Origin of the sequence: Streptomyces sp. NPDC052042, assembly GCF_044548345.1 — a bacterium.
Lineage (GTDB): Bacteria > Actinomycetota > Actinomycetes > Streptomycetales > Streptomycetaceae > Streptomyces.
This window is the reverse complement of sequence record NZ_JBIUBU010000001.1, coordinates 368,068-425,738: the sequence shown is the minus strand read 5'-3', so window position 1 is coordinate 425,738 and position 57,671 is coordinate 368,068. Positions and strand designations below refer to the sequence as shown.

The window sequence follows — 57,671 nt, the reverse complement described above, 5'->3', positions numbered from 1 at the left end:
GCAGCTGGACGCGCGGCGCCTCCGGCTTCGCGGGCGTGCCCTCCTTGAAGCGGTAGAGGCCCTTGAGGATGCCGTCCTCGACGCCCTCCGGCATCGCGGGCTGCGGCCTCGGCTCGTTGTAGACCGTCAGGTAGTAGAAGACGTCCTCGGCGTCGGGGCCGTACATCCGGCGCAGACCGTCCTTGACGATCACCGCGATCTCGTACGCGAACGCCGGGTCGTAGTTGAGCGAGGCCGGGTTCGTGGCCGCGATCAGGTGCGAGTGGCCGTCGGCGTGCTGGAGGCCCTCGCCCGTCAGCGTCGTGCGGCCGGCCGTGGCTCCGATCACGAAGCCGCGGCCGAGCTGGTCGCCGAGCTGCCAGAACTGGTCGCCGGTGCGCTGCCAGCCGAACATCGAGTAGAAGATGTAGAAGGGGATCATCGGCTCGCCGTGTGTCGCGTACGACGTGGAGGCGGCGATGAAGTCGGCCATGGCGCCGGCCTCGGTGATCCCCTCGTTGAGGATCTGGCCGTTCTTGGCCTCCTTGTAGTACATCAGCTGGTCGCGGTCGACCGGCTCGTACGTCTGGCCCAGCGGCGAGTAGATGCCGGCCGACGGGAACAGCGACTCCATGCCGAAGGTACGGGCCTCGTCCGGGACGATCGGCACCCAGCGCCTGCCGGTGTGCTTGTCCCGCATCAGGTCCTTGACCAGGCGGACGAAGGCCATGGTGGTGGCCATCTCCTGCTTGCCGGACCCCTTCTTCAGCGCGGCGAACGCACGCTCCTCGGGCTCGGGCAGCGCCACGGCGTGCACCCGGCGGGCGGGGGCCGGACCGCCGAGGGCGGCGCGGCGCTCCTGGAGGTAGCGCACCTCGGCGGAGTCGGCGCCCGGGTGGCCGTAGGGCACCAGACCGTCCACGAAGGCGCTGTCCGGGATCGGCAGCCCCAGCAGGTCGCGCATGTCCTTGAACTCGTCGGCGGACAGCTTCTTCATCTGGTGGTTGGCGTTCTTGGACTCGAAGCCCTTGCCCAGCGTGAAGCCCTTCACCGTCTGGGCGAGGATCACGGTCGGGCCGCCCTTGTGCTCCAGGGCCGCCCTGTACGCCGCGTAGACCTTGTGGGGCTCGTGGCCGCCGCGTGAGGTGTAGAAGCACTCGGCGATCTTCGCGTCGGTGAGCAGCTTCGCCATCTCGACGAGCGCGGGGGAGGCGCCGAAGAAGTGCTCCCGGATGTACGCGACGTCGCGGGTGGCGTACGTCTGGAACTGCGCGTCCGGGACCTCCCGGAGCCGACGGACCAGCGCGCCGGTGGTGTCCAGCTGGAACAGCTCGTCCCAGGCGCTGCCCCAGAGCGTCTTGACGACGTTCCAGCCGGCCCCCCGGAACGCGCCCTCCAGCTCCTGGACCACGCGGAAGTTGGCGCGCACCGGGCCGTCGAGGCGCTGGAGGTTGCAGTTGATGACGAAGGTCAGGTTGTCGAGCTGCTCGCGGGCCGCGAGGGCGAGGGCGGCGGTCGACTCGGGCTCGTCCATCTCACCGTCGCCGAGGAAGGCCCAGACGTGCGAGTTGGAGGTGTCCTTGATGCCGCGGTTGGTCAGGTAGCGGTTGAAGCGCGCCTGGTAGATCGCGGAGAGCGGGCCCAGGCCCATCGACACGGTGGGGAACTCCCACAGCCAGGGCAGCCGCCGCGGGTGCGGGTAGGACGGCAGGCCGTCGCCGCCCGTCTCCTGGCGGAAGTTGTCGAGCTGCTGCTCACTCAGCCGGCCGTCGAGGAAGGCGCGGGCGTAGATGCCGGGGGAGGCGTGGCCCTGGACGTAGATCTGGTCGCCGGAGCCGTCGCCCTCCTTGCCGTGGAAGAAGTGGTTGAAGCCGGTCTCGTACAGCCAGGCCGCGGAGGCGAAGGTGGCGATGTGGCCGCCGACCCCGAACCGGGCGCCGCGGGTGACCATCGCGGCGGCGTTCCAGCGGTTCCAGGCGGTGATCCGGTTCTCCATCTCCAGGTCGCCGCCGAACGCGGGCTCGGCGTAGGTCGGGATGGAGTTGACGTAGTCCGTCTCCAACAGCTTGGGCAGCGCGAGACCGGCGCCCTCGGCGTGCTGGAGCGAGCGGCGCATCAGGTACGCGGCGCGGTGCGGGCCCGCGGCCCTGGTGACGGCGTCCAGGGAGGCCGCCCATTCGGCGGTCTCCTCGGGGTCGCGGTCCGGGAGCTGGTCGAGCTCGCTCGGAAGCTTTACGGGGTCGGTCATGATCGCCGCCTTCCGGAGTGGGAGGGGGTGGAGAAGTCCCTGACTGGCAGGACAGGGCGATGGGGCCGGTGAGCCCGCGACTGAACTGTAGGCCGCCGATCGATGATCGATCAAAGGGTGAAGGGAAAAACTTCTCGATATGAAGAAATTGGCATTCGGTGCCGCGAAGTGGGGCACGGAGTGACGGGATTTAGCACTCAAAAGGGGCGCCCCCTGTGCGCGGGTGAGCAGCCTCCGGATCAGATGATCCGCGTGTGCCGAGGCGGATTCCGCGTGGACCGCCCCTCGGGCCCCACGCATGGGACCGCGTCCGGCCCGATCCGGACGTCGCCGGTCGTCCCGAGCCGTCGGGTACGCCGCTCAGGCGCGCGGCGCGCAGCCCAGGACGTGCGCCTTGACCAGCGCGCCGATCTCCGGGTCCTTGCGCAGGAACGCCTCGATGAGCGCCTCGTGCTCCTCCGCGTACGACTTCTGCACCGTGCCCAGCCAACGGATCGACAGGGCGGTGAACACCTCGATGCCCAGCCCCTCCCAGGTGTGCAGCAGTACGGCGTTCCCGGCGGCCCGCACCATCTCGCGGTGGAACGCCACGGTGTGGCGCACCTGCGCCTCGCCGTCGGCCAGCCGGTCCGCCTCGTAGAGCGCCGCCACGTGCGGGGCGAGGCGCGAGCAGTCCTCGCCCAGGACCGGGGCCGCCAGCTCCGCGGCGATCTGCTCCAGACCGGCCCGCACGGGATAACTCTCCTCCAGGTCGGCCGCGGTGAGGTTGCGGACCCGCACGCCCTTGTTGGGGGCCGACTCGATCAGCCGGAGCGTCTCCAGCTCCCGCAGGGCCTCGCGCACCGGCGTCTGGCTGACCTCCAGCTCGGTGGCGATGCGGCGCTCCACGATCCTCTCGCCCGGCTTCCAGCGCCCGCTGACGATCCCGTCCACGATGTGCTCGCGGATCTGTTCGCGCAGCGAGTGGACGACGGGCGGGGTCATGTGGAGCTCCTTCGGGGCGGACCGGACCGGGCCGATGCTGTCTGCGCCATCACGGCTGCCGGGGCGACCGGTGGTGACTAGTGTCCTCCCGGCAACGTTCGCCCCGTCGCGACGCCCGGCACGCACGCTTGCGGCGTCGGCCAAAAGCCCACGCGGCCGTTCCCCGGGCTCTCGACTTCGTTCGAGCAGGGGAGGCCCCGTCCGTGGACTTCCGGCCGCCTTGCGGTCGCACGCACCGGACGACGCTCCTGCCGGGCGAACATTGCCGGTCACGGCACTAGACAATACGGCGGCGCCCCCGCCAGGAAGAGGTCCGGACGGGGGCGCCGCTCGTGAGGATGGTTACAGCCGCCTGCGCGAAGGCTCACGGCCGCCGCGTTCAGAGGCCGAGCTCGACCTCGAACTCACCGGCCTCCAGGATCGCCTTGACCGCGGTCAGGTAACGGGCGGCGTCCGCGCCGTCCACCAGACGGTGGTCGTAGGAGAGCGACAGGTACGTCATGTCGCGCACCGCGATCGTCTCGCCGAGGTCCGGGTGGTTGATGACCACCGGACGGCGGACCGTGGCACCGATGCCCAGGATGGCGGCCTGGTTCGGCGGCACGATGACGGTGTCGAACAGCGCACCGCGCGAGCCGGTGTTGCTGATGGTGAAGGTCGCCCCGGACATGTCGTCCGGCGTCAGGCCGCCACCGCGGGCCTTGCCCGCCAGCTCCGCGGTCTTCTTCGAGATGCCGGCGATGTTCAGGTCGCCCGCACCCTTGATGACCGGGGTCATCAGCCCCTTCTCGGCGTCCACGGCGATGCCGATGTTCTCCGAGTCGAAGTACGTGATGGTGCCTTCGCCCTCGTTGATCCGGGCGTTGATGACCGGGTGGGCCTTCAGCGCCTGGGCCGCCGCCTTGACGTAGAACGGCATCGGGGACAGCTTGACGCCCTCACGGGCCGCGAACGCGTCCTTGGCCAGGGCGCGCAGCTTCATCAGCTTCGTGACGTCGACCTCGACCACCGAGGTCAGCTGGGCCTGCGAGTGCAGCGCCTTCATCATGTTGTCGCCGATGACCTTGCGCATGCGGGTCATCTTGACCGTCTGGCCGCGCAGCGGGGACGCCTCCAGCTTCGGCGCCTTCGAGACGGCAGGGCCGGCAGCCGCGGCGACGGCGACCGGAGCCTGTGCGGCGGCTGCCTTGGCGGCCTCCGCGGCGGCGACGACGTCCTGCTTGCGGATGCGGCCACCGACGCCGGTGCCCTTGACCGCGCCCAGGTCGACACCGCTCTCGGCGGCGAGCTTGCGGACCAGCGGCGTGACGTACGCGCCGTCGTCACCGGAGGTCGCGGCCGGGGCGGCGACGGGAGCGGGTGCGGCGACCGGAGCCGGAGCCGGAGCGGCGGGAGCCACCGGGGCCGGTGCCGGAGCGGGGGCCGGCGGGGCGACCGGAGCCGGTGCCGGAGCGGCGGGCGCCACCGGAGCCGGAGCGGGCGCGGCCGGGGCCGCCGGAGCGGGAGCCGGAGCCGGTGCGGCGGGGGCCGGAGCCGCGGCCGGAGCGGCCGGGGCAGCCGCCGGAGCGGCACCCGGGGCGCCGATCACGGCGAGCTTGGCGCCGACCTCGGCGGTCTCGTCCTCGGCGACCACGATCTCCAGCAACACACCGGAGACCGGGGCCGGGATCTCGGTGTCGACCTTGTCCGTGGAGACCTCCAGAAGGGGCTCGTCCTCCGTGACCTCCTCGCCGACCTCCTTCAGCCAGCGGGTGACGGTGCCCTCGGTGACGCTCTCGCCGAGCGCCGGGAGGGTGACGTCGGTGCCGGTGGCGCCGCCGGCCGGAGCGGCGGCGGGGGCCTCGGCGACGGGGGCCGGGGCCGGTGCGGCGGGGGCCTCGGCGACCGGAGCCGGAGCGGCCTCGGGCTCGGCGGCGGCCGGCGCCGCCGCGGCGGGTGCGCCCGTGCCGTCGTCGATGACGGCCAGCTCGGCGCCGACCTCGACGGTCTCGTCCTCGGCGACCTTGATGGCGGTGAGGACGCCGGACGCCGGGGCCGGGATCTCGGTGTCGACCTTGTCGGTCGAGACCTCGAGCAAGGGCTCGTCGGCCTCGACGCGCTCGCCCTCGGCCTTCAGCCAGCGGGTGACAGTGCCCTCGGTGACGCTCTCACCGAGCGCCGGAAGGGTTACGGAAACCGACATGGTTTCGGTTGCTCCTTACGAAAGTGCGGAAGTGGTCGGTCGTCGCGCCCGGTCGACTGGGTCAGTCGTGGGAGTGGAGGGGCTTGCCGGCCAGCGCCAGGTGGGCCTCGCCGAGCGCCTCGTTCTGGGTCGGGTGGGCGTGGATGAGCTGCGCGACCTCGGCGGGCAGCGCCTCCCAGTTGTAGATCAGCTGGGCTTCACCGACCTGCTCGCCCATGCGGTCACCGACCATGTGGACGCCGACCACCGCACCGTCCTTGACCTGGACGAGCTTGATCTCGCCCGCGGTCTTGAGGATCTTGCTCTTGCCGTTGCCCGCGAGGTTGTACTTCAGGGCGACGACCTTGTCCGCACCGTAGAGCTCCTTGGCCTTGGCCTCGGTGATGCCCACGGAGGCGACCTCGGGGTGGCAGTACGTCACCCGCGGGACGCCGTCGTAGTCGATCGGGACGGCCTTCAGGCCGGCCAGGCGCTCCGCGACCAGGATGCCCTCGGCGAAACCGACGTGCGCGAGCTGGAGCGTCGGGACCAGGTCGCCCACGGCCGAGATGGTGGGCACGTTGGTCCGCATGTACTCGTCGACGACGACGTAGCCGCGGTCCATCGCGACCCCGGCCTCCTCGTAGCCCAGGCCCTGCGAGACCGGGCCGCGGCCGATGGCGACCAGCAGCACCTCGGCCTCGAAGGTCTTGCCGTCGGCCAGCGTGACCTTGACGCCGTCCTGGGTGTACTCGGCGGTCTGGAAGAACGTGCCGAGGTTGAACTTGATGCCGCGCTTGCGGAAGGCGCGCTCAAGGAGCTTCGAGCTGTTCTCGTCCTCGACCGGGACGAGGTGCTTCAGGCCCTCGATCACCGTGACGTCGGTGCCGAAGGACTTCCACGCCGAGGCGAACTCGACGCCGATGACGCCGCCGCCCAGGATGATCGCCGACTTCGGGACGCGGTCCAGCGTCAGCGCGTGGTCGGAGGAGATGATGCGGTTGCCGTCGATCTCCAGGCCCGGCAGCGACTTCGGCACGGAGCCGGTCGCCAGCAGCACGTGGCGGCCCTGGACGCGCTGGCCGTTCACATCGACGGAGGTGGGGGAGGAGAGGCGTCCCTCGCCCTCGATGTACGTCACCTTGCGCGAGGCGATGAGTCCCTGGAGGCCCTTGTACAGGCCCGAGACGACGTCGTCCTTGTACTTGTGGACGGCCTTGATGTCGATGCCCTCGAAGGTGGCCTTGACACCGAACTGGTCGGCCTCGCGCGCCTGGTCGGCGATCTCGCCGGCGTGCAGCAGGGCCTTCGTGGGGATGCAGCCGTTGTGCAGGCAGGTGCCGCCGACCTTGCCCTTCTCGATCAGGGCGACGTCCAGACCAAGCTGCGCTCCGCGCAGGGCCGCGGCGTAACCGCCGCTACCACCGCCGAGGATCACTAGGTCGAAAACGGTGCTGGCGTCGTTCGCCACGTCACGTCCTCCATGCATGTGCGCCGTACGCCGGGCCCCGTCGCTGGGGTATGACCGGCCGGTCGGCTGGTGTTCGGCCGCTTGTTGGTCGGCCCTGTGGTGGGGGCCCTGTCCTGCCGAGAACCCATCTTCGCACTTGTCGACGGGTAGTGGGACGCGGGGCCCGGGTCTGGGAAGGACGATCATCCGTCCCGGACGGTTACCGCTGCGTAGGGAGTGTGGATTTGGTCACGAGCGAAACCCTCGTTCTCCTGGGCGGGCGAGAGCCTTCGTCGTGGGTGTCCCCCCTCCTTCGCGCCGCGATGTCACCGGGGGCAATGCGAACGGCCCCGGGCGTATGCCCGGGGCCGCGGCCGACCGGTGGGGGACACGGCGGCGGAGGCGGCCGTGACCCTGTGGCGGACTCAGCCGAGGTCGCCGGCGGCGGTGCGCTCCGCCAGCCGCACCAGCGTGCGGACCGCGGAACCGGTGCCGCCCTTCGGCGTGTACCCGTACGGCGCGCCCTCGTGGAAGGCCGGGCCCGCGATGTCCAGGTGCGCCCAGGCGATGCCCTCGCCCACGAACTCCCGGAGGAACAGGCCGGCCACCAGGCCGCCGCCCATCCGCTCGCCCATGTTGGCGATGTCGGCGGTCGCGGACTCCATGCCCTTGCGCAGGTGGACGGGGAGCGGCATCTGCCAGGACTCCTCGCCGACCTCCTCGGCGATCTCGTGGACGGAGGTGCGGAAGGCGTCGTCGTTCGCCATGATGCCGAAGGTGCGGCTGCCCAGCGCCACCATCATCGCGCCGGTCAGCGTCGCCACGTCGACGATCGCGTCCGGCTTCTCCTCCGAGGCGCGGGTCAGCGCGTCGGCGAGGACCAGGCGGCCCTCGGCGTCCGTGTTGAGGACCTCGACGGTCTTGCCGCTGTACATGCGCAGCACGTCGCCGGGGCGGGTGGCGCTGCCCGACGGCATGTTCTCGGCGAGCGCCAGCCAGCCGGTGACGTTGACCTGGAGGCCCAGCCGCGCGGCGGCGACGACGGCCGCGAACACGGCGGCGGCGCCGCTCATGTCGCACTTCATCGTCTCGTTGTGACCGGCCGGCTTCAGCGAGATGCCGCCCGAGTCGTAGGTGATGCCCTTGCCGACCAGGGCCAGGGTCTTCTCCGCCTTCGGGTGCGTGTAGGCGAGCTTCACCAGGCGCGGGCCGTGGACCGAGCCGTTGCCCACACCGAGCAGGCCGCCGTAGCCGCCCTTGGCGAGCGCCTTCTCGTCGAGCACCTGCACCTTGATGCCGTGCTCCTTGCCCGTGGCGGTGGCCACGGCGGCGAAGGACTCGGGGTACAGGTCGTTGGGCGGGGTGTTGATCAGGTCGCGGGCGCGGTTGATCTCCTCGGTCAGCGCGACGGCGCGCTCGGCGACCGCCTTGAACGCCTTGTCGCGCGGCTTGGCACCGAGCAGGGCGACCTCGCCCAGCGGGGCCTTGGGACCGGTGTCGTTCTTCTTGCCCTTGGGCGCGAGCTTGTCCTCGCCGCCCTGGTACGCGGTGAACGCGTACGCGCCGAGCAGTGCGCCCTCGGCGATCGCCCCGGCGTCCTCGGCGGACTCCACGGGCAGCGCGAAACCGGCCTTCTTCGAACCGGCCAGCGCGCGGGAGGCCGAGCCCGCGGCCCGGCGCAGTGCCTCGGCCTCGTACGCCTCGCCCTTCTCCGGGGCGGAACCGAGTCCGACCGCGAGGACGACGGGGGCCTTCAGACCGTCGGACGCGGGGAGCTTGGTCACCTCGCCCTCGGCACCAGTGGCGCCCAGGGCCTCCAGGACGGTGGCGAGCTTCCCGCCGAACGCCTTGTCCACGGCCTCGGCGCCCGGTGCGAGGACCGGCCCCTTGGTGCCCTTGCCTACGCCGACGACGAGTGCGTCGGCGCGCAGCGTCGCCGCCCCGGCAGTGCTGAGAGTGAGAGCAGTCACGGTGGTGAAATCTCGCTTCCGTTGAGTTCGTTGTCGGTCGAGGGGTGGGCCGACCGTGCCCGGCGCATCGTAGACGCCGTCACGATGTGCCGGGAATGAGCCTACGCGCGTCATTGTCGCCGGATCACGGCGGCGGGCCGCCGGCGGCTGGTTCCGGGGAGCGGGGCCGTGGCCGCCGACGGGCCGGAGCGGGGGCGCCGCGGGGCGAACGCGCGCCGCGCGTAGGGTCGTTGTGATCCGTACCGGAGGGGGAGAAACCATGCGAGCCCGAGGAACCGTCCGCCGGACGCGCCCGGGACCGGTGCTGCCGGTCCTCGTCGTGGCCCTGTTGGTCCTGCTGGCCGGCTGCACCGCCGCGCCGGGGTCCGAGGGATCGTCCGCCGCGAAGTCCGGTGGGGGATCCGGAGGGAGCGAGCGCGGCGGGCTCTGGCGGCCGGCGCCCGGTACGGGCTGGCAGTGGCAGCTCTCCGGCAAGCTCGACCCCACCGTGGACGTTCCCGTGTACGACATCGACGGCTTCGACCACGACGCGTCGGCCGTCGCCGATCTGCACCGCCGGGGCCGCAAGGTGATCTGCTACCTGTCCACCGGGGCCTGGGAGGACTTCCGCCCCGACGCCGGGAAGTTCCCCGCGTCGGTCCGGGGCGAGGGCAACGGCTGGGAGGGGGAGCGGTGGCTCGACATCCGCCGCACCGACATCCTGGAGCCGTTGATGGAGAAGCGGATCGAAATGTGCGCGCGGAAGGGCTTCGACGCGGTGGAGCCCGACAACATGGACGGCTATCGCAACCGCACGGGTTTCCCGCTGACCGCCGCCGACCAGTTGCGCTACAACCGGCTCATCGCCCGGATCGCCCACCGCCACGGACTCGCCGTCGGCCTGAAGAACGACCTCGGCCAGATCCCCGAGCTGGAGCCGGACTTCGACTTCGCGGTCAACGAGCAGTGCGCGCAGTACGGCGAGTGCGAGACCCTCACCCCGTTCGTGAAGGCGGGCAAGGCCGTCTTCCACGTCGAGTACGAGTTGCCGCTCGCCCGCTTCTGCGCCGACTCGAAGCGACTGGGCCTCAGTTCGCTGCGGAAGCGGTACGAACTGGGCGTGTGGCGCCAGGAGTGCCCCAAGGGCCGCTCGTAGCCCCGCCGCTGCCGCCGGACAAGCGGACCCCGGTAGCGCCGGGCACGGGCTGCTGCCGCTCCGGGCAACGTTCGCCCCGGCAGGCACGGCCGGTCACGGCGCCGGGGGCTGTCCCGTCATCCGCGGTGGACCAGCGCACCCACCGGGGACTACGGGAGAGCCCTCAGCCGAGCGTCAGCACCACCAGCGCCGTCGTCGCCGCCGTCTCGGCCAGCGCGCCGAAGACGTCCCCGGTCACCCCGCCGAACCGCCGCACACAGCGCCGCAGCAGCAGGTGGGCGGCGGCCAGGGCGGCCGGCACGGCGAGGGCGTACCGGGCCGCCCCGTACCCGCCCAGCGCCGCACCCGCCCCCGCGCACGCCACGACCACCACGGCGCCCACCACCACCGCCCCCACCATCGGGACGGTTCCGGCCACCACCGCGCCCAGCCCCTCCGGACGCGCCGCGGGCACGCCCCGCCGGGAGGCCAGGGTGAGCGCCAGCCGGGCGGTGACCGCGGCGGCGACCGCCGCCACCGTTCCGTGCGCCCAGCCCCGTTCGTACAGGTGCTGGAGCGCCGCGACCTGGGCCAGCAGCACGAACAGCAGCGTGATCACGCCGAAGGGGCCGATGTCCGACCGCTTCATGATCCGCAGCGCCTCCTCGGCCGGCTTCCCGCTGCCCAGCCCGTCGGCGGTGTCCGCGAGACCGTCCAGGTGCAGCCCCCGGGTCAGCACCGCGGGCACGGCGGCGGACGCCACCGCGGCCAGCAGCGGCCCGGAACCCAGCGACAGCGACAGACCGCCGGCCGCCGCCGCGAGCAGCCCCACCACGAGACCGGCCAGTGGGGCGCACAGCATCCCGGCACGGGCGGTGTCCCGGTCCCACCGGGTGACGCGGACGGGGATCACGGTCAGGGTGCCGAAGGCGAAACGCGGGCCATGGCTGTTCAGGAAGGTCACGGCGCGCAGGTTAGTGCTGTGACCGGAAAAGTTCAGCGGCCCGTGGCGTCCGGCCCGGCGCTTCGCCGCGTTTCCGCCCCACCCGTATACCCCCGTACACGGGTGCCGCTCCGGCTACACGGGTGCCGCTCCGGCACGCGACGCACCGCACCGGATGCCGCGAGCTTCCCGGCACACCCCTCGGGGCACGGCGGCGACCACTGCGGTCGGCCGATGGATTGGCCGGAAGGCTGGCATAACGCGGCGAACCGCGGCGAAAGCCACTTTTCTGGAGTAGGCGGCATGGGGCACTGGTGCGACCGGAACATCATCGAGCCGGGAAAACTGCCCCTGCTCCTCGCGCTGGCCGCCTTCGTGCTCACCTTCGCCGTCACCCGGGGGCATCACCCGGATGATCAGGGCCGGAAAGGGCCCGTTCCACGACGTCACGACGTTTCAGGACCTCATCGGCGGCGCACCGGACCGGGTGCCGGCCCGCGGGCGGCGCGAGTCCTGACCCGGGCGCTCCGCGGCAGGGTGCCTGCGCCGGTGCCGGACGAGCGTGATGGCGCACGGCACGAGCACCGCGGCGATCGCCGCCAGGTGCTCCTTCCCGGCCAGGTTGTTCTTGAAGAAGACCTCGACCACCATCGCCGCGATCACCAGCCCGCCGGTGAACCACGCCCGGTAGACGCAGCACACGTACACGGCGAGACCGACCACCGCGGCCGACGGGCCGGAGTCGACGATCTGGGCGTCGGACGCGGGCAGCCCGAGCGGCCCGTCCGGGCCGAGGGCGACGCCGATCCGCGCGTACAACGTCCCGGCCAGGGTGGCGAGGTAGGCGATCACGAGCGTGCGCCAGCGGCCCAGACAGATCTCGGCGATCCCGAACACCACCAGGATCTGTGCCAGCGCCCCCCACACCGGCAGGTCGAGCGCCGGGACGAACAACGACAGCGGTGTGCGCAGCAGGGTCGTCCAGAGCGGGTCCTCGGCCCGCACCGCCCCCAGGGCCCGCACCGCCCCGACCCCCCAGGACCGGCTCTGCACCGCGTGCAGCAGTGCCGTCAGGCAGACCGCGGTGAGCGTCAGGGGGACCGCCCGCAGCCGCGCGGCGACGAGCCCCGCGCGCACGGTCCGCAGCAGTGGACGCCACTCGCGGCGGGCCGCCCCGCGCAGCGTGCGGCCGGGTCTCATCCGCCGGTCCCGAGCTGCGAGCGGTGCAGCCACTTGGGCAGCCCCGGCGCCTCCAGGAACCCTTCGGCGCGGCCCGCGGCCAGGCCGATGCGCGGCAGGTCGGCACTCTTCTCGAAGAGCATGAAGCGCGGCTCCCAGATCGGCCGGTACTTGGCGTTGGCGCGGTACAGCGACTCGATCTGCCACCAGCGCGAGAAGAAGCTGAGCATGGAGCGCCACAGCCGCAGCACCGGTCCGGCGCCGAGCCGTGAACCCCTTTCGAAGACGGACCGGAACATCGCGAAGTTCAGTGAGACCTGAGTGATCCCGATCTCTCCGGCACGTCGCAGGAGTTCGATGACCATGAACTCCACCAACCCGTTCTCGGACTCCCGGTCACGGCGCATCAGGTCCAGCGAGAGGCCCGTCGGCCCCCATGGGACGAAACTCAGCAGCGCGCGCAACTCGCCGGGGCCACCGTCCCGGGCGGGCGCGTCGCGGCATTCGAGCATCACGCACCGGCCGTCGGCCGGGTCGCCGAGCCGCCCCAGCGCCATGGAGAAGCCGCGCTCGGTCTCCCCGTCCCGCCAGTCGTCGGCGCACCGCACCAGTACGGCCATCTCCTCCGCCGGGATGTCCTCGTGCCGGCGCACGGTCACCGCGTACCCGGCCCGCCCGACCCGGTTGTACGCCTGGCGCACGGTCCGCATCGCCCGGCCCTCCAGGGTGAACTCGGCGGTCTCCACGATCGCTTCGTCGCCCAACTCCAGGGCGTCCAGGCCGTGGCGCGCGTAGATCGTGCCGCCCTCCTCGCTCGCCCCCATCACCGCCGGGATCCAGCCGTGCTCGCGGGCCTCGGCCAGCCACGGGGCGATCGCCCCGGGCCACGCCTCCGGGTCGCCGATGGGGTCCCCGGAGGCCAGCGACACCCCGCCGACCACCCGGTAGGCGACGGCCGCCTTGCCGGTGGGCGACCAGACGACGCTCTTGTCCCGGCGCAGCGCGAAGTAGCCCAGCGAGTCCCGCTCCCCGTGCCTGTCGAGCAGCGCCCGCAGCCGGGCCTCGTCCTCGGGGGTGATCGGGTCGACGGCCCGGCGGGACCGGAACGCCGCGTACACGACGGCGATCAGCAGCAGGGTGGAGAGGATGTTGATGGTGACACCGACCCAGCCGGGAGTGGCGATCCCCGGGTGGTGCATGTCGTTCTCGGCGACCGACACCAGGCGCAGCGTGCCGTAGCGCCAGCGGTCCAGGAACGTCGAACGGTACTCGTCGTGGGCGGTGTTGGTGAGGGTGACCAGCCCCGCGGCGATCAGCGAGGTGACCAGCAGCCCGCCGCCCGCGACGGCGGCGGCCAGCTTCGGGTTGGACCGGTCGCCCTTCGCGTAGAACTCGCGCCGCCCGAGGACCAGTGCCAGGACGAACACGGCGGTCAGCGCCAGCGAGATCCAGTTCTGCGGGTACCGCCGCACCTCCGGGAACGGGATCACCAGCGCGAAGAGCAGCAACAGCAGGCTGCTCACCGCTATGTTCACGATCCACGCCGCCCGCTTGCGGCGGCGCATGGTGATCGCCAGGAAGAGCGCGACCACCCCGGAGGAGAAGCCCGCGGTGAGCAGGTAGGGGGTGAAGTAGTTCTCGGTGTTGTGGCGGCGCAGATCGTTGCCGAGGGTGACCCAGACCGCGCTCAGGAAATTGATGAACGAGACGATCCGGAGATACCAGATCGTGTACGCGGCGCAGCGGCGCGAACGGACGGTGCTCGGTGCCCGGGTACCGTCCCGTCCGGATTCCACGGTAGACAATCGGACCTCTCCCATGAAAAGCGATCATATGGTGCATCGCGTCGGGTGAGAGGGCCGTGCGGCGGCCTCCGGCCCAGCGGCCCTCGGCCTTTGACCGGTCGTTCGCCGGGCCCCGCCGGCCGCTGCGCCGGGTCCCTCAGCCGACGGCCGTGCCGCCGCCCGCCCTCTCGCCGACGCCCGCTTGTCCGTCGGCACCTTCTTCCTCGACGTTCTCCTCGCCCTCACCGCCACCGCTCTCCTCGCCGGCGCCGTCGGCGGGCGCGCGCTCGGGCAGTTCCGCGGCCAGCGCGGCCGCGGCACGGACCAGCGGGAGTGCGAGCAGCGCTCCGCTTCCCTCTCCCACGATGACGCCGTGGTCCAGCAGAGGGTTGAGCGCCATCCGGTCCAGGGCCTTGGCCTGCGCCGGTTCACCGCTCGCCTGGCCCGCCAGCCACCAGTCCGGCGCCCGGAAGGCCGCCCGCTGACCCACCAGCGCACAGGCGGCGGAGACCACACCGTCCAGGATCACCGGCAGCCTGCGCACCGCGCACTGGAGCAGGAAGCCCGTCATCGCCGCCAGATCCGCACCGCCCACCGTGGCCAGCAGCTCCAACTGGTCGCCGAGCACCGGCCGGGCCCGTCGCAGCGCGTCCCGGATCGCCGCGCACTTGCGCATCCATGCCAGGTCGTCGATGCCCGCCCCGCCGCGCCCGGTGACCACCGAGGCGTCCGTGCCGCACAGCGCCGCGATCAGCGTGCCCGCCGCCGTCGTGCCGCCGACGCTCAGATCGCCCAGCACCACCAGGTCCGTGCCCGAGTCGGCCTCCTCGTCGGCGATCGCCATGCCGAGCCGTACCGCCCGTTCGGCCTCCTCGGCCGTCAGTGCGTCCTCGATGTCGATCCGGCCGCTGCCCCGCCGCACCCGGTGCCGCACCACGGACTCCGGCAGCAGCTCCGGATCGCAGTCCAGACCGGCGTCCACGATCCGTACCGGCACGGAGAACTGCCGGGCCAGCACGGCGAGCGGGGTCGCGCCCTCCAGCGTGGCCCGCACCAGTTCGTACGCGGTGCCGGCCGCGCGCCCCGAGACCCCCAGTTCGGCGACCCCGTGGTCACCGGCGAAGAGCACCACGCGCGGCTGTTCGATCGCCTTGACCGGGACGGACTGCTGGGCGGCCGAGAGCCACTCGCCCAGCTCGTCCAGGCGGCCGAGCGCGCCCGGCGGAACGACCAGGCGCTCCCGGCGTTCCTCGGCATCGCGCCGTACACCGCCGTCGGGGCGTTCGATCAGGTCGGAGAAGTCGTCCAGATTCACGGGGGTCTGCCTCGCGGGTCGATACGTCGATATGTCGGGCGGTACGTCTGGTGGGTCCGGCGAGCCCGGCGGCGGACCCACTGCGGAACAGTACCCGGCACGATTCCCGTGCCCGGCCGCCGCGCGGCCCCGTGTGCGGCACCGGGCCCGGAAGGTGTGCGGCGACCGCGTCACCACACGGCGCGGAACGCGTCCGCGAACCTCGTCCCCGCACCCCGGCCCGGTGTGTCACCGAGGGCAGCGGGGCGCGCCGCCGCGCCGTGGTCACCGACTGCCGTGGGGCGCGTCACCGAACCGCAGGCGTGTGATCGCGGGCGTGAGGCCCCGCAGCCCCGGAACCAGCGACTGGAGCCGGATCAGCTCGCCCATCGCCCCTCGTCCGCGCGGCAGGTGCAGGGCCCGCACCTCGGTGATCCCCGGATGCACGCCGCGCAGCTTGGGCCGCTCACCCGGGTCCATCGCCCAGCGCATCGGCGGAATGGTCATCCCGCCGACCTTCCACCGCCCGGACCGCGTGTACCCGGCCGCACGGCGCCCCATCGAGTCCAGGACGAGGACGCCCCCGGGCAGCCGTTCGGCGCAGGCCGCGAGGATCGCCCGCACCTCGGCCGGGCGCAGATACATCAGAAGGCCCTGGGCCGTGACGACGACGCCGCGTCCCGGCGGGTCCTCGATCGCGTCGAGCCAGGACGGATCGGTCGCCGAGCGGGCCAGGGTGCGCAGCCGGTCCGAAGCCGGGAGCAGCGTCCGCCGCAATTCGGCGACCTGCGGCAATTCCACGCTCAGCCAGTTCAGCAGGCCGTTGTCGACCCGCCAGAATCCGGTCTCCAGGCCGTCGCCGAGTGCGACCACGGTCGCCCGCGGCCGTTCGGCGAGGTAGTCCAGCACGGCCAGGTCGAAACAGCGCGATCGCAGTCCCTGGAGTTGCGAGTAGAACGCGTTGGGCCGGCCGAACCGCACCTCGAAGGGGTAGTCCAGGGCATCCATCAGCCGGAGCGCCATCGGATCGTCCAGCACCGGGTAGCGCTGCCCCGCCTCGTGTGCCCGGTTCTGGAGCGTCCACAGCAGGGTCTCGGGAACCCCGCTCAGCATCGGCCGCACGCGTGCCATGACCGTTCCTCCTTGTCGTTCCGTGCTCCCGCTCTCTTGCTCCGTCTCCCGTTTCCTCCCGCCCCCCGTGCGCGCCTGCCGCCGCCCTCCGTCCCGCCTCAGCCGCGCAGCTTCAGCACCTGCCCCGCCACCACCAGCAGCACCTGTTCGCACTCGTCGGCGAACGCGGCGTTCAGCCGGCCGAGTTCGTCCCGGTACCGCCGCCCGGAGGCCGTCGCGGGCACCACGCCCGAGCCGGTCTCGTTGGTCACGGCCACGACCGTACGGCGCGTCCTGCGCACCGCGGCGACCAGCTCGGCGGTCCGCGTCCGCAGCGCGTTTTGCCCGCCGCCCGCCCATGCCGTGTCGTCCCAGGCGTCCACCCGGTCCATCGCGTCCGCCAGCCACAGCGACAGGCAGTCGATCAGCAGCGGAGGCCCGTCCGACTCCAGCAGCTCCACGAGTTCGCAGGTCTCCTCGGTGCGCCAGGCGGCGGGCCTGCGTTCGCGGTGCAGCTCGATCCTGTCGGCCCAGTCCGCGTCCCCCTCACGGCTGCCCCCGGTCGCCACGTACACGACCTCGGGGAACGTCTCCAGACGCCGTTCGGCCTCCACCGACTTCCCGGACCTGGCGCCGCCCGTCACCAGCGTGCGCCGGGGCGCCTGGGGCAGCGCGCGGTACTCGCCCACCACCAGCGTCGTCCCGTCCGGCACGGTGCGCGCGCCGGCCGCCGCGAGCCGCCGGTCGAGTTCGGCGCCGGGCGGCGCGTCGTGGTCCAGGTGGACGGCGATGATCTCGGTGTGCGGGCCGATCGCCCCCACGGCCCGCAGCCGCGCCACCGCGTCCGGCCGCCCGACCACATCGCCCACCACGGCGTCGTACGGCTGATCCTCCCGGTCCGTGAGACCGGAGGGCGCGGCGCCCGGGGGCAGGTAGAGCAGCCGGGTGCCCTCCGGCGCGGTCACCTCGTAACCGGTGCCGGGGGCGTCCATCGCCACCGCCCGTACCCGGTGCCCGCTGATCAGCGTCAGTTCCCGCCCGTCCGGTACCCGGCCCGCGGACGGAAGCCCGGCGGGCAGCTCCACGGCGGGCCCGTCGTGCGGATGGGTGAGCAGCACCTGCCGCACACCGGAGAGCGAGTGTCCCGCGCGGGCGGCGGCGAACACCGCGCCGGGGGTGAGATCGAGCAGCAGCGCGTCGTCGACCAGCAGCGCGGTCGCCGCCCGAGAGAGCGTCCCCCGGGCGGTGGCGCAGACGGCGCAAGGGCATTCGGGCCTCGGCAGCCCGTCGGGGGCGCCGGTGCCGAGCAGAGTCAGTTCCACGTTCCGATCCTCCCGCGTTCGCGCGGCGGCTGCGCGGCCCGGTCAACGCCCGGACAGGCGCACGCACCGTTCCCGTACCGGCACGCCCTGTTTCCGTTCGGACGGGAGCGCCGGTCCCGGGAGGGGCACTAGGCTGCGGGCAGCAGACCGACCCAGGAGGCGGGCATGGCGTGGACATGGCGTTTCGAGAAGTCCGACGGTACGGAGACGGAACCGGCCCTTCGGCCGGAGGAATTCGCTACGCAGGGCGACGCGGAGTCCTGGATCGGTGAGTACTGGAAGGAACTCCTCGACGGCGGGGCGGAGCAGGTGACGCTCTTCGAGGACGGCGCCCAGGTCTACGGGCCCATGAGCCTCCAGGCCGACCAGGCGGCCCAGGGCTGAAGCCTCCGGGCGGACCGGGGCGGCTCGGGGCACGGAGCCTTCGGGGCGACCGGGCCGGCTCGGGGCTGACCGATCGGGGCCGGCCGCCTCGCGGACCCGGGGGCGCTCCGGCGACCTGCCGGGCGGCGGGCGCAACGCGTCGGCCGAGAGCCCGAGGAGCGCCTGCCCCGGGCCCTCGACTCCGTTCGACAGCGGAGGCCCTGTCCGAGGGCTTCCGCTGTCTCGACACCGTGACCGCAGGCGCCGGACGGCGGCCCTGCGCAGGGTCCAGCCGTCCTCGACCACGCAGCGGGCCAGACACAGACGGCCGGTCTCGGTCAGGGGTGCATTACGGTGGGGCACGAGGGCCTTTCGGTTGGTGTCGATGTCGCAATCCACACCGAACCGGAAGGCCCTCACCTGTTCAAGGTCCCTCAGCCGAGACCTGAATCACCCGTCCACAACCTCCCGAGACAGAACAACTAGATCTCGCCCAGCGTGACCCGGGCCGTCCGCTCCTGCCCATCGCGCAGGTACGTCACCGTGACGTTCTGGCCGGGCTTGTCCGAGGCCAGCGCCTCCGACAGGGAGGTGATCGTCGTGATCGACGTGTCGTCGATCTTGGTGATGATGTCGCCGGGCTGCAGCCCCGCCTTCTCCGCGGCCCCGCCGCTCGGCACCTTCACCAGTGCCACCCCGGCCGGCTGATAGTCCTGGTCGACGACCGTGCGCCCGGTGATGTTCAGGGCGGCGCGACCGGAGTCGACGACCCGGCCGAGCTTGACGATCTGGTCGGCGATCGTCTTCACCATCGACGCCGGGATCGCGAACCCGATCCCCGGTGCCGCGCCGCCCCCCAGATCGGGGTCCGTCGCCGCCAGCGTCGGGATGCCGATCACCTCGCTGTTCAGGTTGACCAGCGCGCCCCCGCTGTTCCCCGGGTTGATCGCGGCCGAGGTCTGCACCATGTTCGCGATCGTCGCGCCGGTGCCGCCGCCCGTGCTGCTCTCGCTGACGGTCCGGCCGACCGCGGAGACGATGCCCTGGGTGACGCTGGAGGACAGACCGAGCGGCGAGCCCATCGCCAGCACGATCTGCCCCACCTCGACCTTCTCCGAGTTGCCGAACGTGGCCGCCTTGAGCCCCTTCGGCACGGTGTCGAGCTTGATGACGGCCAGATCCTGTTCCGGGTAGGAGGCCACCAGAGAGGCGCCCTGGGTCTTCTCGCCGGTGGCGACGGTGACCCGGAACCGCCTCTCCGTGCCGACCACATGGGCGTTGGTGACGATATGCCCCCTGGAGTCGTAGACGACGCCGGAGCCCAGGCTGTTGGATGCCTGGATCTGCACGACCGACGGCAGCACGTTCTTGATCACGGCCTCGTACTGGGCCTGGAGATCGCCGACGGCATCGCCGGTGGGCTGGGATACGGGACCCTGCCGCGAGGAGGCCGTGGTGGTGACGCCGGGCTCCGGTGAACCGGAAACCTCGCCCGAACAGCCGCTCACCAGGGCGATCGCGCAGACACCCGTGGTCATGGGGAGCAGCAGCCGACGCGAGCGGTGACGGAAGTGGAATGCGTCCATGTCCGGATCATTGCCTCGCCGCCTGCCGACGGCCCGCTGGGTTCGGCCGACCGGGTGCTTCACACGTACCCGGCACAGCGGTCTATCCGGCCGTTGACCAGGGACGATGTAGGCGGCAACGCTCTCGGCCGGGTACGGCGCGGGCGCACCGGCCAGGCGCGGCGCACCGACGCCTTGCCGCGCACCGCGCGGACGCGCTCAGTCCCGTACTCGGCGCGGCCTCGGCGTACAGCACCTCAGCCGCGTACTCCGCACAGATGCAGCAGCGCGGCCACCCGGCGGTAGGGATCGGTCCGCCCGGCCCGGTCCTCCACGGCCAGCAACCGCTCCAGTTCGGCGGCGGCCGGCAGCTCCGCGTCGTTGCTCATGTTGTCCGTGAAGACGCGCACCCCGTACCAGGCGTGCAGCGGCGCCGCGATTCCGGCCAGGGTGGCCGTCAGGGCCTCCAGCCGGTCGGCCCGGACCGCGAGGCCGAGCCGGTTGGTGTAGGCGTCGGTGTCGAAGGCGGCCAGCGCCGCACCCCAGTCCCCGGCGTTTCCGGGCCGCATCGCCAGCGCGTCGGCGTTCCGTACGAGCAGCGAGAGCAGGCCGCCGGGGGCCAGCATCCGGGCCAGACCGGCCAGCATCGCGTCCGGGTCCTGGACGTACATCAGCACGCCGTGGCAGAGCACCACGTCGAAACTGCCCGGCGTGAAGTGGACCCCGGTGTCCAGACCGTCGCCCTCGATCAGCCGCACCCGCTCGCGGATGCCCGCGGGCTCGCCGCCGAGTGCCTCACGCGCCACCCGCAGCATCTCGGCGTCGGACTCCAGCCCCGTCACGGTGTGGCCGGCCCTGGCCAGGCGCAGCGCCTGGGTGCCCTGCCCCATGCCGACGTCCAGGACGCGCAGCCGCTGCCCCACCGGGAAGCGTGCCGCGATCTGTTCGTCGATCTGCCGGGCGACGAGCTCCTGGCGGACCGTGTTGCGCAGCCCCCCGAGCCCTTTGAGCCATGCCGAGGTCACCCCCGAGAAACCGCTGATGGGGGTGATGTCGCCCGGCGAGGCGGCGGACGGGCCGCCGACCGGTCCGGCGGAATCTGCGCTCAGGGCCGTTCTCCGCGCTTGACCTGCGGCTTCGGCAGTCGGAGCCGACGCATCTGGAGGGTGCGCATCAACCCGTAGGCGACCGCTCCGCGCTTGGGGGCGTTGGGGAATCGGGCATTCAACTGCTTCCGCAGACGGAACACCAGGCCGATCGAGTCGATGACGATCAGCACGATCACGAAGAGCCAGAGCAGCAGCGAGATGGTCTGGATGTTCTGCACCTGGATCACGCTGAGGATCAGGATGATCACGGCCATCGGCAGGAAGTACTCCGCGACGTGGAAACGCGAGTCCACGAAGTCGCGCACGAAGCGCCGCACCGGACCCTTGTCGCGCACCGGCAAGTAGCGCTCGTCGCCATTGGCGAGCGCCTCGCGCTGCCGCGCCAGGTCCGCACGGCGCGCTTCGCGCTGCCGGCGCATGGCCTCCTTGCGGTCCAGTGGCGCGCCACCGACGGCGCGACGGCGCTGCGACTGGGCGTCGCTGCGCTTGGGGGTGGGGCGGCCCTTGGGGGCCTGCGGGTCGCGGGGCTTCTTGGAGAGGTCCGCCGTCACCTTGTCGGTGGGCGCCTTCTCTTCCTTCGAACGGCTACGGAACACAAGACCCAAGGGTACGGGGTCGTTCGCCGCGACCCCAGACCGGTCGGGAACGATCCGGCAACGGACCGTGTCCCGGAAGTCATCACCGAGGGGGTTTGCCCCGGATGCCGGGGTGGTCTCCCGGCGCCGCGGCGGCCTTCCCGGGGCCTGATCTACTCCCCTGGCCGGACCGGTGGACGGGTGCAGTCGTCCTTGGGGAGGAGCACATCGGTGCTCGAACAGTGCGGTAATAGAGGTAGGGCCCGTACTGTGGGTTCTGTATGGAGTGCTGGAGCTCAGTCCGTCAGAAGGGGGCGCGCGAAGCCCATGAGCGGTGTCATGAAGCGTATGGGGATGATCTTCCGCGCGAAGGCGAACAAGGCCCTTGACCGGGCCGAGGATCCGCGCGAGACCCTTGATTACTCGTATCAGAAGCAGTTGGAGCTGCTGCAGAAGGTACGCCGAGGGGTCGCCGACGTGGCCACCTCGCGCAAGCGGCTGGAGCTGCAGCTGAACCAGCTGCAGGGGCAGTCCGCCAAGCTGGAGGACCAGGGCCGCAAGGCGCTCGCGCTCGGCCGGGAGGACCTGGCCCGCGAGGCGCTGTCCCGGCGCGCCGCGCTCCAGCAGCAGGTCACCGACCTGGAGACGCAGCACGCCACGCTGCAGGGCGAGGAGGAGAAGCTGACCCTCGCGGCCCAGCGACTCCAGGCCAAGGTCGACGCCTTCCGCACGAAGAAGGAGACCATCAAGGCCACCTACACCGCCGCCCAGGCGCAGACCCGGATCGGTGAGGCGTTCTCCGGGATCTCGGAGGAGATGGGCGACGTCGGCCTGGCGATCCAGCGGGCGGAGGACAAGACCCAGCAGCTCCAGGCCCGGGCAGGCGCGATCGACGAGCTGCTCGCGTCCGGCGCGCTGGACGACCCGACCGGCACGGCCAAGGACGACATCGCCGCCGAGCTGGACCGGATCTCCGGTGGTACGGACGTGGAGCTGGAACTCCAGCGCATGAAGGCCGAGCTGGCCGGCGGCTCCACCGCGCCGCAGGCGATCGAGGGCGGCCAGCAGGACGCGGCGCAGCAGCAGGCGTCCCAGGCCCCGCACCGGTTCGACAAGAGCTGAGGCAGTGTCATGATCGTACGGATCATGGGGGAGGGCCAGGTCGCCCTGGCCGACAGCCATCTCGCCGAGCTCAACGAGCTCGACGACGAACTGCTGACCGAGATGGAGAGTGGCGACGGCCCAGCCTTCCGCGCCACCCTCCACGCGCTCCTGGGCAAGGTGCGCGAACTCGGTACGCCGCTGCCGGACGATTCTCTGGAACCGTCCGAGCTGATCCTGCCGTCGCCCGACGCGACCCTGGAAGAGGTGCGTGCGATGCTCCGTGACGAAGGTCTGATCCCCGGCTGACGCGCCCCTCGCCCTCTGGCACGCCGTGCGGATGAGCGCGCGCTCCGCGTGACCGCGGCGTACGGATCCGCGTCCGCGCGCCGCGTGCGTGCCGTGCGCGTTCCGCGCACAGGCCCGTGCCCCGCTTCCCCGGTCCGCCGGAGAACCGGGGCACGGCCGTGTCCGGAACCTTTCGAGGACCCGCCGGAGCACAGGCGCGACACGCCGTAACGTAGCTTGACGTGACCACCCTCGGAACCGGCGTTCTGCGTGCCCGGAGCTGGCTGCGCGACCATCCTCTGGCCATGGACGCCGCGCTCGCGCTGGCCGCGCTCCTGGCCATGCTCGCCGTGTCGTTCACGCACCCCGGCGTGCCGGACAGCCCCGGCGTCGGCTCCCGCAGCCCGGACGCGAGCGGGGTACTGCTGATGGCGGCCGGTGCCGCGGCGCTCGTCTGGCGGCGGCGCAATCCCATGGCGGTGCTGGCCGTCACCGCCGTTCCGACCGTCGTCGGGCTGGTGCTCTCCGATCCGCCCTCGCCCGTGGTGATGACCAACGCCGTCGCGCTGTACACCGTCGCGTCGCGCACCGACCGGCCCACCACCTGGCGGGTCGGCCTGCTCACGGCGGTCGCGCTGACCGGCGTGGTCATGTGCTTCGGCACCGGCCCCTGGTACAGCCAGGAGAACTTCGGCGTCTTCGCCTGGACCGGCATGGCCTGCACGGCGGGGGACGCCGTCCGCTCCAGGCGCGCCTTCATCGACGCGATCAGGGAACGAGCCGAACGCGCCGAGCGGACCCGGGACGAGGAGGCCCGGCGCCGGGTCGCGGAGGAGCGGCTGCGGATCGCCCGGGATCTGCACGACGTCGTCGCCCACCACATCGCGCTCGTCAACGTGCAGGCGGGGGTGGCCGCCCATGTCATGGACCGGCGCCCCGACCAGGCGAAGGAGGCGCTGGCCCACGTCCGGGAGGCGAGCCGGTCCGCGCTCGACGAACTGCGGGCCACCGTCGGGCTGCTGCGGCAGTCCGGTGACCCGGCCGCGCCGACCGAACCGGCCCCCGGGCTCGCGGTCCTCGACGAACTGGTGGACACCGTGCGGCGGGCCGGTCTCCCGGTGGAGGTGGCCTGTGTGGACAGGCGGCCCCCACTGCCCGCGGCCGTCGACCTGGCCGCGTACCGGGTGATCCAGGAAGCCCTGACCAATGTCCGCAAGCACGCGGGGCCGGACGCGAAGGCCGAGATCAGCGTCGTACGGGTCGGGGCCGTCGTGGAGATCACCGTGATCGACAACGGTTCGGGCGGCGCCGGTCGTACCGGGGACGGCGCTCCGGGCACGGGTGCGGGCGGGTACGAAGCGGACCAGGGCCACCGCTCGGGCGGCGGACACGGCCTGCTCGGCATGCGGGAACGCGTCACCGCGCTCGGCGGCACCCTCACCGCGCGGCCCCGCTACGGCGGCGGATTCCGCGTCCATGCGATCCTGCCCGTCGAGGGCCGTACGGCGGAGCCGGAGGATCCCGGCACGACGGGCACGACGGGCACGACGGGCCGTGCGGTCCGCGTGGGGGAGGACGGGAACGCATGACACTGCCCATCAGGGTGCTGCTCGTGGACGACCAGGCGCTGCTGCGCAGCGCGTTCCGGGTGCTGGTCGACTCGGAGGCCGACATGGAGGTGGTCGGGGAGGCCGCGGACGGAGCCCAGGCCGTGGAACTCGCCCGCTCGACCCGCGCCGACGTGGTGCTGATGGACATCCGGATGCCCGGCATGGACGGGCTCGCCGCGACCCGCGTGATCAGCGCCGACCCGGAGCTGGCGGGCGTACGGGTCGTCATGCTCACCACCTTCGAGGTGGACGAGTACGTGGTGCAGTCGCTGCGGGCCGGGGCGTCGGGCTTTCTCGGAAAGGGCGCGGAGCCGGACGAACTCCTCGCCGCCATCCGGATCGCCGCTGCCGGCGAGGCGCTTCTCTCACCGACCGCGACCAAGGGCCTGATCGCCACCTTCCTGGCCCAGGGCGGTGGTTCGGGCGACGGCGAGGGGCCGGGCTCCGGCGAGTACATCGAGCGGCTGGCCGCCCTCACCGGCCGGGAGCGCGAGGTGCTCGTCCTCGTCGCGGGCGGGCATTCCAACGACGGGATCGCCGACCGGCTCGCCGTCAGCCCGCTCACCGTCAAGACCCATGTGAACCGGGCGATGGCGAAACTCGGCGCACGGGACCGGGCGCAGCTCGTGGTCATCGCGTACGAATCGGGTCTGGTGCGCCCCCGGGCGGAGTGAGGACGCCGCCCGGGTGGAACGGAGCGGTCCCGGAGAGGGAGCACCGCTCCACCCCGGGGGCGGGACGCGGGGTGGAGGAAAGGCGTACTCCAGCTGCGGTATGCGCGGGATGAGAAAGCGACCCTGGGGCCGAGGCTTCCGGGTTCGGCGATAAGGGATCGTGTACGTGGGCCGGGTCTGTCCCCCAGCCGCCCGCCCCATCGCCGCGCAAGCCACAGAAGAGAGACCACCACTCATGTCCTGGCTGTCCAGATTCAGCCTCGCCCAACGAGCCCTGATCGGACTGATCTCGATCGTCGCCCTCGTCTTCGGCGTGATCGCGATCCCACAGCTCAAGCAGCAGCTGCTGCCCACCATCGACCTTCCCATGGTCTCGGTGCTCGCTCCCTACCAGGGCGCGTCGCCCGATGTGGTCGAGAAGCGGGTCGTCGAACCGCTGGAGAATTCCATCAAGGCGGTCGACGGTGTCACCGGCGTCACCTCGACCGCGAGTGAGGGCAACGCCATCATCATGGCGTCCTTCGATTTCGACAGCGCGGGCACCAAGCAGCTCGTCGCCGACATCCAGCAGGCGGTGAACCGCGCCCGGGCCCTGCTGCCCGACACCGTGGACCCGCAGGTGGTGGCCGGCTCGACGGACGACATGCCGACCGTCGTCCTCGCCGTCAGCTCCGACAAGGACCAGCAGGCCCTCGCCGACCAGCTGGACCGCACCGTCGTCCCCGCGCTGGAGAACGTCGAGGGCGTGGGCCAGGTCTCCGTGAGCGGTGTGCGGGACCTCCAGGTGTCCGTCACACCCGACGACCAGAAGCTCGCGGCGGCCGGTCTGAACGCCATGACGCTCTCCCAGGCGCTCAAGGCGGGCGGGGCGACCGTCCCGGCCGGTTCCTTCTCCGAGTCGGGCAAGAGCCGCACCGTCCAGGTGGGCGGGCCGTTCACCTCGCTGAAGCAGATCGAGGACCTGCGGGTCACCGCGACGGACCCGGCCACGGGCAAGTCCGGCAAGCCGGTCCGGGTCGGTGACGTCGCCACCGTGAAGCAGGAGCCGGCCACCGCGGTCTCCCTCACCCGCACCAACGGCCGGCCGAGCCTCGCCGTGATGGCCACGATGGACAAGGACGGCAGTGCCGTCGCCATCTCGGACGCGGTCAAGGACCAGCTCCCCGACCTGCGCAAGGACCTCGGCTCCGGTGCCGAGCTGACCATCGTCTTCGACCAGGGCCCCGCCGTCTCCAAGGCCATCTCCGGCCTGACCACCGAGGGCGCGCTCGGCCTGGTCTTCGCGGTCGTGGTGATTCTGGTCTTCCTCGCCTCGCTGCGCTCCACCCTGGTCACGGCGGTCTCCATCCCGCTGTCCGTGGTCCTCGCGCTGCTCGTGCTCTGGACCCGCGACCTGTCGCTCAACATGCTCACCCTCGGCGCGCTGACCATCGCGATCGGCCGCGTCGTCGACGACTCGATCGTGGTCCTGGAGAACATCAAGCGCCACCTCGGCTACGGCGAGGAACGCCAGACGGCGATCATCACCGCCGTGAAGGAAGTGGCCGGCGCGGTCACCTCCTCGACCCTCACCACGGTCGCGGTGTTCCTGCCGATCGGTCTCGTCGGCGGCATGGTCGGCGAGCTGTTCGGCTCGTTCTCGCTGACCGTCTCCGCGGCCCTGCTGGCGTCCCTGCTGGTGTCGCTGACCATCGTGCCCGTCCTGTCGTTCTGGTTCCTGCGCGCCCCCAGGGGCACCTCCGAGAACCCGGACGAAGCACGCCGCCAGGCCGAGGAGAAGGAGGCCCGCAACCGGCTCCAGCGGCTGTACATCCCGGTCCTGCGGTTCGCGACCCGGCGCCGGATCACCAGCATCGTCATCGCGTTCGTGGTGCTGCTGGGCACCTTCGGCATGGCCCCGCTGCTCAAGACCAACTTCTTCGACCCGGGCGAGCAGGACACCCTTTCCGTCAAGCAGAAGCTGGCCCCCGGCACCAGCCTGGCGGCCACCGACGCGGCGGCCAGGAAGGTCGAGAAGGTCCTCAAGGACGAGAAGGGGGTCAAGGACTACCAGGTCACCGTCGGCTCCTCCGGCTTCATGGCGGGCTTCGGCGGCGGTACGGGCTCCAACCAGGCCTCCTACCAGATCACCCTGAAGGACGCGGGTGACGCCGCGGACGTGCGGAAGCGTCTGGAGACGGGGTTCGGCAAGCTCGACGGCATCGGCGACATCACCACCACCTCGGGGGGCGGCGGCTTCGGCGGCCAGGACCTCGCCGTCGTGGTCAAGGCCGCCGACGCGGACGTCCTGAAGAAGGCGTCCGAGCAGGTGCGGGCCGAGGTCGCCAAGCTGAAGGACGTCACCGACGTCCAGAGCGACCTGGCACAGAGCGTCCCCAGGATCTCCGTCAAGGCCAACGCCCGTGCGGCGGACGCCGGCTTCGACCAGACCACGCTGGGCGCGGTCGTCGCCGGAGCGGTGAGCGGCACCCCGGCCGGCACGGCGGTCATGGGCGACACCGAGCGCAAGGTCGTCATCACCTCCGCCCACCCCGCCACCACGATGGCCGAGCTGGAGAAGCTTCCCCTCGGCCCGGTCCGGCTCGGCCAGATAGCGGACGTCGAACTGGTCCCCGGACCGGTCTCGAAGACCCGCATCGACGGCCAGCGCGCCGCGACCGTCACGGCCCGCCCGGTCGGTGACAACATCGGCGCGATCAGCACCGCACTCCAGAGCAAGATCAACACCCTGGAGCTCCCGGACGGCGCCACGGCCACCATCGGCGGTCTCTCCGAGGACCAGGACGACGCGTTCCTGAAGCTCGGCCTCGCCATGCTGGCCGCGGTCGCGATCGTGTTCATGCTGCTCGTGGCGACCTTCCGGTCCCTCGTCCAGCCGCTGATCCTCCTGGTCTCCATCCCGTTCGCGGCCACCGGCGCGATCGGCCTGCTCCTCCTCACCGGCACCCCGATGGGTGTTCCGGCGATGATCGGCATGCTGATGCTGATCGGCATCGTGGTCACCAACGCGATCGTGCTGATCGACCTGATCAACCAGTACCGCGCACAGGGCCTCAGCATCGTCGAAGCGATCATCGAAGGTGGACGCCACCGCCTCCGCCCGATCCTGATGACGGCACTCGCGACGATCTTCGCCCTGGTCCCGATGGCGCTCGGCGTCACCGGGGAGGGCGGCTTCATCTCGCAGCCGCTCGCGGTGGTGGTGATCGGCGGTCTGGTCACCTCGACGCTGCTGACGCTGCTCCTGGTGCCGACGCTCTACGCGATGGTCGAACTCCGCAAGGAGCGCCGCGCGAAGAAGAAGGCGGCCAAGCGCGCCAAGAAGGCGGGCCTTCCGGTTCCGCCCGAGGAGACGCGCGAGCCGGAGCCGTCGGGCGTGTGACCGACGGAGCGACCGGCCGGGCAGCCGGTCCGCCGACGACAGGAACGGCCCGTCCCACGTTCACCCGTGGGACGGGCCGTTCCCGTTCTGCCCGCCGCCTTCCCGCCGTTGATCGAGGAAGGTGGCGAAGTCGTTCCGGGCGGGGGCGGAGTTGGCGGGGGGCGGAGTCGAGGAGTGCGGGGCCGGTCGGCTGTCCGCCGTCGCTCGGCTGCCCACAGGGAAACGAGAGGCGGGGGCATGGCGGGCGCGCCGGCCGGCGTCGCCATGGCCGCCGGGCGGGGCTCGCCCTTCTGCCCGGTTCGGGCCGGAGCGAGGGCACCGGTGGAACGCTTCGCGACTGCCGGTGGGACGCACCGCGGCCGCCGCCCGGCAGGGTCGTGCCCGGGGCGGCGGCCGCGGAGGGGGATGACGTCGGCTACGGCAGTGCCAGCATCCGCTCCAGGGCCAGCTTCGCGTACTTCTCGGTCTCCGGGTCGACCTGGATCCGGTTGACCAGCTTGCCCTCGGCCAGCGACTCCAGGGCCCACACCAGGTGCGGCAGGTCGATGCGGTTCATCGTCGAGCAGAAGCAGACCGTCTTGTCGAGGAAGACGATCTCCTTGCCCTCGGGAGCGAAACGGTTCGCCAGGCGGCGCACCAGGTTCAGTTCCGTGCCGATCGCCCACTTCGAGCCGGCCGGAGCCGCCTCCAGGGCCTTGATGATGTACTCGGTGGAGCCGACGTAGTCCGCCGCCGCCACGACCTCGTGCCTGCACTCCGGGTGCACCAGCACATTGACGCCCGGTATGCGCTCGCGCACGTCGTTGACGGAGTCCAGCGAGAAGCGGCCGTGCACCGAGCAGTGCCCGCGCCACAGGATCATCTTCGCGTTCCGCAGCTCCTCGGCGGTCAGGCCGCCGTTCGGCTTGTGCGGGTTGTAGACGACGCAGTCGTCGAGGGACATCCCCAGGTCCCGGACCGCGGTGTTCCGGCCGAGGTGCTGGTCGGGCAGGAAGAGGATCTTGGCGGTGCCGGACTCACGCTGCTGGAAGGCCCACTCCAACGCCCGCTTGGCGTTGGACGAGGTGCAGATCGTGCCGCCGTGCCGCCCGGTGAACGCCTTGATGTCGGCGGAGGAGTTCATGTACGAGACCGGCACCACCTGGTCCGCGATCCCGGCCTCGGTCAGCACGTCCCAGCACTCGGCGACCTGCTCGGCGGTGGCCATGTCGGCCATGGAGCAGCCCGCGGCCAGGTCCGGCAGCACGACCTTCTGGTCGTCGGTGGTCAGGATGTCCGCGGACTCGGCCATGAAGTGCACACCGCAGAAGACGATGTACTCCGCCTCCGGGCGTGCCGCCGCGTCCCGGGCGAGCTTGAACGAGTCGCCGGTGACGTCGGCGAACTGGATGACCTCGTCGCGCTGGTAGTGGTGGCCGAGGACGAACACCTTGTTCCCGAGCTTTTCCTTGGCCGCGCGGGCACGCTCCACGAGGTCCGGGTCGGACGGGGCGGGCAGGTCGCCGGGACACTCGACACCGCGCTCGCTCCTCGGGTCGGCTTCGCGGCCGAGGAGGAGCAGCGCGAGGGGCGTCGGCTGGACGTCGAGATCCTGGACGGGGTGGGCCGTGGTCACGTCACGCACCCTTTCTTCTCTGCGGAGGAGCCTTTTCGTCGAAATGACGCTATCTATCATATCTGCTTTATGTCACTTTGACGACGGCGATAGCGTCGATGTGACGCATCCCCCGGCGCGGCCCGTGTGCGAGCATGAAGGGAACAGGCAAGCGCTCGGTCCGGAATGAATCCGCGGTCCCGACGGTTGCAACGTCGGCAAGCAGTCTCCGTACAACCCCGGGAGAGAAGCAGATGTCCGTATCGGACGAGACCACCACCGTGAGCGACGGCATCCTCCTGTCCGACGCCGCCGCCGCGAAGGTCAAGAGCCTGCTGGAGCAGGAAGGCCGCGACGACCTGGCGCTGCGCGTCGCCGTCCAGCCCGGCGGTTGCTCGGGCCTGCGCTACCAGCTCTTCTTCGACGAGCGCTCGCTCGACGGCGACGTCGTGAAGGACTTCGACGGCGTCAAGGTCGTCACCGACCGGATGAGCGCTCCGTACCTCGGCGGCGCCTCCATCGACTTCGTCGACACCATCGAGAAGCAGGGCTTCACGATCGACAACCCGAACGCCACGGGCTCCTGCGCCTGCGGCGACTCCTTCAGCTGAGCCCCGAAGACAGCTGAGCCCGAAGGCGCCGAAGCCCGAAGGCGGGGCGGAGAACCACGCGCAGGCGGCGGCCCCGGAATCCGGAGCCGCCGCCTGCGCATGCGCCCCGACCGTCACGGGGCTCACCGTCCGCGCCGTACGTCCCGGCCACCGCGCGGCGCACCGGCCCGCGCAGTGCGAACGGGGCCGCACGTGCGGGACCGAGGCCGTGAGCGCGGTCCCGGACCGCACGGAGGCGCGCGCGCGCCGTCAGGCGCGGGGTACGCGGGCGCCCGAGGCCGCGTCGATCACTTCCCGGTCACCGAGCGGCGCGTCCAGCGTCACCGTCCGGGTCTGCTCCTTGGCCATCATCACGCAGACCTTCTTCGCGTCCTGCTTCGACTCCGTCACCGTCACCCGCACGGTCTTCCCGTCCTCGGCCGCGCTCGCCGCGTACGTGCTGCACACCCCTCCCCAGAACGTCACCGACAGGTTACGGGCGTCGGCGCTGTACGACAGGATCTGCCGCGAGGTCCCGGACGTGCCGCCCTCGTCCCCCGGAGGCGTCGCCGGGGCGTCCTTCGCCAGATACGCGGGGTCCACGGCGACCCGTGCCACCGTCGTGCCCGTGCCGGCCGCGGCGGGTCGCACCGTGAAGAGCCAGGACGGCACGAGCGCCCGCTCGCCCGCCACGTACTGCATCGAGAGGCCGAACACCGCCCTGTCGATCGTCACCGTCGTCGGCTCCGGCTCAGGTGCCCCCGTCCGCGCCCCGCAGCGGACCTCCGGAGCCTTCACACCGTCCTCCAGCGGCACGGGATCGGCGCACCCGCCGATCCCGGAGTCCCGGCCCGTCCGCGACGAGGAGCCGTTGAGCTGCTTCAGCGCCTCGCCCGCGCTGATCACCGGGTAGCTGTCGCCCTTCTCCGGGGCCTTCAGGTGCCCGCTGCCGCCGACCACGTCACCGTCCGGGCCGATCTGGACGCCGGTCGACCAGCCGTACGTGGGCAGCCCGTCCACCACCGGGTCCGCGTTCACCACCCGCGCGGACCCCATCACCTGGCGGGCGTCGAGGGCGGCGCCGTCCTGCCCCACCGCCTTCAGCACCGGGGTCGCGGCAGCCTTGGCGGCGCTCTCGCCCACCGGGGAACCGCTGCCGCCCCGAGCGGCCTTCCCGCTCGAACAGACCGACGTGCCGCGGCAGTCGTCCGTCCCGCCGGAGCCGTACCGGGCGAAGGTCCAGGTCCCCGGAGCCTGCTTGTCCACCCGCAGGAACGGCCCCGAGCCGTCCTTGTCCGAGCCCACCGTCCAGGACGTGCCCTCCGCCCGCGGCGTGCCGGCCAGGCCGAGCGCCTTCGCCAGCCGGGTCACCTCCGCCGCCGTGACCGTGCCCGCCGCACGGCGCACCTCGGCCCGGCCCGGTCCCTGCGGGAGTTCCCCGGACACCCGGTACACCACCGTGCCCCCGTTCGGGTCGGGCTCACCGACCGCGATGCCCTGCGGGGGGCCGTCCGGGGTCGTCGACGGAACGCCCTGATGAGGCCCGTCCAGCGCCAGCGGGGGAGGGGCGGGGTCACCGGCCTGGGCAGCGGCCGTGTCGTTGCCACCGCCCCCGTTCGCGGCGGTCGCCGCCCAGTAGGCGCCGCCACCCCCGGCCAGCAGCACCGCCGCCACGGAGGCCACGACCAGGGAACGCTTCGGAAGCCGTGCCCGGGCGGACGCCGCCGCGTCCGGAGCACCGGTGGGAGCCCCGTCCGGCTCGCCCTTCAGCGGTGAACGCCGCCGGGGGCCGGGGGCATCGTCCTGGGGACCGGTCATGTCGTTGTCGGGTCGCTCGGTGCTCAACCGGGTCCACTCCTTCGCCTGCGCTGCCGTCACCACAGGCCGTCGACCGGCCTGCCGTCCGCCCCTCGGGTCGGGGACACCGATGGGACGGGGGAGGGGGCCGTACGGTTCCCCGGAACGGGTCCGCCGCACGCCGACGAGAGGAATCGCGCACCGGAAGGTCGTGTCCGCGTGCCCGGCCGCGCCGCGGGGCCCGGCCGCCGTCGGGGGCGTCCGGGGCCGGACCGCGGGACCCGGATCTCAGTCGCCGTACTCCGACATGCCGTCGATCATCCGGGCGGACGCGTCCGGCACGGTCACACCGTGGATCCGTTCCGGGGCCACCCGGTCGGGAGCGGGCTTCGCGCGGGCCGTCCAGTGCGGCGCCATCCGCGCGCAGTCACCGCGCAGCTCGGACAGGCTGATCTCGGGCTCGCGCGTGGCGAAGTGGTTCGACATAAAGGCACCGTAGGCTTCGCCCGCCCGGAGAAGAAAGCCCTACTATCGGGTAGTTTTGCCCCCTTCAGGGCTCACACGGGAAACGGGTAGCGTGAACTGTCACGCCGCCCCGGGAACAAGACCATCCGTTCCCCCCGATCTCCGCAGGAGCACTCTTCCCGTGCGCATCGCAGTCACCGGCTCCATCGCCACCGACCACCTCATGACGTTCCCCGGCCGATTCGCCGACCAGCTCGTCGCGGACCAGCTGCACACGGTCTCGCTCTCCTTCCTGGTCGACACCCTCGACGTGCGCCGGGGCGGTGTCGCCGCCAACATCTGCTTCGGCATGGGTCTGCTCGGCACGAGCCCGATCCTGGTGGGCGCTGCCGGACCCGATTTCGACGAGTACCGCGCCTGGCTCGACCGCCACGGTGTCGACACCGGTTCGGTCCGGATCTCCGAGGTCCTGCACACGGCCCGCTTCGTCTGCACGACCGACGAGGACCACAATCAGATCGGTTCCTTCTACACGGGCGCCATGAGCGAGGCCCGGCTCATCGAACTGAAGTCCGTCGCCGACCGCGTCGGCGGCCTCGACCTCGTCTCGATCGGCGCCGACGACCCCGAGGCCATGCTCCGCCACACCGAGGAGTGCCGCTCCCGGGACATCCCGTTCGCCGCCGACTTCTCGCAACAGATCGCCCGGATGGACGGCGAGGAGATCCGCATCCTCCTCGACGGTGCCAAGTACCTCTTCTCCAACGAGTACGAGAAGGGGCTCATCGAGTCCAAGACCGGCTGGAGCGACGAGGAGATCCTCTCCAGGGTCGGCCACCGCGTCACCACCCTCGGCGCCCGGGGCGTGCGCATCGAACAGGTCGGCCACGACCCCATCGAGGTCGGCTGCCCGGACGAGGAGAGCAAGGCCGACCCGACCGGCGTCGGCGACGCCTTCCGGGCCGGATTCCTCTCCGGCCTCGCCTGGGGCGTCGGCCTGGAGCGCGCCGCCCAGGTCGGCTGCATGCTCGCCACCCTGGTCATCGAGACCGTCGGCACCCAGGAGTACACCCTGCGCCGCGCCCACTTCATGGAGCGCTTCACCAAGGCGTACGGCGACGAGGCCGCCGCCGAGGTCCGCGCGCACCTGGGCTGACCCGGACGGCGGAATCTCAGGTCAGCCGGCGGACCGTATAGGCCAAGCCGCGGTCCGCCGGCTCCTCGCCCACGTACTCCTGCTCGCGCATCGCGCACCACGCCGGAATGTCCAGGCGCGCCGCCTCGTCGTCGGAGAGGACCGTCACCGTCCCGCCCGGCGGCACCTCCCCGATCACCTTCGCGAGCTCGATCACCGGGACCGGGCAGCGCTTGCCCAGGGCATCGACCACCAGGGACGCGGTCGCGGCGGTCTCCCCGGGCGTCGAGCCGGGCGCGCCCAGCCTCTCCCGCACCGCGGCCACCGTCCGCGGCAGCACCTCCAGGAAGCGGTCCACCTCCTCCTCCGTGGTGCCGCGCGGCAGCGACACCCGTACGTTCCCCTCCGACAGCACGCCCATCGCCTTGAGCACATGGCTCGGGGTCAGCGTGCTGCTGGTGCAGGACGAACCGGACGACACGGAGAACTCCGCCCGGTCCAGTTCGTGCAGCAGGGTCTCCCCGTCGACATAGAGACAGGAGAAGGTCACCAGGTGCGGCAGCCGCCGCACCGGATCGCCGACCACCTCCACATCCGGCACCAGCTCGGGGAGCCGGGCCCTGATCCGGTCCACCAGGGCCCGCAGTCGCGCCGCCTCCTGTGCCGCCTCGGCCCGCACAGCCCGCAGCGACGCCGCCGCGGCCACCACCGCCGGAAGGTTCTCGAACCCCGCGGACCGTCCGGCCTCGCGCTCGTCGGCGGGCCCCCGGGCGGCGAACCGCGTTCCCTTGCGCACCGCCAGCAGCCCGACGCCCGAGGGCCCACCCCATTTGTGCGCGGAGGCCGTCAGCAGCGACCAGCCCTCCGGAACGGGTCCCCAGCCCAGCGACTGCGCCGCGTCCACCAGCAGCGGCACCCCCGCCGCCCGGCAGGCCTCCGCGACCTCGGCGACCGGCTGCTCGGTGCCGACCTCGTGGTTGGCCGACTGCAGACAGGCCAGCGCGGTGTCCGCGCGCAGCGCCCGCCCGAACTCCGGAGCGCTCACCGCGCCCGACCGGTCCACCGCGACCTCGGTGACCTCCCCGCCCTCCGCCGCATGCGCGGACGCCGCATGAAGTACGGACGAATGTTCGACGGCGGAGACGGTCAGATGACGGCCGACACGCCGACGCCCCGCAAGGGCGCCGAAAATCCCGGAATGTACGGACAACGTCCCCGAAGGGGTGAAAGTGAGCTCGTCCGGACGGCAGCCGACGGCCTCGGCGGCGGCCTCCCGGGCCGCGTCCAGCAGCAGCCGGGCGCGCCGCCCCTCGCGGTAGAGCCTGGCCGGGTCGGCCCACCCCTCGTCCAGCGCGGCGAGCAGCGCCTGGCGGGCGACCGGGTGCAGGGGAGCGGAAGAGGCGGCATCGAAGTAGGGCACACCGCCACGCTAGTCCGCCCGCGCCCGAACGGGGGGCGAGGCCCGGCCCGCGACGGGCGGCGGAGGTGGAAGAGGAAGGTCCGTCCCATCGGGGGAGGGGTGGGGCGCAGGGGTGCCCACCATGGAGGAAGAGGAGCGGGCGGCGGAGAAAGAGGAGGAAAAGGGGCGTCAGATGACGGTCGCGGTCCCGCATTCCACCCCTTCGGGGTGTCGGGCGGCGCGTTGGGCACCCTCCCCGCGCGACCCCAAATGGCGTCCAGTAGGGTTTGGTCCGCATAAACATCCAAACCCCTGCCCGCGTCAGGGCCGCGACCGACCAGAACGACCGGCCGCGCCGACCGCGTGGGCGAGACTCTCGGGAAGGCGCTACGTGAGTCCCAACGGCTCCGACCGCTCGTCGCGGCGCCCGATGCGGCGGAAGCTGCCGCAGGTGCTGACTGCGGGCCTGATCCTGGCAACCGCCACCGGTTGCACATACAAGGACTTCCCCCGCCTCGGTATGCCCTCGCCGGTGACGGAAGAAGCACCGCGGATCCTCTCCCTCTGGCAGGGCTCGTGGGCGGCAGCGCTCGCCACGGGCGTGCTGGTCTGGGGCCTGATCCTGTGGAGCGTCATCTTCCACCGGCGCAGCCGCACCAAGGTCGAGGTTCCTCCGCAGACCAGGTACAACATGCCCATCGAGGCGTTGTACACCGTGGTTCCCCTGATCATCGTCTCGGTGTTCTTCTACTTCACCGCACGTGATCAGTCGAAGCTCCTCGAACTCAAGGAGCCGGCCCACACCATCAACGTGGTCGGCTACCAGTGGAGCTGGGGATTCAACTACATCGAGAACGTGGACGGCTCGACCGCCACGGGCAACGAGGTCCCCAAGGAGCTCGACGCCATCCCGGACAAGTTCCGGAAGGATTTCCCCAAGGGCGCGGAGGGCGTCTACGACTACGGCATCCCGGGCACGCGGGACCCGGAGACCAACAACCCGGGCCCGACCCTGTGGCTGCCGAAGGGCGAGCGGGTCCGCTTCATCCTGACCTCGCGTGACGTCATCCACTCCTTCTGGGTGGTGCCGTTCCTGATGAAGCAGGACGTCATCCCGGGCCACACCAACGCCTTCGAAGTGACCCCCAGCGAGGAGGGCACGTTCTTGGGTAAGTGCGCCGAGCTCTGCGGCCAGGACCACACCCGGATGCTCTTCAACGTCAAGGTCGTCTCCCCGGAGCGCTACCAGGCGCACCTCAAGGAGCTGGCGGAGAAGGGGCAGAAGGGCTACGTGCCGGCCGGCATCAAGCAGACTGACCCGGCCAGGAATGCGGAGACGAACAAACTGTGAGCATCCTCAACGAACCCCAGGGTGCCGCGGCAGCAGACGACTCGTACGAGGACGAGCTGCCGGTCCGGCGCAAGCAGCCGGGGAACATCGTCGTCAAGTGGCTGACCACCACCGACCACAAGACGATCGGCACGCTTTATCTGGTCACATCGTTCGTGTTCTTCTGCATCGGCGGTCTGATGGCGCTCTTCATGCGCGCCGAGCTGGCCCGTCCCGGCACGCAGATCATGTCGAACGAGCAGTTCAACCAGGCGTTCACGATGCACGGCACGATCATGCTGCTGATGTTCGCGACGCCGCTGTTCGCCGGTTTCGCGAACTGGATGATGCCGCTGCAGATCGGCGCGCCCGATGTGGCGTTCCCGCGGCTGAACATGTTCGCCTACTGGCTGTACCTCTTCGGCTCGCTGATCGCGGTGGCCGGCTTCCTCACCCCGCAGGGTGCGGCCGACTTCGGCTGGTTCGCCTACTCCCCGCTCTCCGACGCGGTCCGGTCGCCCGGCATCGGCGCCGACATGTGGATCATGGGCCTGGTTTTCTCCGGTTTCGGTACGATCCTCGGCTCGGTCAACTTCATCACCACGATCATCTGCATGCGCGCGCCCGGCATGACGATGTTCCGCATGCCGATCTTCACCTGGAACGTCCTGCTGACCGGTGTGCTGGTCCTGCTGGCCTTCCCGGTTCTCGCCGCCGCGCTCTTCGCGCTGGAGTTCGACCGTAAGTTCGGTGCGCACATCTTCGATGCGGCCAACGGCGGGGCATTGCTCTGGCAACACCTCTTCTGGTTCTTCGGCCATCCAGAGGTGTACATCATCGCCCTACCGTTCTTCGGGATCATCTCCGAGATCGTCCCGGTGTTCAGCCGCAAGCCGATGTTCGGTTACATCGGCCTGGTCAGCGCCACCATCGCCATCGCGGGTCTCTCCGTGACGGTGTGGGCGCACCACATGTACGCCACCGGTGGTGTACTGCTGCCGTTCTTCTCCTTCATGACGTTCCTCATCGCGGTGCCCACCGGGGTGAAGTTCTTCAACTGGATCGGCACGATGTGGAAGGGGTCGTTGTCCTTCGAGACACCGATGCTCTGGGCCGTCGGCTTCCTGATCACCTTCACCTTCGGTGGTCTGACCGGTGTGATCCTCGCGTCGCCGCCGCTGGACTTCCACGTCACGGACTCGTACTTCGTCGTCGCGCACTTCCACTACGTCATCTTCGGCACCGTGGTCTTCGCGATGTTCGCCGGATTCCACTTCTGGTGGCCGAAGTTCACCGGCAAGATGCTGGACGAGCGGCTGGGCAAGATCACCTTCTGGACGCTGTTCGTGGGCTTCCACGGCACGTTCCTGGTGCAGCACTGGCTGGGTGCCGAGGGCATGCCGCGCCGTTACGCGGACTACCTCGCTGCCGACGGCTTCACCGCGCTGAACACGATCTCGACGATCGCGTCGTTCCTGCTCGGCCTGTCGATGCTGCCGTTCTTCTACAACGTGTGGAAGACCGCCAAGTACGGCAAGAAGATCGAGGTCGACGACCCGTGGGGCTACGGGCGCTCGCTGGAGTGGGCGACCTCCTGCCCGCCGCCGCGGCACAACTTCCTCACGCTGCCGCGGATCCGTTCCGAATCCCCGGCCTTCGACCTGCACCACCCTGAGATCGCGGCCCTGGAGCAGCTGGAGTTCCAGCCCGAGGGCGACAAGGCCCTCGCCGGCGGCAAGGAGGCGGGCAAGTGAAGATCCAGGGCAAGATGTTCCTCTGGTTGGGCGTCTTCCTTCTCGCCATGACCATCACGTACGGCGTGTGGTCGAAGGAGCCGGTGGGCACCACCACGCTCTTCCTGGCCTTCGGCCTGAGCATCATGATCGGCTTCTACCTGGCCTTCACGGCTCAGCGGGTCGACGCCATGGCTCAGGACAACAAGGAGGCGGACATCGCCGACGAGGCCGGCGAGGTGGGGTTCTTCGCCCCGCACAGCTGGCAGCCGCTCTCCCTGGCCTTGGGTGCTTCCCTCGCCTTCCTGGGCATCATCTTCGGCTGGTGGCTGATGTACTTCTCGATCCCGCTGATCGTGATCAGTCTGCTCGGCTGGGTCCTCGAGTACTACCACGGCGAGAACCGCACGCAGTGACCGCGCGTCACGGCGCCATCGGCTCCATCTGACGGGGGCCCGTACTCTCCACTGAAGGGGGTACGGGCCCCCGTTTGCACGCATAAGACGCGCCAAAAGGGATGAAATATCCATAACGTGGGTTCATGGACCACACGCTGCGCATCCGCCCCGTAGTGGGCGGCACCCTGCTTGCCGCGACCCTGGTAGCGGTCGCGGCCGCCTGCGGAGGCTCCGACGACCACCCGTTCACGGCGAAGCCGTACGACGCGGCGGACGAGATCACCTCCAACCTCCCGGAGGGCGACAAGAAGGTGGACTCCGACCGGCCGCTCGAGGTCGGTGTCAAGGACGACGACGGCCGGATCACGGACGTGACGGCCACGGATGCCACCGGACGCCGCCTGGCGGGCGAACTCGACACCGACGGGAAGCGTTGGCGCTCCACCTCCCCGCTCGCCGCCGGCAGCCGCTACACCGTGCGCGTCAGCATGGAGGACGGCGACGGCGCCCCCGGCGCCGGCACGCTCTCCTTCGAGACCGGCGTCACCAAGAAGAAGACCCTGAAGGTCGCCTTCGGTCCCAAGGCGGGCACCTACGGCGTGGGGCAGCCCATCACCGCGGAACTGAGCGCGCCGGTCAAGGACAAGGCCGCCAGGGCCGTCGTGGAACGCGGCCTGCGGGTCCGCTCCACGCCGGCCGTCACCGGATCCTGGTACTGGGTCGACGACAAGACCCTGCACTACCGCCCGAAGGAGTACTGGCCCGCCAAGGCCAGGATCGACGTCACCAGCGGGCTGGCGGGCATCAAGGTCACCGACGCCCTCTACGGAACGCCCACGAAGGCGCTGAAGCTCACCACGGGCGACCGCATCGAGGCCATCACCGACGCGGCCGCACACACGATGACCGTCAAGCGCGACGGCAAAGTGATCAATACCATTCCGGTCACCACCGGCAAACCCGGCTTCGACACCCGGAACGGGATCAAGGTCGTGCTGTCCAAGGAGTACTCCGTACGGATGCGCGGTGAGACGATCGGCATCGCGGCGGGCTCGAGCGACTCCTACGACCTCCAGGTCTACTACGCGACCCGCGTGACCTGGAGCGGCGAGTACGTCCACGCGGCCCCCTGGTCCGTCGGCGCGCAGGGGTACGCGAACGTCAGCCACGGCTGCACGGGCATGACCACCGGCTTGGCCGAGTGGTTCTTCAACACCGTGCGCGAGGGCGACATCATCCAGTTCGTCGGCACCCAGGGCGAGATGATGACCCCGTTCGACAACGGATTCGGCGACTGGAACCTGTCCTGGGACGCGTGGCAGAAGGGCAGCGCACTGCGCAACGGCGCCGAACCGGAACGCCCCGACACGGTCCAGGCCGCGCGCCTGCGTCCCCAGGTCTGACCCGCCCGTCCCGCCCCTCCGACCGGACGGGCGGGACGCGGCGGCGGCGTCAGGCGTCCACGCAGAGCCTGTTGCGCAACAGGGCCGCCAGGGCGTCCGCGAACTCGACCGGATCGACCGGAAGGGTCACCGCGGCGTCCGCGCGGCTCCAGGTGGCCAGCCAGGCGTCCTGCGGGCGTCCGATCAGCAGCAGGACGGGCGGGCAGCGGAAGATCTCGTCCTTGATCTGCCGGCAGACGCCCATGCCGCCCGCGGGCGCCGTCTCGCCGTCCAGCACGCAGACGTCGATGCCGCCGCTCTCCAGCGCTTCCAGGACGGCGGGCAGGGTGGCGCACTCCAGGTATTCCACCGGTGGCACGTCGGCGGCCGGCCTGCGTCCGGCTGCCAGCCTCACCTGCTCACGGGTGTTGGCGTCGTCGCTGTAGACCAGGACCGTGGCGGTCGGCTGCATTGTTCCTCCGTCGTGACATCCGTGTCTGCGGGGCTTCCAGGGCATGAACCGATGGGCGGATCGTACTCCGCCGGACGGCCTGTCAGCACCGTCCGCGACGGCGGATTCATGGTCCTTTCGAGGACGGCACACCCGGTTGACACACCGAACGGCACCCCCCGGAGTGAGGGCGGGATAAGCGACCGACATAATGTCGGTCGTGGCGACAGCAACGACAGTAGAAACCGGGCACGCGCACCCGTCGGTCAATCGACCGAACCTCACCAGCGTCGGAACCATCATCTGGCTGAGTTCCGAGCTGATGTTCTTCGCGGCCCTCTTCGCGATGTACTTCACCCTGCGATCGGTGATGGGACCCGATCACTGGAAGGAGATGGCCGGGCACCTTAACTTCCCGTTCTCGGCGACGAACACCACGATCCTGGTGCTCTCCTCGCTCACCTGCCAGCTCGGCGTCTTCGCCGCCGAGCGGGGCGACGTGAAGAAGCTCCGCACCTGGTTCATCATCACGTTCGTGATGGGTTCGATCTTCATCGGAGGCCAGATCCTCGAGTACACCGAGCTGGTCAAGGAGGCGGGCCTCTCGCTCTCCTCCGACCCGTACGGCTCGGTGTTCTACCTGACGACCGGCTTCCACGGGCTGCACGTGACAGGCGGGCTCATCGCCTTCCTGCTCGTCCTGGGCAGGACGTACGCGGCCAAGAGGTTCACCCACGAACAGGCCACCTCGGCCATCGTCGTGTCCTATTACTGGCACTTCGTCGATGTCGTGTGGATCGGCCTCTTCGCCACGATTTACATGATCAAGTAACCGGGCCCGGCCCGAACTACACGATCGCGTAAGCGGGCTCGACCCGAACCACATCCAGCATCGACGCAGAAGATCCTGACACCGGGGTAATCCGTGAAAAAGCTCTCCGCTCGACGACGCCATCCGTTGGCGGCGGTCGTCGTACTACTCTTCGCGCTGGCGGCTACTGGGGGGCTCTACGCCGCGTTTGCGCCCGCGAGTAAGGCGCAGGCCGACGAAACCGCCCAGTCCCTCGCCATCGACGAGGGGAAGAAGCTGTACGCCGTCGGTTGTGCCAGCTGCCACGGAACCGGCGGTCAGGGCACTACCGACGGGCCGAGCCTGGTCGGCGTGGGCTCCGCCGCCGTCGACTTCCAGGTCGGCACGGGCCGCATGCCGGCGCAGCAGCCGGGCGCCCAGGTGCCGAAGAAGAAGGTCATCTACAGCCAGGCCGAGATCGACCAGCTCGCCGCTTACGTCGCGTCCCTCGGCGCTGGTCCGATCACGCCGACCAAGCAGCAGCACGACCCGGCCGGCGCGGACTCCGCCAAGGGCGGCGAGCTGTTCCGCAACAACTGCGCGCAGTGCCACAACCTCACCGGCCAGGGCGGTGCGCTGACGAACGGCAAGTACGCGCCCAACCTTGAGGGCGTGTCGTCGAAGCACCTGTACGAGGCCATGCAGACCGGCCCGCAGAGCATGCCGTCCTTCCCGGACACGACAATGCCCGAGCAGCAGAAGCGGGACATCATCGCCTACGTCAAGGCCGTGAACAGCGATGACACGCCGAGCCCCGGCGGTCTCTCGCTGGGTGGCCTGGGCCCGGTCAGTGAGGGCCTGTTCGCCTGGATCTTCGGTCTCGGCGCCCTGATCGCACTCGCCGTTTGGGTCGCCGCCCACACCGCTAAGGCCAAGAAGTCATGAGTAGCGAAAAGATTCCAGACGAGAACCTGCCCACGGCGCAGGACACCGCGCACGCCGCGGTAGAGGTCGCGGACAACCCGTTCGCCGACCCGGGGCTGCCGGCGCACGAGCCGCGCATCCAGGACCTTGACGAGCGGGCCGCGAAGCGCTCCGAGCGCACCGTCGCCCTGTTCTTCACGCTGTCGATGCTGGCGACGATCGGCTTCATCGCGTCGTACGTCATCTTCCCGGTCGACAAGATCGTGTACATCTGGCCCTTCGGCCATGTGAGCGTGCTCAACTTCTCCCTGGGGCTGACCCTGGGCGTGGCTCTCTTCGCGATCGGCGCCGGGGCCGTCCACTGGGCGCGCACCCTGATGTCCGACGTGGAGGTCGCCGACGAACGGCACCCGATCGAGGCCGAGCCCGAGGTCAAGGCGAAGGTCCTGACGGACTTCGCCGAGGGAGCCAAGGAGTCCGCGCTCGGTCGGCGCAAGCTGATCCGCAACACCATGTTCGGCGCGCTGGCCCTGGTGCCGCTCTCCGGTGTGGTGCTGCTGCGCGACCTCGGCCCGCTGCCGGAGAAGAAGCTCCGCAACACCATGTGGGGCAAGGGCAAGCAGCTCATCAACATGAACACGATGCAGCCGCTGCGTCCCGAGCACGTCGCCGTCGGTTCGCTGACCTTCGCCATGCCCCAGGGCCTGACGCAGGACGCGGAGGACTACAACAACCAGATCGCCAAGGCCGCGCTGATGATCGTCCGCATCGAGCCGGATGACATCAAGGACAAGCGCGAGCGCGAGTGGGCGCACGAGGGAATCGTCGCCTTCTCCAAGATCTGCACCCACGTCGGCTGCCCGATCAGCCTGTACGAGCAGCAGACGCACCACGTGCTGTGCCCGTGCCACCAGTCCACCTTCGACCTCTCCGACGGCGCCCGCGTCATCTTCGGTCCGGCCGGTCACGCCCTTCCGCAGCTGCGGATCGGCGTGAACAGCGAGGGCAACCTCGAAGCGCTCGGTGACTTCGAAGAGCCCGTCGGTCCTGCATTCTGGGAGCGCGGATGAGTACCGTGACGACGAACACGCCCGGTGCCGCCGCACCGGGCAATCGCAAGGCGCCCGCCGGCGAGCGGGTGGCCGACTGGGCGGACGGCCGGCTGGGGATCTACACCCTGGCCAAGGCCAACCTGCGCAAGGTCTTCCCGGACCACTGGTCCTTCATGCTCGGGGAAGTCGCGCTCTACAGCTTCATCATCATCATCCTCACGGGTGTGTACCTGACGCTGTTCTTCCATCCGAGCATGAACGAGGTCGTGTACCACGGCTCGTTCGAGCCGATGCAGGGCATCAAGATGTCCGAGGCGTACGCCTCGACGCTGAACATCAGCTTCGACGTCCGCGGTGGTCTGCTGGTCCGCCAGATCCACCACTGGGCCGCGCTGATCTTCCTGGCCAGCATGTTCGTGCACATGATGCGCGTCTTCTTCACGGGCGCGTTCCGCAAGCCGCGTGAGATCAACTGGCTGTTCGGCTTCCTGCTGTTCGTGCTGGGCATGTTCACCGGTTTCACCGGCTACTCGCTCCCGGACGACCTGCTGTCCGGTACGGGTATCCGCTTCACCCAGGGCGCGATCCTGTCGATGCCGATCGTCGGCACCTACATCTCGATGTTCCTGTTCGGCGGAGAGTTCCCCGGCCACGACTTCGTCGCCCGGTTCTACTCGATCCACATCCTGCTGCTGCCGGGCATCATGCTCGGTCTCGTGGTGGCGCACCTGATCCTCGTCTTCTACCACAAGCACACGCAGTTCCCCGGCCCCGGCCGCACCCAGAAGAACGTCGTCGGCATGCCGCTCATGCCGGTGTACATGGCGAAGGCGGGTGGATTCTTCTTCCTGGTCTTCGGCATCATCGCCATCATCTCGGCGATCGCCACGATCAACCCGGTCTGGAACATCGGCCCGTACCGTCCGGACCAGGTGTCCACCGGCGCCCAGCCCGACTGGTACATGGGCTTCGCCGAGGGTCTGATCCGAGTGATGCCGGGCTGGGAGATCAACCTGTGGGGTCACACGCTCGCCCTGGGTGTGTTCATCCCGCTGATGGTCTTCGGACTGGTACTCGTGGCCATCGCGGTCTACCCGTTCCTCGAGTCCTGGATCACCGGTGACAAGCGCGAGCACCACCTGCTGGACCGCCCGCGCAACGCGCCGACCCGGACGGCCTTCGGCGTCGCCTGGATCACCGTCTACGTCATCGTCTTCATCGGCGGTGGCAACGACCTGTGGGCCACGCACTTCCACCTGTCGATCAACGCCATCTCCTGGTTCATCCGGATCTTCATCTTCGCGGGCCCGGTGATCGCGTTCGTCATCACCCGGCGGATCTGCCTCGGCCTCCAGCGCCGTGACAAGGAGAAGGTGCTGCACGGGCGCGAGTCCGGCATGATCAAGCGCCTGCCGCACGGTGAGTTCGTGGAGATCCACGAGCCGCTCGGTCCCGAGCAGCTGCACACGCTCACCCAGCACGAGCAGTACGAGCCGGTCGAGATCGGCCCGACGGTCGACGAGAACGGTGTCGAGCGCAAGGTCTCCGCGTTGCAGAAGCTGCGCGCCCGACTCAGCAAGGGCTACTACGGCGAGAACGGTCAGGTCGCCAAGCCCACCGTCGAGGAGTACAAGGAGATCACCAGCGGCCACGGCCACCACTGATCACCTGAACTGATCGCCACGGCGAGAGCCCCGTCCACCCGATGGACGGGGCTCTTCGCTGTCCATGGCGCTCGATAGGGTGGGAGCCGATCCTTTTATCGGCTGTGGACCCAGGAGCGGACCATGAACGTTGTGACCCCGGTCGGCGGCGACAGCGTGGCGGACCGTTCCTGGCCCCGCCTGCTGAACCCGCTGCTGCGCGGCGAGGACCTGAGTGCGGACGACACCGCGTGGGCCATGGACCGGATCATGAGCGGCGAGGCGACCGATGTGCAGATCGCCGGCTTCGCGGTGGCCCTGCGCGCCAAGGGCGAGACGGTCGACGAGGTGTCCGGCCTGGTGCGTGCGATGTACGAACACGCCAACATCATCGAGGTCCCCGGCCGCACGGTCGACATCGTCGGCACCGGCGGCGACCTTGCCAAGACGGTCAACATCTCCACCATGTCGGCGATAGTCATCGCGGGCACCGGCGCCAGGGTCGTGAAGCACGGCAACCGTGCCTCCTCGTCGGCGAGCGGCTCCTCCGACGTGCTGGAGAAGCTCGGCGTCAACCTGGAACTCAGCGCGCAGCGCGTGGTCGAGGTCGCCGAGGAGGCGGGCATCACCTTCTGCTTCGCCGTGAAGTTCCACCCCGCGCTGCGGTACGCCGCACGCGCCCGCAAGGAGCTGGGCGCCCAGACGACGTTCAACGTCCTCGGCCCGCTCACCAACCCGGCTCGGGTGCGCACCCAGGCCGTCGGCGTGGCCGATCTGCGGATGGCGCCCATCGTCGCCGGGGTCCTCGCCGAGCGCGGCAACTCGGCGCTCGTCTTCCGCGGCGACGACGGTCTCGACGAGCTGACGACGACCGCGACCTCGCGGGTCTGGGTGGTCCGGGACGGCGCGGTGCGCGAGGAGGCGTTCGACCCGCGCGACATCGGCCTGGAACTGGTCCCGGCCGAGGCGCTGCGCGGCGGCGCCCCCTCGTACAACGCGGATGTGGCCCGACGGGTGCTGGCCGGGGAGCGGGGGCCCGTGCGGGAGGCCGTGCTGCTCAACTCGGCGGCGGCGCTGGTCGCCCTGGAACCGACGGACGACACGCTGAACGAGCAGCTGGCCGCCGGGGTCGTGAGGGCCGCCGAGTCCATCGACTCCGGGGCGGCGCGGCGGGCACTGGAGCGCTGGGTGGCGGCCAGCAACGCCTGAACCGGCGGGAGGCGACGCGGGGCGCGGTCCGGATCCTGGACCGCGCCCTTGCGCGTTCACCCGTGTATGGCAAGATGCAGGAAGGTCATGAGTGACAGCGACTACGGCCCCGGCCCGCTGTCCGGCAACCCTCCGTCCGTGGCGGGGTGCCCCGGGTGAAGACCGGGCCGCAGGCAGTGAGGTCTGCGGCAAGCGCGGGCCCCTCGGCATCAGTGCATGCCCATCCCCGGGGTCCTGGTCCCTAGGGAGTCTCCTGTGAGCAAGCGAATGCGCTAGGCCGTGTCCGGCCAGCCGCCCGGCCCGTGACACCCGGTACGCGCACTCGCCGCGTTGTCGGAGTCATCCGGATACATCCGGATGATTCTCCGCCCGCGGTCGCACGTACCGGACGCCACGCGCCCCGCCCCACGGGCGGACGGCGGCATGTGCCAGGCGCGGCCCGGGATGTCCGTGTCCCTCTCCGCACCCCTTCACTCTTTTCGCCGCGCTGCCGCGTATCCGGCGGCGCGCGCCTTTCGCCTGCCTGCCACGGGAGTTCGCCATGTCTGTCCTCACCGCCGCCGCCGACCAGTCGCTTTGTTCCCCTCTGCCGGTTCTGGGCAGGGATGTGACGGTCCCTCTGGTCACGGGGGGTGAAGTCGCCTACGCCGCACTCGACTACGCCGCGAGCGCCCCGGCCCTCCAGCGCGTCTGGGACGACATCGCCGCGTACGCCCCGTACTACGGCAGCGTGCACCGCGGCGCCGGGTACCTCTCGCAGCTCTCCACGGACCTCTTCGAGAACAGCCGCGCGACCGTCGCCGAGTTCCTCGGCTGCCGCCCCGACGACCAGGTGGTCTTCACCCGGTCGACCACCGACTCGCTCAATCTGCTGGCCGCGGTCGTTCCCGCCGGCTGCCAGGTGTTCGTGTACGAGACCGAGCACCATGCCTCGCTGCTGCCGTGGCGCGAGGCCCGGGTGACGTACCTGAACGCCCCGCGCACCCCGGCCCAGGCCGTCGAGACGCTGGAGAGGGCGCTCGCCGACCGCGACCCCGCGGCCCCCGCGCTGGTCTGCGTCACCGGTGCCTCCAACGTCACCGGCGAGCTGTGGCCGGTCGAGGAGCTGGCGGCCGTCGCGCACGCGCACGGCGCCCGGATCGTGCTGGACGCCGCGCAGCTCGCCCCGCACCACCCCGTCGACATCGCCGAACTGGACGTCGACTGGGTCGCCTTCTCCGGGCACAAGCTCTACGCGCCGTTCGGCTCGGGCGTGCTCGCGGGCCGGGCCGACTGGCTGCGGGACGCCGAACCGTACCTGGCCGGCGGCGGCGCCTCGCGCAAGGTCGCCCGCCGTGCCGACGGCGGTGTGGACGTCGAATGGCACACCACCGCCGCCCGTCACGAGGCCGGTTCCCCCAACGTGATCGGCGCGTACTCCATCGCCTCCGCGTGCAAGGCGCTCACCGAGGCGGGCTTCGACGACCTGGTCGTCCGGGAGCAGCGCCTCGTCGCCGCCGTCCGCGCCGGGCTCGCCGAGGTCCCCGAGGTCACGGTGCTCTCGCTGTTCGGCGACGACGCGCCGCGGGTGGGCGTCATCTCGTTCGTGGTGGAGGGCTGGAACAGCTCGCACTTCGCCGCGGCGCTCTCCGCCGAGTACGGCATCGGGGTCCGCGACGGGCTGTTCTGCGCCCACCCGCTGGTCCGCACGCTGCTGGGCGGCGACCCGCGGGAGGCCGGGGGGTGCGGCGCGCCGGAGGCCGGGCCGGGGGAGCCCTCGCTCAACGCGATCCGGGTGAGCTTCGGCGCGGGTACGCCCGACGAGCACGTCGAGCGCTTCGTGTGCGCGGTCAAGGAGCTGGTCGCCCAGGGCGCCCGGTGGACGTACCGCACCGAGGGCGGGCGCTGCGTCCCGGACCGGGGCGAGACGCAGCTCCGATGAGCGCATGACACCCTCGGCGGGGCGGGTCCGCCCTTGCCGAGGGTGTCGCGGGCCGGGACGCTACGCGTCGAGGCCGATGTTGAAGGCGGCCTCCAGGTCGTGCTGCGAGTACGTGCGGAAGGCCACGTGCGTGTCGGTGGCCTCGACGCCGGGGATCTTGCTGATCCGGCCGGGGATGACGTCCGCCAGGTCGTCGTGGTGGGCCACCCGGACCATGGCGATCAGGTCGTAGGTGCCGGTGACGGAGAAGACCTCGCTGACGTTGTCCAGCGCGGCGATGGCCTCGGCGATCTCGGGAATCCGGTCCACGCTGGTCTTGATGAGCACGATCGCGCTGATCACGGCTGGTTCTCTCCCTCGGTGGCCGCTGCTGGGGCCTTCACTCTATCCGTCCGCCGGTAGCGCCCCCAGGCGTAGAAGAAGCCGAGGGCGAAACCGACCACATGGGCCAGATAGGCCACGCCCGGCCCCCCGTCGCCGGCGTTCCGGACCGCCAGCCACTGCAGGACGAACCAGAAGATGAGCACGATCCAGGCCGGGAAGCGCAGCGGCAGGAAGAAGAGGAACGGGAACAGGCTGGTGACCCTGGCCCTGGGGAACAGGTACAGGAAGGCGCCCAGCACCGCCGAGATGGCCCCCGAGGCGCCGACGAGCGTCTGATCGGAGGTGGCGTGCGCGGCGGCGTAGGCGACCAGGGCGAGACAGCCGCAGACGACGTAGAAGAGGGTGAACTCGACGCGCCCCATGCGTTCCTCGGTCATCGCCCCGAACACGTACAGGAACAGCATGTTCCCCAGCAGGTGCAGCCAGCTGCCGTGCACGAAGAGGGCGGTGAGCGGGGTGAGCAGGACGTGTCCGGAGCCGTTCCACAACTCGTTCGGGATCACTCCCCAGCGTTCGAAGTAGCCGGCCTGCGCGGCGAGCACGGCGTCGGCGGTGCCGTGGGGCGGGCGCAGGCCGGAGAGCGGGCCGAGGGCGAAGATCAGACAGCACACGGCGATCAAGGTGTGGGCGACCAGTGGTCCGCCCGAGGTGACCGTCCGTAGGAGTCCGCTGGTCAGCCTGCCGGCCGCAGCTCGCAGATCGATCATGAACAGAGCATGACGCAAGCGGAGGGAACGGGACAGACCGCCTCGCCGTGACGGGCCGACGCGGCAAGGCCGTAGGGTTAAGAGAGGGGCTGGAGGGCGGTGAGGACCGCCCTTCGCCGCTCCGGAGGCCGGGCGATCCGCAGTTCGACGGCGCACCGCGAGATCTTGAAGCAGACGGCACGAGGCTCGACGAAAGAGGACGCAACGATGACGACGGTTCCGCAGCCGACCGACGGGACTCGCTGGCGCTGCACGCTCTGCGGCAACCTCACGCGGTTCGACGTGACCCGCTCCTCGAAGACCGTCGAGTACGTCCACCTCGACCTGGCCGGTGAGGCCACCGTCGAGGAGCGCGAGGTGGTCAGTGAGACCATCGAGTCGGTGCGTTGCCGTTGGTGCAACGCGGTGGACCAGATCGAACTGGTCGCCAGGCCGGGTGCCGACTCCTGACGGAGTCGCACGCATAGTCGATTTGGGGTGACGGATGGTGGAGCAGCCCGCAGGCGGCACCGAGTCGGCCGGGGCGGCCGACGGCGCTGCCGAGGTGCTCGACCGGCCGCTTCCCGAAGGCGTACGGCGGCGGGTCGTGGCGCTCGTCTCGGACGCGTTCGGCGACCTGACGATCAGCGAACTCCCGTCCCCACTGAGGCAGTACGCCCGCTTCACGCCGACCCGTCGCGCCAAGTTCGCCGGGAACGCGATGGCGGCGACGCTGGAGAGCGACGCGCTGTTCCGGCAGCGTATCGGTGAACGGCTCAAGGAGCAGCAGCCGGAGCTGGCGGTCGCCCTGGAGTCCGGGGCGCCGCCCGCCGCCGCCGACCCGGTGGACGTCGCCGCGGCCGCCTATGTGCTGCGTCCTGCGGGCTGGGTGAAGCTGGTCGCTGCCGCGGGGGAGGAGGTCCAGCGGGTCGAGGCCGAGCGCGCCGACGAGGCCGGCCGCCGCGAGCTGGAGCGGCTGCGCGAGGAGCTGGACCAGGCCCGCGCCCAGACGAAGAGCGAGACGGAACGGCTGCGCGCCGAACTGGACGCCGCCCGCAGGGAAGCCGATTCCCTCCGGCGCAAGCTGCGCAGTGCGGTCAGCGACGTCAAGCGCGGCGAGGCGGCGCTGCGCCGCAGCCAGGCCGAGATCGACGCCGTGCGCGCCGAGGCGGCGGCCCAGGTCTCCGCCGCGGAGAGCGAGAGCCGCCGGCTCAAGGCGCGGCTCGGCGAGGCCGAGGCGTCCGCCGAGGCGGGCCGCAGGGCCGCGCGTGAGGGCCGCTCGGTCGAGGACATGCGGCTGCGCCTGCTGCTGGACACAGTGCTCGACGCGGCGCGGGGGCTCCGCCGTGAACTGGCCCTGCCGCCGGCCTCGATCCGCCCGGCGGACGGGGTCGACGCGGTCGAGCCGGGCCAGATCTCGCCCAAAGACATTGCGGCCAGGGCGCTTTCGGAGGACGACCCGGCCCTGCTCGACCAACTGCTCGCGCTGCCGCAGGCCCACCTGATCGTGGACGGCTACAACGTCACCAAGACCGGTTATCCCCAACTTCCGCTGGAGAAGCAGCGGCTGCGGCTGCTGGGCGGTCTCGCGGTGCTGGCCGCGCAGAGCGGCGCCGAGATGACCTGTGTCTTCGACGGGGCCGAACTCGCCGCCCCGGTGCTGCTCGCGCCGCCGCGCGGGGTCCGGGTGCTGTTCAGCAAGCCCGGGGTGACCGCCGACGAGCTCATCCGCCAACTGACCCGCGCCGAACCGCCGGGACGCCCGGTCGTGGTGGTCTCCACCGACCGTGAAGTCGCCGACGGAGTGGCGAAGGCGGGTGCTCGACCGGTCGCGTCCGCATTGCTCCTGAAGCGCCTTTCGCGTGTTTCATGATGATTGCGGAGACACGCCGGATTTCGGGGAACGGACCGTCAGGCCGCTGCTACGCCCTGTGTGATACGGGTAAAGAAGTGCCTACTGTGGCAAGTTTTTTCCGGTGAGGATTTGAACTGATCACAAGTTGGTCACTAGGGTCACCCTCGAACCTTCGCTCGGTTGATCACCCATCCGGGGTGACGGCGAAGGAACCGCCGAGTCCGTGATGTGCCACGGAGCCGGGGAATCGCGCCCCCCACAGCCCGGTAGGCGGCCGGAGGAAGAAGGAGATCGCCTTCGTGGCGTCCCACCGTCGTCCCAAGCAGCCGAGCCGCGCCCGTGTGACCGTGCTCACCGCGACCGCCGCCGCCGCCGTCGCTCTGACCTCCCAGGCGGCCCAGGCCGACCCCAAGCCCTCCAAGAGCGAGGTCAAGGCGAAGGTCGACAAGCTCGGCCACGAGGCCGGCGAGGCCAATGAGCAGTACTACGGCGCCAAGGAGAAGCAGCAGAAGCTGGAGAAGGAAGTCAGCGCGCTGCAGGACAAGGTGGCCCGCGGCCAGCAGGAGATCAACAACCTGCGCAGCGGCCTCGGTTCGCTCGCCGCCGCGCAGTACCGCTCCGGCGGCCTCGACCCGTCGGTGCAGCTCTTCCTCTCGTCGAACCCGGACACCTACCTCGACAAGGCGTCGGCGCTCGACCAGTTGACGGCCAAGCAGTCCGAGGCGCTCCAGAAGATCCAGGAGAAGCAGCGGGTCCTCGCGCAGGAGCGCAAGGAGGCCCAGGACAAGCTGAACGACCTCGCGGAGGTCCGCAAGACGCTCGGCGAGAAGAAGAAAAACCTCCAGTCCAAGCTCGCCGAGGCGCGGCAGCTGCTCAACACGCTGACCGCCGCCGAGCGCGAGAAGATGCGCGAGGCCGACCAGCGCGCCAGCCGCGATGCCGTCGACCGGGTCGAGCTGGGCAACGAGGTTCCCGCCTCCGCCCGCGGCTCCGCCGCCCTGAGCGCCGCGGCCACCCAGATCGGCAAGCCGTACGTCTCCGGTGGCACCGGCCCCAGCTCCTACGACTGCTCCGGGCTGACCCAGTGGGCCTATGCCCAGGCCGGCGTCCAGATCTCCCGGGTCACGTACACCCAGGTCAACGACGGCCCCCGGATCGGACGCAGTGCGCTGAAGCCGGGCGACCTGGTTTTCTTCAACAACACCTCGCACGTGGGCCTCTACGCGGGCAACAACACCGTGCTGCACGCCCCGTACCCGGGCACGTCCGTCCGCTACGAGTCGATGAACACCATGGGGAGCTTCCAGTTCGGCGTGCGCGTCGCCTGACGACGCCCGAACGGGCGAATTCCCTCGCCCCGCATGTCGGCCCGCCCCGCAGGAGACCACAGGTCACCGGCGGGGCGTCCGCGTTCCCGCCGTCCACCCGCGCCGCGAGGTCCTTGGCCGCCGCGCAGCCGTAGGACTACTGTCTGCCTGCTGTGCGGCTCCCGTCGTCGGTCCGCCCCTTCGGGCGGCAGGGGGCCGCGCACCTCTGCGTCCAGCGGAAGGGAGTGCGGCGTCCTGTGGTGTCCCACCGCCGTTCCACACAGCCCGGCCTCAACCGGGGTGCCCGCGTCACTGTTCTGTCGGCCGCGGCGGCGACCGCCGCGGCCACGCTCGGGGCGGCCCCCGCGAACGCCGACCCGCAGGACACGCCCCGGAACGTGCGGGCCCGGATCGACCGGCTGTACGCCGAGGCGGAGCGGGCCACCGAGCGGTACGACGGGGCCGGTGAGAACGCCGACCGGCTGCGCGGCGAGGTGAACCGGGCGCACGACCGGGCGGCCCGGGGGCAGGAGCACCTCAACCGGATGCGCGCGTCGCTCGGTTCGCTGGCCGCCGCCCAGTACCGCTCCGGCGGCGTGGACCCCTCGCTCGCCCTGCTGCTCTCCTCCGACCCCGACACCTACCTGGAACGGGCCGCCGCCCTGGACAGGCTGACCGAACGCCGGCTCACCGAGCTGCGGGAGTTCCAGCAGACCCGGCGCTCCCTCGCCCAGACCCGCGCGGAGGCCGTCCGGGCCCTGGCCGAGCTGGAACGCAACCGGGAGGCCGCCGGCCGCCACAAGCGGACCGTCGAACGCAAACTCGTTCAGGCCAAGCGGCTGCTGGAGACGCTGCCCGACGCCGATCGGGCCGACCTCGCCCGCGCCTCCCGCTCCGGCCGTGACGACGTGCTCGCGGCGGCGGGTCCGGCGGCCGGTTCCGCACGGGCGGCCGTCGCCGTCATGGCGGTCCGACAGGCCCTGGGCAAGCCCTATGTCTGGGGGGCCAACGGACCCGACGGCTTCGACTGCTCCGGACTCATGCAGTGGGCGTACGCGCGGGCCGGCGTCGGCCTGCCGCGTACGTCGCAGGCCCAGCGGTACGCCGGACGGATGGTGTCGCTCTCCCAGGCCCGCCCCGGGGACCTGGTCGCCTACCGCGCCGACGCCAGCCACATCGCCATGTACGTCGGCAACGGGCAGGTCGTCCACGCTCCCTACCCGGGCGCCCCGGTGCGCTACGACCCCGTCGGCATGATGCCGGTCTCCTCCGTGACCCGCGTCTGACCGGTCGGCCGGGCCGTTCTGGGGACCCGCACCCGGCTCCGCTCCCGGCCCTGCACCCCGCCCGGCCCGCTGCCCGTACCCTCGACCGGGTGATCTGGAGCGATCGACCGGACGACTCGCGGAGCGGGCGGGGCCGAGGCCGCGGGCGGCGTACGGCGCGGACGCTGCTCGCCGGGCTGCTGCTCCTCCCGTCCGCCTGTACGGCCCCCGACGGCCCCGGCACCGACGACTCCGTGCCGGCTGCCACCGCCCGTTCGGTGCGCGCCCTCCTGGACCGCCGTGCCGCCGCCGTGACGGCCCATGACACGGACGCCTACCTGGCCGCCGTCGACCCCCGCGCCACCGGACTGCGCGCGGCCCAGCGCCGCGAGCTGGACGATCTCGCGGACGTGCCGCTGGCCTCCTGGACGTACCGGGTCACGGAGCTGACCGGACGAAGCACCGGCCGTGTCACCGCGCATGTGCGGCTGGGCTACCGGATCGCGGGCTACGACCGTGCCCCGGCCACCGAGGACCGGGTGCTCGACCTGCGCAGGGACGGGGCGGACGGCCGCTGGTACCTCACCGCCGACCGGCCGGGCGGAGACGGTGGCGGCCCGCTCTGGCGGCAGGGGCGGGTCGGGGTGGTGCACGGCACGCACAGCCTGGTCCTCGGTGTCGGCCGCACCGGACGCGAGCTGCGCGCGATCGCCCGGACCGCCGACCGGGCGGTGCCCGTGGTCTCCCGCGGCTGGCCGGAGCGCTGGCCCCGCCGCGTACTGGTGCTGGTACCGCGCAGCGTCGAGGACATGGCGGGGCTGCTGGGCGCGCCCGCGGCGGACTACCGGGGCATGGCGGCCGTCACCACCGCCGGGACCGGCGGCCCGGCCGGAGCCCCGGCGGACCGGGTGATCGTCAATCCGCAGGCGTACGGCGCACTCGGCGCGTTCGGGCGGCGGATCGTCCTCACCCATGAGATCGCCCATGTCGCCACCCGGGCCCGCACCACCGGCGCCACCCCGGTCTGGCTCTCCGAGGGCTTCGCGGACCGGGTGGCCTACCGGGCCGAGCACCGCACCGCCGTGCAGGCCGCGCCCGAACTGGCCGGCGCGGTCCGGCGCGGGGAGGTGCCCGCCGCGCTCCCGGCGGACGAGGACTTCGGTTTCGCGGGCGGCGCGGCGCGGCAGGCGATGGCGTACGAGGGCGGCCGACTGGCCTGCGAGCTGATCGCCGACACCTGGGGCGAGCGGGAGCTGTTCGCCTTCTACCGGTCCGTCGCCGGGCAGCGGGAACGGGGCGGCGCGGTGGAACGGGCCCTGCGGGAGGTGCTGGACATCACCCCCGCAGAGTTCACCGCACGCTGGCGCAAGCACCTGCGCGCACGGCTCGGCTGAGCGACGGGGCGAGCCCCATGGACGGGGCCTGGCCGGGCGGTTCAGGAACCGGAGCGTTCCGGCTCCCGGGCGGCGCCGTGACGGCCCGCCAGGAGCTCGTCCCCGACGCCGTCCCCCGAGGCCCCGGGCACCGTTCGCCGCCAGAGCCGGCGGCAGGCGATCAGCGTCGCCGCCACCAGCAGGCCGTTGCGCAGGAACATCAGCCCCACGCCCGTCGCGTCACCGGCCACCACATGGGCGAAGCCGAGCGGGAACTCCGCCTGTGTCACACCCGTGGCCAGCAGCACCAGCCCGGACGGCAATCCCATCCCGCTGTCCCGGAAGACCAGGCAGACCGCCGCCAGGCCGACCAGCCACAGCATGTACTGGGGGCTGATCACCCGGCTCGTGGTCGTGAACAGCAGCACCGCCGTGAACGCGGCGTCGGCCGGGGTGCTCGCCCGGAACGCACGGGCACGCAGCCGCCAGACCAGCAGCCAGCCGAGGGCGAGGACGGACAGCCCGAGGGCGAGCGTGCTCACCAGCTCCACCCCCGGCCCCAGGAACTCCAGCGAGCCGTAGTGCAGTTCCACCCGCCCCGGCCAGCCGGCCCACCGTGCCACATGGAACACCAGCGCCCCCAGCGACTCCACCTCGGTGCCCCGGTCCCGCTGGAAGCCGAGGAAGGCGAACGCCCCGGGCAGCGCGAGCGCGCACCCCAGCGCCAGCCCGGCCGCCGTCACCGCCGCGGCCGTCCACGCCCGGCGCGTCCGCACGCCCGGCTCGGTGCCCGCCAGGACCAGCACCGGCCACACCTTCAGCAGCGCCCCGGCCGCGGCCAGCGCCCCCAGCACCCGCGGGTGCCGGACCCCTGCCAGCAGCGCCGCCACCGCGACCGCCGTCACCATCAGGTCGTAGCGGGCGTACGCGGTCGTACCGAGCAGCGGCACCCCGGCCACCCATACCCAGACCCCCGCCGCCGACCGGTCCCTCCCGCGCCCCGCGCCCCGCGCGCAGCAGCAGCCCCAGCACCAGCCCGTCGCACAGGAGCACGAGGACGAAGAAGGCCGCGGTGTAGTCGAGGAAGGGCAGCAACGCGGGGGAAAGCACCGCGAGCGCGGCCAGCGGCGGGTACTGCCAGGTCACATCGGAGCTTGGGTACGTACCGGAGCGGAGCACCTCGGACCAGCCGTGGTAGATCACCGAGACGTCGGCGGTCACGTCGGGTCCGGGCAGGACGACCACCTTCGTGACGCAGAGCAGCAGCGCGGTCCTGGTGAGGATCCACACGACGGGAGCGAGCCGCGCCCCGGTCGATCCCGTCATGGCAGCTCATCCGTTCCGTCCGTGCGTGTGCGGTGCGTACGGTGCGGATGCGGACGAACACGCACGGTACGGGAAGCCATCATGCCCGCCCGCCCCTGCGTCGGCCATCGCGACCATCCGACCGGTACTGTCGGCCGCGATGGACAAGACCCTGATCGTGACCAACGACTTCCCGCCGCGCCCCGGCGGCATCCAGGCGTTCCTGCACAACATGGCCCTGCGGCTGGACCCGGCGCGGGTCGTCGTGTACGCCTCCACCTGGAAGCGGACCCCCGAGGGCGTCGCGGCCACCGCCGCCTTCGACGCCGAGCAGCCGTTCACGGTCGTGCGCGATCCCACGACGATGCTGCTGCCGACCCCCCGGGTCACCCGGCGCGCGGCGCGTCTGCTGCGGGAACACGGCTGCGCGTCCGTGTGGTTCGGCGCCGCCGCCCCGCTCGGGCTGATGGCCCCGGCACTGCGCAGGGCCGGGGCCCGCCGCCTGGTCGCCACCACGCACGGGCACGAGGCCGGCTGGGCCCAGCTGCCCGCGGCCCGGCAACTGCTGCGGCGGATCGGCGACGGCACGGACACCCTCACCTACCTCGGGGAGTACACCCGCTCCCGGATCGCCTCGGCGCTCAGCCCCGCGGCGGCGGACCGGATGGTCCAACTGCCGCCCGGCGTGGACGAGAAGACCTTCCACCCGGGCTCCGGCGGGGACCTGGTCAGGGCCCGGCTCGGGCTCGCCGGTCGGCCCGTCGTCGTGTGCGTGTCGCGGCTCGTGCCGCGCAAGGGCCAGGACACCCTGATCCGGGCGATGCCCGCGATCCTGGAGCGGGTCCCGGACGCGGTGCTGCTGATCGTCGGCGGCGGACCGTACGCCGAGGACCTGAAGCGGCTGGCCGGGGAGACGGGGGTCGAGGCGTCGGTGCGCTTCACCGGGCCGGTGCCATGGGAGGACCTGCCCGCCCACTACGGCGCGGGCGACGTCTTCGCGATGCCCTGCCGCACCCGGCGCGGCGGTCTGGACGTGGAGGGCCTGGGCATCGTCTTCCTGGAGGCGTCCGCGACCGGGCTGCCGGTCGTCGCGGGCGACTCGGGCGGGGCCCCGGACGCGGTGCTCGACGGTGAGACGGGGTGGGTGGTGCGCGGCGGCTCTGCCGAGGAGTCCGCCGACCGGATCGTCACCCTGCTCCAGGATCCGGAGCTGCGGCGCCGGATGGGGGAGCGCGGACGGGCCTGGGTCGAGGAGAAGTGGCGCTGGGACCTGCTGGCCGAGCGGCTCAGGACCCTGCTCTGAGCCGCGGATCGACGACACGGCCCGGAGGCCGGTACGCGAGGGGGGCCGCGCCCCCGGGCGCGGCCCCCCCCGCCGACCCGCCCCGGGCGGTCACCCCCCGGAGCGCGCCGCGATCTCGGCCGCGGAGGCCGTCGCCCCCACCGTCCGCATCCGCGTCAGCGCCGGGGTGCGGTGC

General features: G+C 71.4%; 46 protein-coding genes, 2 pseudogenes and 1 riboswitch (1 of these 49 running past the window's edge). Of the genes and pseudogenes, 25 read left to right on the top strand and 23 right to left on the bottom strand.

The window, feature by feature from the left end; translation table 11 throughout:
* From aceE to ACIHCL_RS01840, 5 genes are all read right to left on the bottom strand, one after another.
* On the bottom strand, positions 1–2,227 hold the 5' portion of the coding sequence (aceE, locus tag ACIHCL_RS01860) for a pyruvate dehydrogenase (acetyl-transferring), homodimeric type (protein WP_399855785.1). The gene continues 440 nt to the left of window position 1, outside the view; the window shows 2,227 of its 2,667 coding nt (coding positions 1–2,227); the start codon lies at positions 2,225–2,227; its stop codon lies beyond the left edge, outside the window.
* A 360-nt stretch (positions 2,228–2,587) separates the two neighbouring features.
* Positions 2,588–3,211 (bottom strand): GntR family transcriptional regulator, encoded by a 624-nt coding sequence (locus ACIHCL_RS01855; RefSeq protein WP_399855782.1) that lies wholly within the window; start codon positions 3,209–3,211, stop codon positions 2,588–2,590.
* A 379-nt stretch (positions 3,212–3,590) separates the two neighbouring features.
* Positions 3,591–5,393 carry a 2-oxoglutarate dehydrogenase, E2 component, dihydrolipoamide succinyltransferase gene (gene sucB, locus ACIHCL_RS01850; protein ID WP_399855780.1) on the bottom strand — a complete coding sequence of 601 codons (1,803 nt, stop codon included), beginning with the start codon at positions 5,391–5,393 and terminating at the stop codon, positions 3,591–3,593.
* 61 nt (positions 5,394–5,454) lie between these two features.
* Entirely contained in the window at positions 5,455–6,843 is a 1,389-nt protein-coding gene (gene lpdA, locus ACIHCL_RS01845; protein ID WP_399855778.1) for a dihydrolipoyl dehydrogenase, read from the bottom strand.
* 404 nt (positions 6,844–7,247) lie between these two features.
* The gene (locus ACIHCL_RS01840) at positions 7,248–8,792 is read right to left on the bottom strand and encodes a leucyl aminopeptidase (RefSeq protein WP_399855775.1); all 1,545 of its coding nucleotides are present in this window, start codon (positions 8,790–8,792) and stop codon (positions 7,248–7,250) included.
* A gap of 259 nt (positions 8,793–9,051) precedes the next feature.
* Here ACIHCL_RS01840 and ACIHCL_RS01835 point away from each other — a divergent pair, with 259 nt between their 5' ends.
* On the top strand, positions 9,052–9,927 hold the full coding sequence (locus ACIHCL_RS01835) for an endo alpha-1,4 polygalactosaminidase (RefSeq protein ID WP_399855773.1): 876 nt from the start codon (positions 9,052–9,054) through the stop codon (positions 9,925–9,927).
* Between the two features lie 163 nt (positions 9,928–10,090).
* Here ACIHCL_RS01835 and ACIHCL_RS01830 read toward each other — a convergent pair whose 3' ends face one another.
* The 6 genes from ACIHCL_RS01830 to ACIHCL_RS01805 all read right to left on the bottom strand — a co-directional run bounded on the left by ACIHCL_RS01830 (position 10,091) and on the right by ACIHCL_RS01805 (position 17,538).
* Complete coding sequence (locus ACIHCL_RS01830; RefSeq protein ID WP_399855771.1) at positions 10,091–10,870, bottom strand: adenosylcobinamide-GDP ribazoletransferase; 780 nt, start codon at positions 10,868–10,870, stop codon at positions 10,091–10,093.
* Between the two features lie 435 nt (positions 10,871–11,305).
* Positions 11,306–12,049 carry a hypothetical protein gene (locus ACIHCL_RS01825; protein ID WP_399855768.1) on the bottom strand — a complete coding sequence of 248 codons (744 nt, stop codon included), beginning with the start codon at positions 12,047–12,049 and terminating at the stop codon, positions 11,306–11,308.
* Positions 12,046–13,848, bottom strand: coding sequence for a phosphatidylglycerol lysyltransferase domain-containing protein (locus ACIHCL_RS01820; RefSeq protein ID WP_399855766.1), 1,803 nt, complete (start codon positions 13,846–13,848; stop codon positions 12,046–12,048). Before ACIHCL_RS01820 ends, ACIHCL_RS01825 begins: the two co-directional genes overlap by 4 nt.
* Positions 13,849–13,969: 121 nt before the next feature.
* On the bottom strand, positions 13,970–15,127 hold the full coding sequence (gene cobT / locus ACIHCL_RS01815) for a nicotinate-nucleotide--dimethylbenzimidazole phosphoribosyltransferase (RefSeq protein WP_399855764.1): 1,158 nt from the start codon (positions 15,125–15,127) through the stop codon (positions 13,970–13,972).
* Positions 15,128–15,391: 264 nt separating this feature from the next.
* Positions 15,392–16,237: a class I SAM-dependent methyltransferase gene (locus ACIHCL_RS01810; protein ID WP_399855761.1), complete on the bottom strand. Its 846-nt coding sequence runs from the start codon at positions 16,235–16,237 to the stop codon at positions 15,392–15,394.
* Between the two features lie 98 nt (positions 16,238–16,335).
* Positions 16,336–17,538, bottom strand: a complete 1,203-nt coding sequence (locus ACIHCL_RS01805) for a bifunctional adenosylcobinamide kinase/adenosylcobinamide-phosphate guanylyltransferase (protein WP_399855758.1) — start codon at positions 17,536–17,538, stop codon at positions 16,336–16,338.
* Positions 17,539–17,703: 165 nt separating this feature from the next.
* Here ACIHCL_RS01805 and ACIHCL_RS01800 point away from each other — a divergent pair, with 165 nt between their 5' ends.
* Positions 17,704–17,922, top strand: a complete 219-nt coding sequence (locus tag ACIHCL_RS01800) for a hypothetical protein (RefSeq protein ID WP_399855755.1) — start codon at positions 17,704–17,706, stop codon at positions 17,920–17,922.
* A 243-nt stretch (positions 17,923–18,165) separates the two neighbouring features.
* Here the strand turns inward: ACIHCL_RS01800 and ACIHCL_RS01795 are convergent.
* The 4 genes and pseudogenes from ACIHCL_RS01795 to ACIHCL_RS01780 form a co-directional block, all read right to left on the bottom strand.
* A pseudogene (locus ACIHCL_RS01795) lies at positions 18,166–18,264 on the bottom strand (IS481 family transposase); the annotation flags it as partial.
* Positions 18,265–18,383: 119 nt separating this feature from the next.
* Positions 18,384–19,487, bottom strand: coding sequence for a S1C family serine protease (locus ACIHCL_RS01790; protein ID WP_399855751.1), 1,104 nt, complete (start codon positions 19,485–19,487; stop codon positions 18,384–18,386).
* Positions 19,488–19,723: 236 nt separating this feature from the next.
* The gene (locus ACIHCL_RS01785; protein WP_399857097.1) at positions 19,724–20,458 is read right to left on the bottom strand and encodes a class I SAM-dependent methyltransferase; all 735 of its coding nucleotides are present in this window, start codon (positions 20,456–20,458) and stop codon (positions 19,724–19,726) included.
* A 113-nt stretch (positions 20,459–20,571) separates the two neighbouring features.
* Complete coding sequence (locus ACIHCL_RS01780; protein WP_399855749.1) at positions 20,572–21,171, bottom strand: DUF3043 domain-containing protein; 600 nt, start codon at positions 21,169–21,171, stop codon at positions 20,572–20,574.
* Between the two features lie 318 nt (positions 21,172–21,489).
* Here ACIHCL_RS01780 and ACIHCL_RS01775 point away from each other — a divergent pair, with 318 nt between their 5' ends.
* The 5 genes from ACIHCL_RS01775 to ACIHCL_RS01755 all read left to right on the top strand — a co-directional run bounded on the left by ACIHCL_RS01775 (position 21,490) and on the right by ACIHCL_RS01755 (position 28,205).
* Complete coding sequence (locus ACIHCL_RS01775; RefSeq protein ID WP_399855747.1) at positions 21,490–22,272, top strand: PspA/IM30 family protein; 783 nt, start codon at positions 21,490–21,492, stop codon at positions 22,270–22,272.
* 9 nt (positions 22,273–22,281) lie between these two features.
* Positions 22,282–22,560 (top strand): hypothetical protein, encoded by a 279-nt coding sequence (locus ACIHCL_RS01770; RefSeq protein WP_399855744.1) that lies wholly within the window; start codon positions 22,282–22,284, stop codon positions 22,558–22,560.
* Positions 22,561–22,781: 221 nt separating this feature from the next.
* Positions 22,782–24,128: a sensor histidine kinase gene (locus ACIHCL_RS01765; protein ID WP_399855741.1), complete on the top strand. Its 1,347-nt coding sequence runs from the start codon at positions 22,782–22,784 to the stop codon at positions 24,126–24,128.
* A complete protein-coding gene (locus ACIHCL_RS01760) occupies positions 24,125–24,823 on the top strand; it encodes a response regulator (RefSeq protein ID WP_399855739.1) in 699 nt (232 codons plus the stop codon). Before ACIHCL_RS01765 ends, ACIHCL_RS01760 begins: the two co-directional genes overlap by 4 nt.
* Before the next feature lie 235 nt (positions 24,824–25,058).
* Positions 25,059–28,205 (top strand): efflux RND transporter permease subunit, encoded by a 3,147-nt coding sequence (locus ACIHCL_RS01755; protein WP_399855737.1) that lies wholly within the window; start codon positions 25,059–25,061, stop codon positions 28,203–28,205.
* Between the two features lie 415 nt (positions 28,206–28,620).
* Here the strand turns inward: ACIHCL_RS01755 and nadA are convergent, their stop codons facing one another.
* A complete protein-coding gene (nadA, locus tag ACIHCL_RS01750) occupies positions 28,621–29,829 on the bottom strand; it encodes a quinolinate synthase NadA (RefSeq protein ID WP_399855734.1) in 1,209 nt (402 codons plus the stop codon).
* A gap of 224 nt (positions 29,830–30,053) precedes the next feature.
* Here nadA and erpA point away from each other — a divergent pair, with 224 nt between their 5' ends.
* On the top strand, positions 30,054–30,410 hold the full coding sequence (gene erpA / locus ACIHCL_RS01745; protein ID WP_189540679.1) for an iron-sulfur cluster insertion protein ErpA: 357 nt from the start codon (positions 30,054–30,056) through the stop codon (positions 30,408–30,410).
* A 249-nt stretch (positions 30,411–30,659) separates the two neighbouring features.
* Here erpA and ACIHCL_RS01740 read toward each other — a convergent pair whose 3' ends face one another.
* Together ACIHCL_RS01740 and ACIHCL_RS01735 are read right to left on the bottom strand one after the other, a co-directional pair.
* Positions 30,660–32,234 carry a hypothetical protein gene (locus ACIHCL_RS01740; protein ID WP_399855730.1) on the bottom strand — a complete coding sequence of 525 codons (1,575 nt, stop codon included), beginning with the start codon at positions 32,232–32,234 and terminating at the stop codon, positions 30,660–30,662.
* 240 nt (positions 32,235–32,474) lie between these two features.
* Entirely contained in the window at positions 32,475–32,672 is a 198-nt protein-coding gene (locus ACIHCL_RS01735; protein WP_399855727.1) for a hypothetical protein, read from the bottom strand.
* Between the two features lie 160 nt (positions 32,673–32,832).
* Between ACIHCL_RS01735 and ACIHCL_RS01730 the strand changes: the two genes are divergently transcribed.
* A complete protein-coding gene (locus tag ACIHCL_RS01730) occupies positions 32,833–33,807 on the top strand; it encodes a carbohydrate kinase family protein (RefSeq protein WP_399855725.1) in 975 nt (324 codons plus the stop codon).
* A gap of 16 nt (positions 33,808–33,823) precedes the next feature.
* Here the strand turns inward: ACIHCL_RS01730 and ACIHCL_RS01725 are convergent, their stop codons facing one another.
* Positions 33,824–35,206 carry a cysteine desulfurase/sulfurtransferase TusA family protein gene (locus ACIHCL_RS01725; RefSeq protein WP_399855722.1) on the bottom strand — a complete coding sequence of 461 codons (1,383 nt, stop codon included), beginning with the start codon at positions 35,204–35,206 and terminating at the stop codon, positions 33,824–33,826.
* A gap of 370 nt (positions 35,207–35,576) precedes the next feature.
* Here ACIHCL_RS01725 and coxB point away from each other — a divergent pair, with 370 nt between their 5' ends.
* The 4 genes from coxB (at position 35,577) to ACIHCL_RS01705 (ending at position 40,049) form a co-directional block, all read left to right on the top strand.
* A complete protein-coding gene (coxB, locus tag ACIHCL_RS01720) occupies positions 35,577–36,536 on the top strand; it encodes a cytochrome c oxidase subunit II (protein ID WP_399855719.1) in 960 nt (319 codons plus the stop codon).
* Positions 36,533–38,269 (top strand): cytochrome c oxidase subunit I, encoded by a 1,737-nt coding sequence (ctaD, locus tag ACIHCL_RS01715; protein WP_399855717.1) that lies wholly within the window; start codon positions 36,533–36,535, stop codon positions 38,267–38,269. Before coxB ends, ctaD begins: the two co-directional genes overlap by 4 nt.
* Positions 38,266–38,664: a cytochrome c oxidase subunit 4 gene (locus tag ACIHCL_RS01710; RefSeq protein ID WP_399855714.1), complete on the top strand. Its 399-nt coding sequence runs from the start codon at positions 38,266–38,268 to the stop codon at positions 38,662–38,664. Before ctaD ends, ACIHCL_RS01710 begins: the two co-directional genes overlap by 4 nt.
* A 125-nt stretch (positions 38,665–38,789) precedes the next feature.
* A complete protein-coding gene (locus ACIHCL_RS01705; RefSeq protein ID WP_399855712.1) occupies positions 38,790–40,049 on the top strand; it encodes an Ig-like domain-containing protein in 1,260 nt (419 codons plus the stop codon).
* Positions 40,050–40,098: 49 nt separating this feature from the next.
* On the opposite strand, the gene ACIHCL_RS01700 is transcribed toward ACIHCL_RS01705, so the two are convergent.
* Complete coding sequence (locus tag ACIHCL_RS01700; RefSeq protein WP_399855709.1) at positions 40,099–40,500, bottom strand: hypothetical protein; 402 nt, start codon at positions 40,498–40,500, stop codon at positions 40,099–40,101.
* Between the two features lie 190 nt (positions 40,501–40,690).
* Here ACIHCL_RS01700 and ACIHCL_RS01695 point away from each other — a divergent pair, with 190 nt between their 5' ends.
* From ACIHCL_RS01695 to ACIHCL_RS01670, 6 genes are all read left to right on the top strand, one after another.
* A complete protein-coding gene (locus ACIHCL_RS01695; protein WP_399855706.1) occupies positions 40,691–41,311 on the top strand; it encodes a heme-copper oxidase subunit III in 621 nt (206 codons plus the stop codon).
* Positions 41,312–41,404: 93 nt separating this feature from the next.
* Entirely contained in the window at positions 41,405–42,214 is an 810-nt protein-coding gene (locus ACIHCL_RS01690; protein WP_399855704.1) for a c-type cytochrome, read from the top strand.
* Positions 42,211–43,263: a Rieske 2Fe-2S domain-containing protein gene (locus ACIHCL_RS01685; RefSeq protein WP_399855701.1), complete on the top strand. Its 1,053-nt coding sequence runs from the start codon at positions 42,211–42,213 to the stop codon at positions 43,261–43,263. The genes ACIHCL_RS01690 and ACIHCL_RS01685 overlap by 4 nt, the downstream gene beginning before the upstream one ends.
* Positions 43,260–44,909, top strand: a complete 1,650-nt coding sequence (locus tag ACIHCL_RS01680; protein WP_399855699.1) for a cytochrome bc complex cytochrome b subunit — start codon at positions 43,260–43,262, stop codon at positions 44,907–44,909. The genes ACIHCL_RS01685 and ACIHCL_RS01680 overlap by 4 nt, the downstream gene beginning before the upstream one ends.
* A 123-nt stretch (positions 44,910–45,032) precedes the next feature.
* A complete protein-coding gene (gene trpD / locus ACIHCL_RS01675; protein WP_399855697.1) occupies positions 45,033–46,097 on the top strand; it encodes an anthranilate phosphoribosyltransferase in 1,065 nt (354 codons plus the stop codon).
* Positions 46,098–46,180: 83 nt separating this feature from the next.
* A riboswitch (SAM riboswitch) is annotated at positions 46,181–46,298 on the top strand.
* Between the two features lie 340 nt (positions 46,299–46,638).
* On the top strand, positions 46,639–48,018 hold the full coding sequence (locus ACIHCL_RS01670) for an aminotransferase class V-fold PLP-dependent enzyme (protein WP_399855695.1): 1,380 nt from the start codon (positions 46,639–46,641) through the stop codon (positions 48,016–48,018).
* Between the two features lie 60 nt (positions 48,019–48,078).
* On the opposite strand, the gene ACIHCL_RS01665 is transcribed toward ACIHCL_RS01670, so the two are convergent.
* Positions 48,079–48,360 carry an Lrp/AsnC family transcriptional regulator gene (locus ACIHCL_RS01665; protein WP_399855693.1) on the bottom strand — a complete coding sequence of 94 codons (282 nt, stop codon included), beginning with the start codon at positions 48,358–48,360 and terminating at the stop codon, positions 48,079–48,081.
* Positions 48,357–49,109: a rhomboid family intramembrane serine protease gene (locus ACIHCL_RS01660; protein ID WP_399855689.1), complete on the bottom strand. Its 753-nt coding sequence runs from the start codon at positions 49,107–49,109 to the stop codon at positions 48,357–48,359. The genes ACIHCL_RS01665 and ACIHCL_RS01660 overlap by 4 nt, the downstream gene beginning before the upstream one ends.
* A gap of 207 nt (positions 49,110–49,316) precedes the next feature.
* On the opposite strand from ACIHCL_RS01660, the gene ACIHCL_RS01655 reads away from it, so the two are divergent.
* The 5 genes from ACIHCL_RS01655 to ACIHCL_RS01635 all read left to right on the top strand — a co-directional run bounded on the left by ACIHCL_RS01655 (position 49,317) and on the right by ACIHCL_RS01635 (position 54,909).
* Complete coding sequence (locus ACIHCL_RS01655; RefSeq protein ID WP_399855687.1) at positions 49,317–49,559, top strand: hypothetical protein; 243 nt, start codon at positions 49,317–49,319, stop codon at positions 49,557–49,559.
* A gap of 34 nt (positions 49,560–49,593) precedes the next feature.
* Positions 49,594–50,961, top strand: coding sequence for an NYN domain-containing protein (locus ACIHCL_RS01650; RefSeq protein WP_399855684.1), 1,368 nt, complete (start codon positions 49,594–49,596; stop codon positions 50,959–50,961).
* Positions 50,962–51,242: 281 nt separating this feature from the next.
* Complete coding sequence (locus ACIHCL_RS01645; RefSeq protein ID WP_399855682.1) at positions 51,243–52,271, top strand: NlpC/P60 family protein; 1,029 nt, start codon at positions 51,243–51,245, stop codon at positions 52,269–52,271.
* 236 nt (positions 52,272–52,507) lie between these two features.
* Complete coding sequence (locus ACIHCL_RS01640; RefSeq protein ID WP_399855680.1) at positions 52,508–53,536, top strand: NlpC/P60 family protein; 1,029 nt, start codon at positions 52,508–52,510, stop codon at positions 53,534–53,536.
* A gap of 176 nt (positions 53,537–53,712) precedes the next feature.
* Positions 53,713–54,909 carry a hypothetical protein gene (locus ACIHCL_RS01635; RefSeq protein ID WP_399857095.1) on the top strand — a complete coding sequence of 399 codons (1,197 nt, stop codon included), beginning with the start codon at positions 53,713–53,715 and terminating at the stop codon, positions 54,907–54,909.
* A gap of 41 nt (positions 54,910–54,950) precedes the next feature.
* Here ACIHCL_RS01635 and ACIHCL_RS01630 read toward each other — a convergent pair.
* Positions 54,951–56,214, bottom strand: a pseudogene (locus ACIHCL_RS01630) (glycosyltransferase 87 family protein).
* A gap of 139 nt (positions 56,215–56,353) precedes the next feature.
* Between ACIHCL_RS01630 and ACIHCL_RS01625 the strand changes: the two are divergent.
* Positions 56,354–57,496: a glycosyltransferase family 4 protein gene (locus ACIHCL_RS01625; protein ID WP_399855677.1), complete on the top strand. Its 1,143-nt coding sequence runs from the start codon at positions 56,354–56,356 to the stop codon at positions 57,494–57,496.
* The last annotated feature ends 175 nt before the right edge of the window (positions 57,497–57,671 follow it).

Bases quoted from the DNA above. Each gene is read 5' to 3' on its own strand.
- ACIHCL_RS01855 (WP_399855782.1), bottom strand. From the start codon at position 3,211: ATGACCCCGCCCGTCGTCCACTCGCTGCGCGAACAGATCCGCGAGCAC.
- sucB (WP_399855780.1), bottom strand. From the start codon at position 5,393: ATGTCGGTTTCCGTAACCCTTCCGGCGCTCGGTGAGAGCGTCACCGAG.
- ACIHCL_RS01835 (WP_399855773.1), top strand. From the start codon at position 9,052: ATGCGAGCCCGAGGAACCGTCCGCCGGACGCGCCCGGGACCGGTGCTG.
- ACIHCL_RS01825 (WP_399855768.1), bottom strand. From the start codon at position 12,049: ATGAGACCCGGCCGCACGCTGCGCGGGGCGGCCCGCCGCGAGTGGCGT.
- ACIHCL_RS01820 (WP_399855766.1), bottom strand. From the start codon at position 13,848: ATGGGAGAGGTCCGATTGTCTACCGTGGAATCCGGACGGGACGGTACC.
- ACIHCL_RS01810 (WP_399855761.1), bottom strand. From the start codon at position 16,237: ATGGCACGCGTGCGGCCGATGCTGAGCGGGGTTCCCGAGACCCTGCTG.
- ACIHCL_RS01800 (WP_399855755.1), top strand. From the start codon at position 17,704: ATGGCGTGGACATGGCGTTTCGAGAAGTCCGACGGTACGGAGACGGAA.
- ACIHCL_RS01790 (WP_399855751.1), bottom strand. From the start codon at position 19,487: ATGGACGCATTCCACTTCCGTCACCGCTCGCGTCGGCTGCTGCTCCCC.
- ACIHCL_RS01775 (WP_399855747.1), top strand. From the start codon at position 21,490: ATGAAGCGTATGGGGATGATCTTCCGCGCGAAGGCGAACAAGGCCCTT.
- ACIHCL_RS01770 (WP_399855744.1), top strand. From the start codon at position 22,282: ATGATCGTACGGATCATGGGGGAGGGCCAGGTCGCCCTGGCCGACAGC.
- ACIHCL_RS01760 (WP_399855739.1), top strand. From the start codon at position 24,125: ATGACACTGCCCATCAGGGTGCTGCTCGTGGACGACCAGGCGCTGCTG.
- ACIHCL_RS01755 (WP_399855737.1), top strand. From the start codon at position 25,059: ATGTCCTGGCTGTCCAGATTCAGCCTCGCCCAACGAGCCCTGATCGGA.
- erpA (WP_189540679.1), top strand. From the start codon at position 30,054: ATGTCCGTATCGGACGAGACCACCACCGTGAGCGACGGCATCCTCCTG.
- ACIHCL_RS01735 (WP_399855727.1), bottom strand. From the start codon at position 32,672: ATGTCGAACCACTTCGCCACGCGCGAGCCCGAGATCAGCCTGTCCGAG.
- ACIHCL_RS01705 (WP_399855712.1), top strand. From the start codon at position 38,790: ATGGACCACACGCTGCGCATCCGCCCCGTAGTGGGCGGCACCCTGCTT.
- ACIHCL_RS01700 (WP_399855709.1), bottom strand. From the start codon at position 40,500: ATGCAGCCGACCGCCACGGTCCTGGTCTACAGCGACGACGCCAACACC.
- ACIHCL_RS01695 (WP_399855706.1), top strand. From the start codon at position 40,691: ATGTCGGTCGTGGCGACAGCAACGACAGTAGAAACCGGGCACGCGCAC.
- ACIHCL_RS01685 (WP_399855701.1), top strand. From the start codon at position 42,211: ATGAGTAGCGAAAAGATTCCAGACGAGAACCTGCCCACGGCGCAGGAC.
- ACIHCL_RS01680 (WP_399855699.1), top strand. From the start codon at position 43,260: ATGAGTACCGTGACGACGAACACGCCCGGTGCCGCCGCACCGGGCAAT.
- trpD (WP_399855697.1), top strand. From the start codon at position 45,033: ATGAACGTTGTGACCCCGGTCGGCGGCGACAGCGTGGCGGACCGTTCC.
- ACIHCL_RS01670 (WP_399855695.1), top strand. From the start codon at position 46,639: ATGTCTGTCCTCACCGCCGCCGCCGACCAGTCGCTTTGTTCCCCTCTG.
- ACIHCL_RS01660 (WP_399855689.1), bottom strand. From the start codon at position 49,109: ATGATCGATCTGCGAGCTGCGGCCGGCAGGCTGACCAGCGGACTCCTA.
- ACIHCL_RS01655 (WP_399855687.1), top strand. From the start codon at position 49,317: ATGACGACGGTTCCGCAGCCGACCGACGGGACTCGCTGGCGCTGCACG.
- ACIHCL_RS01650 (WP_399855684.1), top strand. From the start codon at position 49,594: ATGGTGGAGCAGCCCGCAGGCGGCACCGAGTCGGCCGGGGCGGCCGAC.
- ACIHCL_RS01625 (WP_399855677.1), top strand. From the start codon at position 56,354: ATGGACAAGACCCTGATCGTGACCAACGACTTCCCGCCGCGCCCCGGC.